Origin of the sequence: Paenibacillus sp. Leaf72, from assembly GCF_001422685.1 — a bacterium.
Classification (GTDB): Bacteria; Bacillota; Bacilli; order Paenibacillales; family Paenibacillaceae; genus Pristimantibacillus.
Map to the genome: position 1 here is coordinate 1 of NZ_LMLV01000016.1, position 46,589 is coordinate 46,589.

General features: G+C 49.2%; 41 protein-coding genes, 1 rRNA gene, 1 other RNA gene, 1 pseudogene and 2 riboswitches. Of the genes and pseudogenes, 37 read left to right on the plus strand and 7 right to left on the minus strand.

Annotation, left to right across the window (positions count from 1 at the left end):
- The 6 genes and pseudogenes from ASF12_RS35730 to ASF12_RS18145 all read right to left on the minus strand — a co-directional run.
- The coding region (locus ASF12_RS35730) for a hypothetical protein (protein ID WP_235533202.1) at positions 1-226 on the minus strand (226 nt) is incomplete at its 3' end.
- Positions 227-234: 8 nt separating this feature from the next.
- A pseudogene (locus tag ASF12_RS36580) lies at positions 235-829 on the minus strand (PAAR-like protein); the annotation flags it as partial.
- 12 nt (positions 830-841) lie between these two features.
- A complete protein-coding gene (locus ASF12_RS18130; protein WP_056037562.1) occupies positions 842-1,345 on the minus strand; it encodes a hypothetical protein in 504 nt (167 codons plus the stop codon).
- Entirely contained in the window at positions 1,317-1,961 is a 645-nt protein-coding gene (locus tag ASF12_RS18135; RefSeq protein WP_056037565.1) for a hypothetical protein, read from the minus strand. The genes ASF12_RS18130 and ASF12_RS18135 overlap by 29 nt, the downstream gene beginning before the upstream one ends.
- A gap of 12 nt (positions 1,962-1,973) precedes the next feature.
- On the minus strand, positions 1,974-2,171 hold the full coding sequence (locus tag ASF12_RS18140) for a hypothetical protein (RefSeq protein ID WP_056037568.1): 198 nt from the start codon (positions 2,169-2,171) through the stop codon (positions 1,974-1,976).
- A gap of 26 nt (positions 2,172-2,197) precedes the next feature.
- Positions 2,198-3,820, minus strand: coding sequence for a contractile injection system protein, VgrG/Pvc8 family (locus tag ASF12_RS18145; protein WP_056037570.1), 1,623 nt, complete (start codon positions 3,818-3,820; stop codon positions 2,198-2,200).
- A 338-nt stretch (positions 3,821-4,158) separates the two neighbouring features.
- Between ASF12_RS18145 and ASF12_RS18150 the strand changes: the two genes are divergently transcribed.
- The 22 genes from ASF12_RS18150 (at position 4,159) to ASF12_RS18255 (ending at position 31,849) form a co-directional block, all read left to right on the plus strand.
- On the plus strand, positions 4,159-4,677 hold the full coding sequence (locus ASF12_RS18150) for a DNA-deoxyinosine glycosylase (RefSeq protein ID WP_056037573.1): 519 nt from the start codon (positions 4,159-4,161) through the stop codon (positions 4,675-4,677).
- An 81-nt stretch (positions 4,678-4,758) separates the two neighbouring features.
- Positions 4,759-5,205, plus strand: coding sequence for a DUF1934 domain-containing protein (locus tag ASF12_RS18155; protein ID WP_056037576.1), 447 nt, complete (start codon positions 4,759-4,761; stop codon positions 5,203-5,205).
- Between the two features lie 2 nt (positions 5,206-5,207).
- Complete coding sequence (argS, locus tag ASF12_RS18160; RefSeq protein ID WP_056037578.1) at positions 5,208-6,887, plus strand: arginine--tRNA ligase; 1,680 nt, start codon at positions 5,208-5,210, stop codon at positions 6,885-6,887.
- A gap of 212 nt (positions 6,888-7,099) precedes the next feature.
- Positions 7,100-8,110, plus strand: a complete 1,011-nt coding sequence (locus ASF12_RS18165; protein WP_155973267.1) for a glycosyltransferase family 2 protein — start codon at positions 7,100-7,102, stop codon at positions 8,108-8,110.
- A 3-nt stretch (positions 8,111-8,113) separates the two neighbouring features.
- Positions 8,114-9,373, plus strand: a complete 1,260-nt coding sequence (locus ASF12_RS18170) for a mannosyltransferase family protein (RefSeq protein ID WP_056037583.1) — start codon at positions 8,114-8,116, stop codon at positions 9,371-9,373.
- A gap of 88 nt (positions 9,374-9,461) precedes the next feature.
- Positions 9,462-9,549: riboswitch (cyclic di-GMP riboswitch) on the plus strand.
- A gap of 78 nt (positions 9,550-9,627) precedes the next feature.
- Positions 9,628-9,716, plus strand: a riboswitch (cyclic di-GMP riboswitch).
- Positions 9,717-9,800: 84 nt separating this feature from the next.
- The gene (locus tag ASF12_RS18175) at positions 9,801-10,748 is read left to right on the plus strand and encodes a glycoside hydrolase family 26 protein (protein WP_056037586.1); all 948 of its coding nucleotides are present in this window, start codon (positions 9,801-9,803) and stop codon (positions 10,746-10,748) included.
- A 420-nt stretch (positions 10,749-11,168) separates the two neighbouring features.
- Positions 11,169-13,367, plus strand: coding sequence for a glycosyltransferase (locus tag ASF12_RS18180; protein ID WP_081418899.1), 2,199 nt, complete (start codon positions 11,169-11,171; stop codon positions 13,365-13,367).
- A gap of 68 nt (positions 13,368-13,435) precedes the next feature.
- Positions 13,436-14,683 carry a Wzz/FepE/Etk N-terminal domain-containing protein gene (locus ASF12_RS18185; RefSeq protein ID WP_162241911.1) on the plus strand — a complete coding sequence of 416 codons (1,248 nt, stop codon included), beginning with the start codon at positions 13,436-13,438 and terminating at the stop codon, positions 14,681-14,683.
- 32 nt (positions 14,684-14,715) lie between these two features.
- Positions 14,716-15,600 (plus strand): UTP--glucose-1-phosphate uridylyltransferase GalU, encoded by an 885-nt coding sequence (gene galU, locus ASF12_RS18190; RefSeq protein WP_056037596.1) that lies wholly within the window; start codon positions 14,716-14,718, stop codon positions 15,598-15,600.
- Positions 15,600-16,928: a UDP-glucose 6-dehydrogenase TuaD gene (tuaD, locus tag ASF12_RS18195; protein ID WP_056037599.1), complete on the plus strand. Its 1,329-nt coding sequence runs from the start codon at positions 15,600-15,602 to the stop codon at positions 16,926-16,928. The genes galU and tuaD overlap by 1 nt, the downstream gene beginning before the upstream one ends.
- The gene (locus ASF12_RS18200; RefSeq protein WP_056037602.1) at positions 16,909-18,435 is read left to right on the plus strand and encodes a lipopolysaccharide biosynthesis protein; all 1,527 of its coding nucleotides are present in this window, start codon (positions 16,909-16,911) and stop codon (positions 18,433-18,435) included. The genes tuaD and ASF12_RS18200 overlap by 20 nt, the downstream gene beginning before the upstream one ends.
- Positions 18,436-18,460: 25 nt before the next feature.
- Positions 18,461-19,603 carry a glycosyltransferase gene (locus ASF12_RS18205; protein ID WP_056037603.1) on the plus strand — a complete coding sequence of 381 codons (1,143 nt, stop codon included), beginning with the start codon at positions 18,461-18,463 and terminating at the stop codon, positions 19,601-19,603.
- Between the two features lie 43 nt (positions 19,604-19,646).
- A complete protein-coding gene (locus tag ASF12_RS18210; RefSeq protein ID WP_056037606.1) occupies positions 19,647-21,467 on the plus strand; it encodes a polysaccharide biosynthesis protein in 1,821 nt (606 codons plus the stop codon).
- A 43-nt stretch (positions 21,468-21,510) separates the two neighbouring features.
- Positions 21,511-22,821, plus strand: a complete 1,311-nt coding sequence (locus ASF12_RS18215; protein ID WP_056037609.1) for an O-antigen ligase family protein — start codon at positions 21,511-21,513, stop codon at positions 22,819-22,821.
- A 65-nt stretch (positions 22,822-22,886) separates the two neighbouring features.
- A complete protein-coding gene (locus tag ASF12_RS18220; protein ID WP_056037664.1) occupies positions 22,887-23,636 on the plus strand; it encodes a glycosyltransferase family 2 protein in 750 nt (249 codons plus the stop codon).
- 38 nt (positions 23,637-23,674) lie between these two features.
- The gene (locus tag ASF12_RS18225; protein ID WP_056037612.1) at positions 23,675-24,250 is read left to right on the plus strand and encodes a sugar transferase; all 576 of its coding nucleotides are present in this window, start codon (positions 23,675-23,677) and stop codon (positions 24,248-24,250) included.
- A gap of 16 nt (positions 24,251-24,266) precedes the next feature.
- A complete protein-coding gene (locus tag ASF12_RS18230; protein WP_056037615.1) occupies positions 24,267-25,142 on the plus strand; it encodes an SDR family oxidoreductase in 876 nt (291 codons plus the stop codon).
- Positions 25,142-26,812 (plus strand): hypothetical protein, encoded by a 1,671-nt coding sequence (locus tag ASF12_RS18235; protein WP_155973272.1) that lies wholly within the window; start codon positions 25,142-25,144, stop codon positions 26,810-26,812. The genes ASF12_RS18230 and ASF12_RS18235 overlap by 1 nt, the downstream gene beginning before the upstream one ends.
- Positions 26,813-27,336: 524 nt before the next feature.
- Positions 27,337-28,383, plus strand: a complete 1,047-nt coding sequence (locus ASF12_RS18240; protein WP_056037622.1) for an SGNH/GDSL hydrolase family protein — start codon at positions 27,337-27,339, stop codon at positions 28,381-28,383.
- Positions 28,384-28,387: 4 nt separating this feature from the next.
- A complete protein-coding gene (locus ASF12_RS18245) occupies positions 28,388-29,785 on the plus strand; it encodes an MBOAT family O-acyltransferase (protein ID WP_056037626.1) in 1,398 nt (465 codons plus the stop codon).
- 12 nt (positions 29,786-29,797) lie between these two features.
- Positions 29,798-30,418 carry a YdcF family protein gene (locus tag ASF12_RS18250; RefSeq protein WP_056037630.1) on the plus strand — a complete coding sequence of 207 codons (621 nt, stop codon included), beginning with the start codon at positions 29,798-29,800 and terminating at the stop codon, positions 30,416-30,418.
- A gap of 51 nt (positions 30,419-30,469) precedes the next feature.
- The gene (locus ASF12_RS18255; RefSeq protein ID WP_056037632.1) at positions 30,470-31,849 is read left to right on the plus strand and encodes an ABC transporter substrate-binding protein; all 1,380 of its coding nucleotides are present in this window, start codon (positions 30,470-30,472) and stop codon (positions 31,847-31,849) included.
- A 188-nt stretch (positions 31,850-32,037) separates the two neighbouring features.
- Here ASF12_RS18255 and ASF12_RS18260 read toward each other — a convergent pair whose 3' ends face one another.
- Positions 32,038-33,171 (minus strand): S8 family peptidase, encoded by a 1,134-nt coding sequence (locus ASF12_RS18260; RefSeq protein WP_056037635.1) that lies wholly within the window; start codon positions 33,169-33,171, stop codon positions 32,038-32,040.
- A gap of 411 nt (positions 33,172-33,582) precedes the next feature.
- Here ASF12_RS18260 and rpoE point away from each other — a divergent pair, with 411 nt between their 5' ends.
- From rpoE to ASF12_RS18330, 15 genes are all read left to right on the plus strand, one after another.
- Positions 33,583-34,155 carry a DNA-directed RNA polymerase subunit delta gene (gene rpoE / locus ASF12_RS18265; protein ID WP_056037638.1) on the plus strand — a complete coding sequence of 191 codons (573 nt, stop codon included), beginning with the start codon at positions 33,583-33,585 and terminating at the stop codon, positions 34,153-34,155.
- 397 nt (positions 34,156-34,552) lie between these two features.
- Positions 34,553-36,157 carry a CTP synthase gene (locus tag ASF12_RS18270; RefSeq protein ID WP_056037640.1) on the plus strand — a complete coding sequence of 535 codons (1,605 nt, stop codon included), beginning with the start codon at positions 34,553-34,555 and terminating at the stop codon, positions 36,155-36,157.
- Positions 36,158-36,296: 139 nt separating this feature from the next.
- Positions 36,297-36,692: a response regulator gene (locus ASF12_RS18275; protein ID WP_056037642.1), complete on the plus strand. Its 396-nt coding sequence runs from the start codon at positions 36,297-36,299 to the stop codon at positions 36,690-36,692.
- A 418-nt stretch (positions 36,693-37,110) separates the two neighbouring features.
- Positions 37,111-38,370 (plus strand): UDP-N-acetylglucosamine 1-carboxyvinyltransferase, encoded by a 1,260-nt coding sequence (locus ASF12_RS18280; protein ID WP_056037646.1) that lies wholly within the window; start codon positions 37,111-37,113, stop codon positions 38,368-38,370.
- 131 nt (positions 38,371-38,501) lie between these two features.
- On the plus strand, positions 38,502-39,869 hold the full coding sequence (rho, locus tag ASF12_RS18285; protein ID WP_056037649.1) for a transcription termination factor Rho: 1,368 nt from the start codon (positions 38,502-38,504) through the stop codon (positions 39,867-39,869).
- 22 nt (positions 39,870-39,891) lie between these two features.
- Positions 39,892-41,148, plus strand: a complete 1,257-nt coding sequence (locus ASF12_RS18290) for a radical SAM protein (protein WP_056037652.1) — start codon at positions 39,892-39,894, stop codon at positions 41,146-41,148.
- Positions 41,149-41,291: 143 nt separating this feature from the next.
- Positions 41,292-41,489, plus strand: a complete 198-nt coding sequence (gene rpmE / locus ASF12_RS18295; RefSeq protein ID WP_056037655.1) for a 50S ribosomal protein L31 — start codon at positions 41,292-41,294, stop codon at positions 41,487-41,489.
- An 86-nt stretch (positions 41,490-41,575) separates the two neighbouring features.
- Positions 41,576-41,992 (plus strand): hypothetical protein, encoded by a 417-nt coding sequence (locus ASF12_RS18300; protein ID WP_056037657.1) that lies wholly within the window; start codon positions 41,576-41,578, stop codon positions 41,990-41,992.
- 134 nt (positions 41,993-42,126) lie between these two features.
- Positions 42,127-42,394, plus strand: an RNA gene (ffs, locus tag ASF12_RS33310) — signal recognition particle sRNA large type.
- A 178-nt stretch (positions 42,395-42,572) separates the two neighbouring features.
- On the plus strand, positions 42,573-44,360 hold the full coding sequence (gene dnaX / locus ASF12_RS18305; RefSeq protein ID WP_056037660.1) for a DNA polymerase III subunit gamma/tau: 1,788 nt from the start codon (positions 42,573-42,575) through the stop codon (positions 44,358-44,360).
- A gap of 22 nt (positions 44,361-44,382) precedes the next feature.
- The gene (locus tag ASF12_RS18310) at positions 44,383-44,694 is read left to right on the plus strand and encodes a YbaB/EbfC family nucleoid-associated protein (RefSeq protein WP_056037661.1); all 312 of its coding nucleotides are present in this window, start codon (positions 44,383-44,385) and stop codon (positions 44,692-44,694) included.
- 43 nt (positions 44,695-44,737) lie between these two features.
- Positions 44,738-45,337 (plus strand): recombination mediator RecR, encoded by a 600-nt coding sequence (recR, locus tag ASF12_RS18315; protein WP_046229552.1) that lies wholly within the window; start codon positions 44,738-44,740, stop codon positions 45,335-45,337.
- Between the two features lie 218 nt (positions 45,338-45,555).
- Complete coding sequence (locus tag ASF12_RS18320) at positions 45,556-45,849, plus strand: DUF2508 family protein (protein ID WP_063892596.1); 294 nt, start codon at positions 45,556-45,558, stop codon at positions 45,847-45,849.
- Positions 45,846-46,112 carry a pro-sigmaK processing inhibitor BofA family protein gene (locus ASF12_RS18325; protein WP_235533203.1) on the plus strand — a complete coding sequence of 89 codons (267 nt, stop codon included), beginning with the start codon at positions 45,846-45,848 and terminating at the stop codon, positions 46,110-46,112. Before ASF12_RS18320 ends, ASF12_RS18325 begins: the two co-directional genes overlap by 4 nt.
- Positions 46,113-46,521: 409 nt before the next feature.
- Positions 46,522-46,589 (plus strand): 16S ribosomal RNA (locus ASF12_RS18330); the annotation flags it as partial.

Sequence of the window (46,589 nt, forward strand, 5' to 3'; positions counted from 1 at the left end):
TGAAGTAGGTTAGATCTACTTCCTGACCAGGCACCCCTTCGTTTAATACGATCTTTCTTTCAAAAAAATTAAACAGGGCAGGGTCTGATTTTTTTAAAAAGCCGGCAAGTCCTCGTGTATGTGCATCACTTTCCTTCTCCCAGAAGGTTTCACCATAATCATCCCAGAGCAGGAGGCTCGCCAGCAGCTTTTCTTTCTCTTTGGGATTGATATTATGGTCTTTCATATACTGANAGCCGGCAAGTCCTCGTGTATGTGCATCACTTTCTTTCTCCCAGAAGGTTTCACCATAATCATCCCAGAGCAGGAGGCTCGCCAGCAGCTTTTCTTTCTCTTTGGGATTGATATTATGGTCTTTCATATACTGATCTATTGCCTGCTCCAGCTGGGCAAGCTGAGCCATAGCGGTCTCCAGAGTCATCTGAGGTGTCTGACCATGATGCAAGACGGAGATGATGCCGAATCCGCTCTGGCATACGGTCCAGCTTCCTTCAAGCAAAGCCTGATAATGGCCGGCCAGCACATCGGTTTTGGCATTTTGCCACGGAATTTTAACGAGAGACGTACAGGCATTGCCTGTAACAAAGGCTCGTGCCTGCTGGATATTGCTGATGCTGTGCTCATCCATTACCGCAGGGTTGTAGGTTAAAAGATAGGGGCTGCTGCACGAACCGAAGCATCCAATACATGAGGCGTCAATATCTGTGATATTGGATAGCTTTTTATCTCCAGCATAAATATGGCGATGCTCAGGCACTTGCAAAGGAATGGGGTTGCTGCCATATTCGCAACTGAGGAGAGCGGTCTCGACGGCGTACGTTTTATCCATTTCATTCTCCTCTCATAGGGCTCGGACGGGCAAAATTTGTATTTCGGTAATGCCAGCCCTGCAAAGTCTTTCTAAAACCTCGGTATCTACAATCCAGCAGGCCTCCCTAACCTGATCAAGCATGAACCATTTGTTGAATCCGGCTTTCTGCCGATCAATGACGATTTCCTTCAAGGAGCCGTCTGGAAAATAGGTGGCAGCTTCATGCAGACATGGGAGGATGCGCGGTTGTATGAGCCAGTACACCTCTGTTCGGCCCTGCTCTAAATGTCCAACGGCGCAAGGGCGGTACAAGGTTTTGCTCTGGTAAACTTCAAATATTTTTTTAGCGGCGTCGCTAACCATGGCGACTGGTTTCTCGATGAAAGGGAGAAAATGAAGCTGCCCGCTATTATTTCTGGCTTTGACGGGGATGAACAATGGCTGCTCGCTCGTCCACAGCTCCTTCGTCACGTTCAGCTGTGGAAGGATGGCATTCTCCGTCCGGTTATCTTGTCTGATGCGAAAGTATTGCATGGATTTCCCTCCAGACGGCATCATTTTTTTCATTTTTAATGAAAAGCAGCTCGGTCTCCCCGCGGAAGACGCCGATTCGGAACTGTACCTCCCCTTCATAAGGCAAATGCTCATATTCGGGCGTATCCAGAATCGCTTCGATGGCCTCTTTGGCGATAAAGGCCATGAGCTTCTCATATTGCTTCAGCTCAATGAGAAAGATGCGTTCTACTTCCAGAAGGCTGATCTTCTGCACATATTTCTTGGCTGCTTGCTTGATCTGCTCATAGAAAGCGAAGAGTGGATCAAACAGCCAGTAAGGATGATAGGTTACTGCGGCGAGCTGCTTTCCGAGGTAATAGCCGTCGTCAAAAGCTTCAATGAGATAGGCTGGCCTAGAAAGCAGCACTTGGCTGAGCAAGAGTGAGTATTGGATATATGAAGCATTTATATGCTCGTTACTCTGGGCGCGCTGTTCCTGCAAAAACGTACAGCATCGCCGAAAGCCGGCTGCAAACTCGCTCAGTACCCCTTGCTTATGTTTAATAAAATAGTCCATAATTTGTCTGTATAATGCCTTAGCGGCGGGTAGTACGTCCTTTGCCAAATAATAGTCCAGAGCTTCTGCTGTATTCACCTAAATCCCCTCTTATTGCTGGTTTTTATAATGGTCGCTGATTGCAGACTGTATATCTTTCATATAGAGCTTGTTGCTCAGCTTCTTCTTGCTGAGCTTTAGAGCATGCACCGATACGCCGACTACAGGCAATCCGAGCAGTCCTCTCATGACGAGCTTCGTGAGCAATTGCTCGATTTCATCAGGCTTCTTAGCACCTGTAACAAGCATGGAAATCTCTCCTTTGCGTATTTCAATTAAGTATTCAATTTAATGTCGGTGCTTTTGATTTTAATTTCCTCCGGCGTGATCTCCATCTGGCTTTCGCCGCATTGCAGCGCGATTTTATCCGTAGCTTTCATATAAATCATTTCCTCAGCCGTAAAGCTGATGTCTGCTCCTGATTCAAATGTAATATCCATATCGGTGGAGATTGAAATGCCGCTTCCATCCGTAATGCGAATGAAGGTGCTGTCATTGCATACAATGGAGACGCTGGAGGAATTGTCGTCCAAAATAATCATTTTTCCGCCTTCCGTAACAATCATTTTCACCTTATTGTCTTCAGCTAGAGAACTGAATTCAAAGTTCGGCTTACTAGCCGCACTGGCTCCGCCAGTGCTTGCCGCTTGTATAGAAGGGGCTGCTTGCGTCGCTGACACCGCCGATATGCTTGTTGCGCTGCTTGCGTTTCCCGTTCCCGCGGTACTTTGTACCCGGCTTGCTCCCCCGGATGAGGAATGCTTGATCGAATTGATGACAAGCGCATCGGACTCATCCTTGGTTGGAAAGTGCACATTTACGCGATCACCTGTTTCGGGCATGCAATACCAGGTGGCGTAGAAGGTTGAATATTTAAGCCAATAGGCGGAGTTTTCGGATTGAGAGGGGTCGATGTCCAGATGAACCTTTAAAACATTGCGCGATACTTTAATGACGCTGCCCTGCAAGGTTAATCCTGCAATGGCTTCGTTAAACTTAGGTGGAGTGAAAAAGCCGTTTAAACGAGAAAGCTGATAAGTATGAGAGAGCAAATGGTTTTTGACCGTGGTGACGACCGATAGGACGTAATGAGTACGCTCTCTGTAAAGGACGGGTTCTCCCAGCTCTAACCATTTTGCATGCTCGCCAGTAATGGTTATTTCGTAGACGAGATAGTCGGATTCCTGAACGCTTGCCAGGTGGTTATTTGCATGGCTGCGAAACGCTTCGACATTTTTAAATACTTTCTCGTTTGCAGATTCCAGTCTGTATATGGCCGTGTTTTCTTCTACGCCGAGCACGAATTTGGGAGAGTTGAATGTAGAGTGAGCAATGAGCGGAATATAGAGCCGTGAAGCCATCCGCTTGATGAAGGACCAATCCGTTTCCTGATATTGCAGTGTAATACCGTTCAAAGTATCCCCAGCAGTGCCGTAGTGTAAAAAATCAGACTTGGGATAGTCTTCTAAAACCTCTTTAATCAGCTGCTCGTACGTCATATTCATATTTTGAAAGGAGCGCTGTTTGGTGACGATATCCATCAAATACGTATGTGAGAGTGCTTCAATGGTCAAATAATGGACAGCGCCAGCTTCAATGCCTTGCGCCTCTGCGTCCATATGAATGATAATGCCATGGAAAATCTTTCGATTGCTCTCGCTATTTTCATAGAACAGCTCAATGTCAGCATTCATACTGGCGGAACGCATCAGTTTTAGAACTGTTTCCTCGCTGGCTATACCTCTCAGCCGTACCTTGGTATGCTCATTCGGGTGCTTCTCCATCGTCAATGTCATATTTTCAAGCGGAAAAGCTTCCCCTTCATGTTTAATAGAAAGCCTTGCTGGGGCAGCTGGTCCACCGGCTGCTTTCTTTTGTTGCATTTTTAATGCTTGCATGATACTCCCTCCTAGCTGCTTTTTAAGTATAATCTTGTTATATCCATCTCTTTTATAGTATCGGAAGCAATAATTGTAAAATTTACACTTTCTTGAAATATGAGACTTTATAAGTTTCACCCTCGAAACGGTAGCTTTGCCGCCAAAGGGTGACGACAGCCGTTTCACCTTGAAATATAGGAAAGGGTATCCTAACACAATCCTTTCTCTATATTTCTCGGACTGAAACGCGCTGCGCCGCCAAAGGGTGGCGACAGCCGTTTCACCTTGCTCGTGCGAGAAATTTCCCGCCAAAAATGCCATAATAGTTAAAACAGCTGGCAGGGGGTGACAGAGCGATGACAGAGCGTGTATATTCTTTTCCTCCCGTCATTGATGAGCGGGCCCGCGTGTTGGTGCTGGGGACGGCGCCGAGCGTGAAATCTTTGGAGCATCGCCAGTTCTACGGTCATCCGCGGAACTATTTTTGGGGAATGGTGTACGGGTTGTTTGATGCTGGGGCGCCGGATGAGGATTATGCGAAGCGGCTCGCTTTTTTGCAGGAGCATCGGCTGGCGGTGTTCGACGTCATTGAATCCTGCGAGCGCGAAGGCAGCCTTGATGTGAACATTAAGGATGAGAAGCCGAATGATTTGCCTGCGCTGCTGGCGCAATATTCGGGGCTGCGCTGCTTTGCATTTAATGGTACGAAGGCGTACGATACGTTTCGAAAATATTTTCGCGAGCATCCGGCGTTTGACTCGCTGGCGCTGCTCAAGATGCCGTCCACGAGCCCGATTCCGACGCAGAAAATGCGAAATCTCGAAGATCGGATCGCAGCGTGGCGCGGCATTGTTCCTTTTCTAGAGGAGCAGTAATCAACGGTAATCGTTGAAATTGGAAGGATACGTGTATATAGTAGAAGCATACGTCAAGACTGAAGATACAGGAGCACGAGGATGTCAGAAAGAATGAACGTCAGCATTAAGCTGGAAAGCAGGCAGGATGGCGCTGTTCAGGTGGGTGAGCATCGCGGGGAGCTGTTTCGCAAGGATCGCTCGCTCTATATCCGCTATGAGGAGCCGATCGAGGGAGAAGCGAATGCGGAGCCAATCAGGTCGCTTATTCGCTATCGCCAAGGCGAGCTGCTTATTACGCGCAGGGGAGCGGTAGAATCGGAGCAGCTTTTCGCTGTGGGCGGCAAGCGGGCTGGGCGCTATCGGTCCCCATTTATGAATTTTCAAATGGAGACGGAGACGAAGCAGCTTGTGCTTCATGCGGCTGGCGCTGCTGCGGGAGAGCTGGTGGAGCCTCCTTTTTCAATAGAGTGGAAATATGATTTGTGGATTGACGAGCATTTATCTGGCCGATTTCATATTCGGCTGCATATTCAGGGGGAACAGTAACGATGAGTGGAAATGTATTAGAGCAATTGTATGAGCAGGTAAAAGCGGCTATTGCCGACGCGGCAGTAGCGGGCGGGCTCGCAGCGCGCGAGGAGCTGCCAGCATTCGTGCTGGAGGTGCCTAAGGATAAAGAGCATGGCGACTTGGCGACCAATGCAGCGATGCAGCTTACCAAGCTGGCGAAAAAAAATCCGCGGATGATTGCCGAAACGATTATCGCGAATCTCGATTATGCGAAAGCATCGATTCAATCGGCTGAAATTGCCGGCCCAGGCTTCATTAACTTCCGGATGGACAAAAGCTACTTGTACGCCGTCGTTGGCGAGGTAGTCGCAGGTGGCGACAACTACGGACGGACGCAAATCGGCGCAGGCAAGCGCGTGGAGATGGAGTTCGTCAGCGCGAATCCGACGGGCAGCCTGCATCTTGGACATGCACGCGGCGCAGCAGTAGGCGATGCACTGTGCAATGTGCTTGAATATGCGGGCTATGAAGTGACCCGCGAATATTATATTAACGATGCCGGCAATCAGGTGAACAACCTGGCGAAGTCGATTGAAGCGCGCTACCAGCAGGCGCTGGGCAAGGAAGCGGAGATGCCGGAGGATGGCTACCACGGCGCGGATATTGTCGGCTTTGGAGAGCTGCTTGCCGAGCAGGAGGGCGATCGTCTGCTGAGCTTGAGCACAGAGGACCGTCTGGAGTTTTTCCGCAGCTTCGGCCTGGAGCGCGAGCTGGACAAGATCAAGCATGATCTTAATCGCTTCCGCGTCGGCTTCGACATCTGGTACAGCGAAACGTCGCTTTACAAGAACGGCAAGGTTGAACAGGCGCTTGAGGCGCTCAAGGAGAAGGGCCACGTCTATGAGGAAGAGGGCGCAACCTGGCTCGACACGATGCCTTTCGGCGACGATAAAAACCGCGTGCTCGTCAAAAATGACGGCTCCTACACGTATTTGACGCCGGACATCGCGTACCATATGGACAAGTACAGCCGCGGCTACGACCGTATGATCAACATTTGGGGCGCAGACCACCACGGCTACATTCCGCGCGTTAAAGCGGCGATGGAGGCGTTAGGCAACGACCCAGGCAAGCTGGTCGTGTTGATTGCCCAGATGGTCAGCCTGTTCCAGGACGGCGAAAAGGTGAAAATGTCCAAGCGTACCGGCAAAGCGGTTACGATGCAGGATTTGATGGATGAGGTAGGCGTAGACGCCATCCGTTATTTCTTCACGATGCGCAGCATGGACTCGCATCTGGATTTTGATATGGATCTCGCGATTTCTACATCCAACGAGAATCCGGTGTTTTATGTGCAATATGCGCATGCGCGTATTTGCAGCATTTTCCGCCAGGCGCAGGAACAGAACCTCGCGCTGCTGCCGCTTGAACAGAACGACCTCAGCAAGCTAACGTCGGAGGCTGAATACGACCTGCTGCGCAAGCTCGGCGAGCTGCCGCAGGAAGTGGCGGAGTCGGCGGAGCAATATGCGCCGCATCGCATCATTCGCTATGTATATGAACTGGCCTCCCAGTTCCACAGCTATTACAGAGCAGAACGCGTCATTACCGAGGACGCGGCGCAGACTCAGGCGCGCCTTGCGCTGCTTGGCGCTATTCGCACCGTCATTGCGAATGCGCTCCGCCTCGTGGGCGTTTCGGCTCCTCAGCAAATGTAATATTCCCATGCAGACAAAGATCAGCCTTTGCGGCAGCGGTGGCAGACAGCTACCCTTGCAGCAAGGGCTTTTTTTCTTGAAAATGGTGCATAATACGTTTTAAAGAAAAATGCCCAGCCAAATAGCAGCGATTTAACTTTACTTTAACCAAGGAATGCTATTATACTAATTGTCGAAAAATGGACAACATCATAGAGAGCGAGGGAAAAGTCATGAGAGGCAATGAGTCCGATTTGCCTATTGTATCGATCGTCATGCCCTGCTATAACGAGGAAGAAGCGCTGCCGGAAACGGTGCGGCAAATGTCCCTGCTGCTGGAACGGCTGGTGAAGGAGAGAAAGGTATCCGAGCACAGCAAAATGCTGCTTGTAGACGATGGCAGCCGCGATAAAACGTGGTCGCTCATTGATTCCTTTCACCGGAGCAACCGTTTTGTGAGCGGGCTGAAGCTTTCCCGGAACGTCGGGCATCAGCGGGCACTTCTGGCGGGCTTGTTGACGGCGAAGGAGTATGCGGATTGCATTATTTCCATCGATGCCGATTTGCAGGACGATATTACGGTGATCGACCAGTTTATTGAGAAGTACAAGCAGGGCTATGAAGTCGTGTACGGCGTGCGGAACAAACGAACGACCGATACGATGTTCAAAAAGTTCAGCGCGCAATTTTTCTACAAACTAATGATTAAGCTTGGTGTAAACGTCGTTTATAATCATGCGGATTACCGGATGATGAGCAAGAAGATCGTTGATAAGCTGGAGGAGTACCAGGAGGTCAATCTATTCCTGCGTGGCATTATTCCTACCATCGGCTTCAAATCCGACAGTGTGTACTACGATCGTCTGGAGCGAACCGCCGGCGAATCGAAATACCCGTTGAAAAAAATGCTTATCTTCGCATGGGAGGGCATTACCTCCTTTAGCGTATCTCCTATCCGCGCAGTGTCGGTTGTCGGCTTTTTTATGTCGGTCATGAGCCTCGTGTTCGCCCTTTATGTATTCGTCAGGCATTTGCAGGGAAACACGGTATCCGGCTGGAGCTCGATGATTCTTTCGATTTGGTTCATTGGCGGCATTCAGCTGCTGTGCATTGGACTAATTGGCGAATATATCGGCAAAATTTACATTGAAACGAAGAAACGCCCGAAATACTTCGTGGAAACCGTGCTGCATAACGTTGTGCCAGCGGAAACGAAATCGCAGCAATTACAAGAGACGAGGTGACGAATGGAATCGCTGCTGCTTAAAGCAAAATCGAATACGCAAGTTTTGATCTTCCTGCTCTCCTTGTTTGTCATTACGAGAATATTGCTTTATTTTGCAGGCTTTCTCGGCATGAATCTGTTTCCGAACTATCAAATTCCGCCGGACTATACGGTCGTGCAGGGGCATGATTTCACATCGAGCCAGCTCTCGATCCAGACGGATATTTCACAGCTGAAGAAGCCGAGCTTCGAGGATCTAAGGAAATTTGACAGCGTATGGTACTTGGGAATTGCCGAAAATGGCTATGATACGTATAACATCAACGAATCGCATCCTAGTGCAAATTGGGTGTTTTTCCCTTTATACCCTTTGTTAGTCTTTTTGGTGGAGTCTATTTCTAAATACGATGCGACAGTCGTGGGATCGGTTTTATCGAATTTGTTTTTGCTCGTATCACTTTTTTATTTTTATGGCATTTGTTTAAAAAGAGGACTGAAACAGGAGCACGCTCAAGTCGCGGTGCTGCTGCTGCTCATTTTTCCGACCGCCATCTTCTATGCCGTGCCTTATACAGAGAGCCTGTTCCTCATGCTGTCGCTAATGACCGTCTATTATGCGATGCAAAAACGATATTTTCTCGCGTTTCTGTTCGGGGGCTTGTCCGCTGTGACGCGCAATTTGGGCTTCGTCAACTTGTTTTTCGTTGTGGGTACGCTGTTGATCGAACACAGGCTGTACCGTTTCAAGTGGAAGGACACGAAGTATTTAGGCTATGCAATCATTTCGGCGCTGCCGCTAGCCGGTTATCTGTTGTACATGAAATGGCTTACTGGCGATATGCTGGCTCCGATTACCGAGCAAAGCATCAACTGGTATCGCAAGACGGTTGCTCCGTTCTCGAACTATATTCATTTTATCCAAAAGCCTTATTTCTCAGGAAATGGCGGCTGGGAAAATGGCCTGCTTGCCTTTATTATCGCGAATGCCGTCCTCGTCATTTTTGCTGCCTTTCTTATTATGCGCTGGAAAGATATTCGCCGTAATGCTCATGAATGGCTGTTTTTTGCCTATGGATTGCTGCTTATGCTCATTCCGTTCGCCAGCGCCGAATTTTTGCAGAGCATTCCACGTTATGTCATGGTGGCGTTCCCCTTCTACATTTATTTTGCGGATGTGCTGAAAAATAATAAGGCGCTGCAAATGTTTTATTTCATGATGTTTTTCCTGCTTCATATTGTGTATGCGATTTGCTACTTTAATGGATATTTTTTCGTTGTATAAATTTATGAAAAAATAAATTGACGAAATTTGCGCTTAAGGTGTACAATAGCACCATATTACTTTAGCTCGTACTTTATACCTAGATCGTTTAACGAAAAGGCAAACTCAGGGAAACCTGATGTGCGCAAAGCTACAGGGGCTTCATTCCTAACGGAATATGCTCGCCAGCTACCGAATTCAACATCGATTCTTCCTTTATTAATCAAGGTAGACTTTGTTCTTTCGGGAGCAGGGACTATCTTTTTTTTATTGCTTACACGAAAAGGCAAACTCAGGGAAACCTGATGTGCGCAAAGCTATAGGGGCTTCATCCTTAAACAGGATATGCTCGCCAGCTGCCGAAGCCCGACATAGCCTCCTTTGCCTGATGAAGGTGCGGCGTGTTCTTCGGACCACGACCATCATTCGCTCGGGGGAGGAACTTACTATGAAAACTACAAAATTCGCTCTTACACTCCTTATGCTCGCTTCGACATTACTCTGGGCACTCCCTGCTAGCGCGCAAACCAACTTTTACAACGGAGCATGGATCGGCACTTGGCCGAACCAAAGCTTGAACAACATCGCTGCCTACGAGCAACTAATCGGTGGACACCAAGATGTTGTACATACTTTTGTCAACTCGAACCAAGGGATTAATGAATGGAAGGGCTTTATGGACTATGTAAATAATAATGGTTCGATTAACCTACTTACCCTTGAGTTTAAAAATAAAAATTACAAAGAATATTCGACTGCTGATATTAATAGAGGCGTAGTAGACGCTTACCTGAAACAAACGGCAAAACAACTGGTTAACTGGCAAGCAGCTAACAAAAACCCTGAAATTTGGCTTCGCATTTTCCACGAAGGCAATGGCAACTGGTACGGCTGGGGCGTTGGCGACAGCACAGTTAACACAAACGAGACTTACAAAGCGGCATTCCAACGTGTCGTTACGATTTTCAGAGAGCAAGGCGCAACGAATGTGAAATTCATGTACAACGTAAACGCTGAAAATGTTGGCAAAAACGCATCGTTTACAGCTATGTACCCAGGCGATGCTTACGTAGACCTGCTTTCGATCGATGGCTACAACTTTGGAACGAAAGAATCGTGGAGCTCGTGGAGAAGCTTTAACGACGTATTCTACGCTTCGTACCAAGCGCTGACAAGCATTTCGAGCAAGCCGATCATTATCGCTGAAACTGGCACAACAGAAAGCGGCGGCAGCAAAAACGAATGGGTTATTGATGCGATGAATCAAGTGCAATCGCCAGCGTACAGCCAAATTAAAGGCTTGATCTGGTTCAACGAGAACAAAGAGCTGGACTGGCATATCGATTCGTCGGCTGATAGCCTGAGCGCTTACCAAACGCTGCAAAAAACGCTTTAAAAGATTAGACGGGGCTAGTCGTCAAGTCCTGGTCTCAACTCTATCAAACACTGGCTGATATAATACTAAATAGGTATTCTGAGAAAACTCTAATTTCGCGTAAACCGCGTAAAATTAGAGTTTTTTCGCTTTTTTTCTACACTTTTGCCAATAAGATTACAATGTTAAGAAGAAAAATTAACTTTTAAAGGGGCAAGGATTGTGATAAGATAACTTTGAATTTGAGCCTTAGCCGCCAAAAATATCATATTTCCGGCCGATTTAACAAATATCGACAGCGAAATTAGACAGTATAGTCAATCCATGTTGTAGATTAGTCAGAAAAGGAATGGAATTATGGCGAATAAATAGAGCGCAAAGGATTGGGGTTATTTGAAAACAAAAGCTAGGTACATATTAACAACGCTATCCATTGCTATCATGATCGTGTATCTAGTATGGAGACTTGTACAAACACTCCCATCTGGCTGGTCATTAATTTTTGGATCGTTGTTACTATTTTTTGAAATCATTTCTATTTTTCAATCCGTTTTATTCCACATTCTTCTGCTAAAACCCACTGAAAGAAAGCCTGCGCCATTACCTGACAACCTTTATTCTGTGGATGTTACGATCGCTACCTACAATGAACCGCCATCCTTGGTTAGAAAAACCATACTTGCTTGTAAAAACTTGAATTATCCGGAAAATATGTTAAACATTTGGGTGTGTGATGATGGAAAGCGAGCGGAAATGAGAGAATTAGCCGAAGGTTTAGGCGTTCATTATCTCGATCGTCCCGGAAATGAACATGCTAAAGCGGGTAATTTGAATCATGCGCTGACGAAGATGAAGGGCGATTTGCTCCTTACTTTAGATGCCGATATGATGCCAAAACCGGATTTTTTACAGCGAACGGTAGGATTTTTTGCAGAGAATGAGAAGCTTGCTTACGTACAAACGCCCCAAGTTTTTTACAACGAAGATATTTTCCAATACAACTATTACCAAGGGCGCAACATTCCGAACGAGCAAGATATGTTTATGCGGCTTATTCAATCTGGAAGAGACCGTTTTAACGCTGTTATTTATGTGGGCAGCAACTGCATCTTCCGGCGCAGCGCCATTGACCATATTGGTGGTTTCGTTATCGGTACGATAACAGAGGATTTGGCTACAGGGATGAAGCTTCAATCCAATGGATTTGATTCTTATTGCTTGAATGAGGTGCTGGCACTAGGACTAACGTCTGAGTCCATATCCGATCAAATCAAACAGCGGGCCCGCTGGGCAAGGGGCACGATACAGACGACGAGGATGTCCAATCCGCTTGAGGCTAAGGGTTTATCTTTGATGCAGCGCCTGCTTTATTTCTCCAACCTGCTGTATTGGTACTTTGGCGTTACGCGCTTTATGTACATATTGTCTCCTATGCTCTTTCTGACCTTTGGTGTGGCGATTCTTGAAACAAGCTTGAAACAACTGCTTATTTTCTGGCTGCCGTATTTCTTGTTCTCGGTTACCGTTGTACCTTATTTAACGAATAAGAAGCTTAATGTGTTCTGGAACAATGTTTACGAGACGGCCATGACGCCAACGCTATTCCTCGCAGCCCTTCAGGAAACAATCTTCCGCAAGGCTATTCCCTTTGAAGTGACGCCGAAAGGCATTTATCAGAACAAAACGTCTATTAATTATCGTTATATGATGCCATTGTTTGTTCTGCTTGCGCTGTCGATTGTACTGATGGGTTTAAATGTGGGGCGTATTGCGGGTGCAGGAGAAAATGAATTGCAGCCTATGCTTATTAATTTATTTTGGCTCGGTTATAACGGAGTATTCCTGCTTCTCGCGCTGTTGCTTGGTTTTGAACGCCCGCGCATGCGGGAGGCGGAACGCTTTGCCAAGGAGCTGCCGCTCACGCTTCGTTATATGGATGATGAAGAGCTGAAGATGGAAAACGTCAGGACACTGGATATTAGCGAGACAGGCTGCCGTATTTATACGGACTCGATTTTGCCGCTCCCAGAGCGCATGGAGCTGGATATTCCGTTATCCCAGGACGCTATACGCGTAGCTGCCGAAAAAATATTTTATGATAAGCATGGCTCCGGATTTCAGGTGGGCTTCAAGCTTCATTGGAGCAACATTGATGAGGAGCGCAAATGGCTTGCTGAAGTATATGGCAGTGCGGATGAGTTCGTTAAGGGCATTTTCCAGGCGGGCGTATGGACTTCTGTGACCAGTTATCTTTCTAACTTCAAGTACACCTATAAGTCGATAAATCGCAAGTCCCCGAGAGTTAGGCTGAAGCGGCGCGCTTCGATCGTGGTCGATCAAGAAGAGCGCTACCGGACACAGCTGCTTGATATTAGCTACACGGGCTGCCGAATTGAGCTCCCGCAGAAGGCGGCGATGCATGAAGGCAAGAAGGTCAGGCTGCAAATTATCGGCTCGGCGTTCGAGGCAAACGGTCGTCTTATCCGCGTAAGCTGGGCCAAACGCAATAAGATGACAGCGGCCATTGTATTCGATGAAGCTTTTGATTTAAGCCTGCTGCTGGGGGAGTCCAGCAGCATACCGCCAAGCAAGGAGCTGCGTTCTGGCATTGTACCAGCAGAAGCGAACTCCAAGTCATAGACAGTCTGAATAGGAATGAACGCCAGGCTATGACGGGCGAATGATTGTTTTGCAAGGGGATGAGAGATTTGGAAATACACAGAATGGTTAAGCTGATCATCCGCAGATTGCCGTTTGTCATTATTCCGGCACTGCTGCTGTCAGTCGCAGTGGGCTATGTGAAAATGCAAAGTCCTCCGTCTTATAAGGCAACGGCTGAAATTGTAATAACCTCACAAGAGACAAGTGATAATTTCACTTCCATTCAAGGCAGTCTCAAGTTGATGGATACGTATAATGTGATTTTGAAAAATCCACTGATTTTGGAGCAGGTAATTGCGGCGCTTGGCCTGCCTTACAGCACAGATCAACTGGCTGCCAAAGTTAGCGCGAAAAGCGTCGAGCTCTCGCAGGTTATCCGAATTACCGTAACCGATGGTGACCGTAAGCAGGCAGCGTCCATTGCCAACACCATCGTTAGCGTGTTCCGTTCGCAAAGCTTGGAGCTGTTTAAAATCAACAACGTAGTTTTATTGCATAAAGCAAGTGCGGAGAAGGCGGTTTATGTGAACCCCAATCCGTTATTTTATGTGCTGCTAGCTTTTGTTGGCGGACTGATTATCCTATTGTGCTTATGGCTTCTGCTGCATATGATGTCGCGCAAGCTGCAGACAGCACCGGAGGTGCAAGCGATATTCGCCGAGGTTCCGATGGAAACGACGAAGCTCGCCAGCCGGGCGGAAGCTGCTATCCCGTTTTATGGGGGATGGCTGAAGCGCCGTGCGGCAGAGGAAGCGAAGTCGCGTGCAATGCGTTACCGCCATGTGATGGAGAGAAGCGGGAAGCGTACATTGGCCTTTGGAACGCTTGACCGCAAAGGTGCGAGCGGGAATATCAGCAAGCAGCTGGCGCAGAAGCTGGCTGTGGAAAGCAAGGTCGCTTGGGTGAGGTTTAACCCGAACGGCAAGCTGCCAAGTACGGCTTCCGGCAAAAAAGGCTATGCGGAATGGTCAATTAGCCCAGGCTTTTATGGCAAAATCAAAACCGCCGGACAGCAGTTGGATTACATCGAAGTATGCGTGGTAGGCGGAGGCCTTTCCATGAAAACGTCGGCTGAGGAATTGATGGCGCAGCTTCGGGATAGCTACGAAGTTGTAATCTGGGAATTGCCTTCTTATGTTCATTGCTCGGAAGCGCAGACGATTGCAGAGCTGGTCGATTGGCATACGCTCGTGATCAAGGAGAACCGGGTACTCGCTCCGGTTGCACAGGAATGGAAAAGCCGTCTTGCGGCAACGGATGTTCAGATAAATAGTATCGTGTTTATTGAAGTGTAACCACTTTTTATCTAACTTGGGAGGGATTTGCGATGAAAGTAACAAAAGCGATTATTCCGGCAGCCGGACTTGGAACGAGGTTTTTGCCAGCAACAAAGGCGATGCCGAAAGAGATGCTCCCCGTCCTGGACAAGCCAACGATTCAATATATTGTAGAAGAGGCCGTACAATCCGGGATTGAAGAAATTATTATTGTAACGGGTAAAGGCAAGCGTTCGATTGAGGACCATTTTGACAATGCGTTTGAGCTGGAAGCGAATTTGCTGAAAAATCAAAAGCTGCATCTGCTTGAGAAGGTACAGGAAATTTCCAAGGTCGACATTCATTATATTCGTCAAAAAGAACCAAAAGGTCTCGGGCACGCGATTTGGTGCGCACGCAAGTTTATCGGCAATGAGCCTTTCGCCGTGCTGCTCGGTGATGACATCGTTAAAGGCGAGACGCCATGCACGAAGCAGTTGATTGATGCTTTTGAGCAAACGGGCAAATCGGTTATCGGCGTACAGCATGTACCGGATAAAGAAACGGCGCGTTATGGCATCATTGATCCATCTGAGGTGAACGATCGTTTTATTAAAGTGAACAATCTGGTAGAGAAGCCGAAGCTGGGCACAGCGCCTTCCAACTTTGCCATTATGGGGCGGTATGTGCTGACGCCGGAAGTATTCAATCTGATTGAGCAGCAAGAGGTCGGAGCTGGCCAGGAAATCCAATTGACCGATGCGCTGCAAAAGCTGAACCAGGTCGAGGACGTACTCGCATATCTATTTGAGGGCAGACGCTACGATGTCGGTGAAATTCCGGGCTTTATTTTGACAAATGTAGAGTTCGCACTCGAACGTCAGGAGTTTTCCGCAGATTTAATTAAATCGCTTGAACAGATTTTAAGCCGTGCGAAAAGTGGAGTGAATGCATAATGAAAGTTACGATAATTGGTACAGGCTACGTTGGCCTGGTGAACGGCGCTTGCTTCGCAGAGAAAGGCCATCATGTCATTTGTGCCGACATTAACCAAAACAAAATTGACCAGCTGAATGACGGTCAAATTCCAATCTATGAGCCGGGCCTTGCTGAATTGGTACACGCGAACCGCCAAGCGGGAAGACTTGCCTTCTCAAGCGACGTGGAAGCGGCTATTCAGGCTTCGGATATTATTTATATTGCAGTGGGCACGCCAATGTCGCCAACCGGCGAAGCGGATCTGACTTATGTTGACGGTGTGGCCGAGACGATTGGGAAGTCGCTGAACGGCTATAAAGTCGTCGTGAACAAAAGCACAGTGCCTGTTGGAACAGGCAAACGGGTAGAGTCGATCATTCGGGGGCATCTAGGCGGAAGAGAGGCAGGCTTTGATGTCGTATCCAATCCGGAATTTTTGCGTGAAGGTACGGCCATTAAGGATTGCATGAATATGGAGCGCGCTGTCATCGGCGCTGAAAGTAAACAGGCGATGCAGCTCATTCGCGAGCTCCATGAACCATTCAACACGACCATTGTCGAGACCAACATTGAAACGGCTGAAATGATTAAATATGCCAGCAATGCCTTCCTCGCGATGAAAATTTCCTTCATTAACGATATTTCCAATATTTGCGAGCGGGTCGGCGCGAATGTCGTCGATTTGTCTTATGGGCTTGGTCTGGATAGCCGCATTGGAAATAAATTTTTAGACGCCGGTATCGGATTTGGCGGTTCTTGCTTTCCGAAGGATACCGAAGCACTCATTTCCATCTCTAAAAATGTCGGGTACGAATTCAAGCTGATTGAATCCGTTATTACGACGAACAAAAATCAGCCGATCCATTTTGTGCAAAAAATCGATACAATTGTAGGTTCTGTCGCAGGCAAAAAAATTGCTGTGCTCGGTCTGGCGTTTAAGCCGGAGACAGATGATATGCGCTCTGCGCCTTCGATTCCGATCATTCGTGAGCTTATCAGCCGCGGTGCTGAAGTGCATGCATATGATCCGGTAGCGGTTGAACAAGCGAAGCTGGTTATTGGCACGGATGTTGTTTATTCGGATGATCTGCTGCAAACGGTTGACGGCTGCGATGCCTGCGTCATTTTGACCGAGTGGCCGCAAGTGGTGAAGATGGATTTGGATGAAGTGAAAAAGCGGCTTAAGCAGCCGATTTTGATCGACGGACGCAACATATTTGATTTGGCAGAGATGGAGAAGCGGCAATTCGTGTATGCTTCCATCGGACGCCCGGATATAAACGCTTATGCCAGCCAAATCGGATAATCACCTGTCGGAAGCTGGCTTGACCCGCAGAACCCGCAAGGGCTTTCTGTGGGCATTCACGGGAACCGGATTGCAAAATGTCATCCAGATGGTCGTGCTTGTCGTCCTTGCCCGCTTCGTCGGTGCCGAGGAGTTTGGACTCATTAATATGGCGCTCGTAATCGTCAGCTTCTCGACCTTGTTTGCCAGTATTGGTGTAGGTCCGGCCATTATTCAGCGCAAGGAAATTAACACGGTCGACTTGCAGGTTTCCTTCTTTATTTCTTCAATGCTTGGCGTTGTAGTGGCAGCGGTGCTTTGGCTGTCTTCTGATCTGCTGGCAGGTTTTTTCAAAATGCCGCAGCTTGCAGAAGTGCTGGGCATATTGGCGCTCGTGTTTCCGCTCAATGGCGTTGCCATTGTATCTGAAGCTTTGCTGCAACGGGAGCTGAAGTTCCGTCAGCTATCGCTGTCGCAAATCGTATCTTATACGGCGGGCTACGGCATCGTCGGCATTACGCTCGGTGTGTATGGCTATGGCATTTGGGCGCTGTTAGCAGCGCATTTGGTGCAGACGGCTATCCGCTTTACGATGCTGATTGCCGCACAGCCGCCCCGGTTTCTGCGGGAAAAGACGAGTGGACATGCACAGGCAGCGAAATCGCTGCTGCGATTTGGCGGTGGCGCAACCATCGACAGCCTAAGCAATTATTTGGCGGTCCAAAGCGATAATTTGATCATTGGCCGCGGGCTTGGCGCAGCTGCGCTGGGATTGTACGGCAGAGCCTATCAGCTGGCAGTGCTTCCGGCTACGCTGCTTGGGCAAGTGCTCGATAAAGTGCTGTTTTCGTCGATGTCCAAGCTTCAGGATGATCTTCAGCAGCTAAAAGCCTCTTATATTAGAAGCATTTCTTATACATCCCTGCTTGTTGCTCCTATTAGCGTCATCTGTTATTTGCTAGCTCCCGAGATTGTCGCTGTCGTTCTGGGAAGCGGGTGGACGGAGGTCGTGATTCCATTCCAAATTTTATGCGTTGGCATGTTATTCCGTACAACTTACAAAATCAGCAATTCACTCGTATTGGCAAGAGGGTATGTGTACAAACGGGCTTCACGGCAGGTGCTTTATGTTCTGCTTGTTATCGCGGGCGCAGGGATTGGCATGCGCTGGGGCTTGTCCGGGGCCGCTTTCGGCGTTTTAATTGCCATAAGCTTGCACTACTTCAATATGCTGTACTTGTGTAAGACGATTTTGTCGTGCACGTGGCGGGAGCTGGGGAAGGCGCATTTGCCTGCGCTGCTCGGCAGTGTGTGGACGCTGATTGGCTTATATGCCGTGACGGAGGCGATCAGGCCGCTTGGGATGGTCAGCTTTGTAAATCTTGCAGTGTCAGGCATTTTTGCAATGGTATGGTTTGCAGTGGTTGTGCTGCTGTTCCCTAAAGCGATGGTACATACGAGCAGAACGGCGCTCCGGGGCAAAATGCAGCAGGTGCTGGGCAAGGTGCGCAGAAAACGGCAAGCTTAAATTTTCAGGCAGAAGGTGGTTTACAATGGTTCAACATAAGGTGGTTCATATGACAACGGTGCACCATCCGATGGATACCCGCATTTTCCATAAAGAATGCGCCTCGCTCGCGAATGCGGCCTATGATGTGACGCTGATTGCGACGGACCATCCGGATCTGGACCGAGTAAAACCGGCTTTCAAGCTGATCAAGCTTCAGAAAGCAGCGAACCGCTGGGTTCGTATGACGAAGAACAGCTGGCAGGCATACCGGCTCGCCAAGCAGCTTGAGGCGGATGTGTACCATTTTCATGATCCCGAGCTGATTTGGGTAGGGTGGCTGCTCAAAAATAAATCCAATCATGTCGTTTACGACATCCACGAGGATTACGAAACGGGCATTCGGCAGAAAAAATATTTGCCGGTGTGGGCTAGAAATACGCTTGCGAGCATTTATCGCATCGTAGAGAAGCTTTGTATAAATCAGTTCGAAATTGTGCTGGCAGAAAAATATTACCGGGACAAATATTTGCGCGGCGTAGATGTGCTGAACTATCCGATCCTGCAGCCGATGGCGGACAAGCCTGCTGCAGACGCGCAAGCTGGCGCAGCGCAGCACGATGATGCCATTCATCTGCTGTACACGGGCAATGTCACGCTGGATCGCGGCTCCGAGCTGCATGCTCAGATAGCGAAGCTGGATGAGCGCATTCATGTGCATTATGTAGGCAAATGCGCGCAGCCGATTGCAGACCGGGTTGCCGAAGCTGCCGGTGCTGCGGCGGATCGCGTAACGATCGACGGTGTGGAGAAGTTTATCGCCCGCGAAGCGATTGACGCTTATTACGCCGAGAGCCGCTGGCTGGCGGGTCTCGCGCTGTTTCCGCCGACGGAGCATTATGCGAAGAAAGAGCTGACGAAGTTTTTTGAATATATGAATGCAGGGCTGCCGATCATTTGCTCCAATTTTCCAAGCTGGGAAGCATTCGTGAACCTTCATCAATGCGGCATTGCGGTCGATCCTAACGATGGGCTGGCTGTACTGCGAGCGATTAATGAACTAAAGAACGACCCGGCGAAAGCGGCGAGAATGGGACGTAATGGCCAGCGGGCCGTACGCGAACAGCTGAACTGGGTGCATGAAGAGAACAAGCTGCTTTGTTTCTACTCGCAGCTGCTGACCAAATAGAGTCTACAATTATAGTGAGTTGGTATAGGAGGAGAGAAGAGAGATGTGGAAAAAAAGAATTCCACTCTTGTTATTCGTTGATATTTTAACAAGTACGCTCATCACATTAATCTGCTTCGCCTTAATGTATGAAGGCGAAGGAGCGAGCTACTGGCATGCGGTGCTTATTTTTGCGCCTGTCCTGTCTACATCAACGATTTTATTCATGCTTCGTTACAATTTGTACCAGCGAATATGGAAGTATTCGAGCGTCGGCGAGCTTGTGTCGATTTTCAAAGCGGTCACGTTGGGCGTTATCGTCAGCGGACTGTTGTTTAGCGTTTTGAAGTGGGAGTGGGTGGATCTAGCTCTGCTGCTGTTCATCTTCCAATCTTCGCTGATCGTTAAAGGCAGCACGCGCTTTGCGCTGCGTCTCAGAAGCGATACCTACAACAAAAAAGGCACTGGCGATATCAAAGTATTGATTATCGGCGCAGGCGACTGCGGCTCGATGGTGGCTAAGGAAATTAAGCAAAACAAATACATCAACAACAGCTATCCGGTTGGTTTCATTGATGATGATGAGCAGAAGCGGGGCAACCGCGTTGGCGGCCTTCGCGTACTAGGCAATCGCAATGATATCGCCGCAGTTGTCGAGAAGCATGAGATCAACCACATCATTATTGCGCTTCCGGCGGCAAGCAAGAAGGATATTTCCGAAATTATCAATCTCTGCAAGGAAACAAGCTGTGAGCTGAAAATTGTACCGCGGCTGGACGACATTATTCTCGGCAAAGTGACGGCATCGTCGATTCGCAATGTCGAAGTAGAAGATTTGCTCGGCAGAAGCCCAGTGGCTATCGATCTCGAAGGCATCGCGAATTACGTGGAAGGCAAGGTTGTACTGGTGACGGGAGCAGGCGGCTCCATTGGTTCAGAGCTGTGCCGCCAAATTGCGCCGTTTAAGCCAGGCAAGCTGCTGCTGCTCGGTCATGGGGAGAACAGCATCTATCAAATTGATATGGAGCTGGGCAAGACGTTTAAGGAATTGCAGACGGAGGCGATTATCGCCGATGTACAGGACCGGGAAACGCTGTTCGCGCTGTTTGGCGAATACAGTCCCCAAGTTGTATTCCACGCAGCCGCTCATAAGCATGTTCCGCTGATGGAGCGCAATCCGAAGCAGGCGGTCATGAACAATATTATGGGTACGAAAAATGTAGCCGAAGCCTGTGACCAGCACGGCGTGGAGCGATTTGTTCTTGTCTCGACGGACAAGGCGGTCAATCCAACGAGCGTCATGGGTGCGACGAAGCGTGTAGCGGAAATTATCGTGCAGTCGATCAGCTTTTACAGCAAAACAAAATTTGCAGCTGTGCGATTCGGCAACGTATTGGGCAGCCGGGGCAGCGTCATTCCGCTGTTCAAAGCGCAAATTGCCGAGGGCGGCCCGGTTACCGTAACCGATCCGGAGATGATTCGTTATTTTATGACGATACCGGAAGCTTCCCAACTGGTCGTGCAAGCAGGCGCCTTCGCCAAGGGCGGCGAGGTATTCATTCTCGATATGGACAAGCCTGTCAAAATTTATGAGCTGGCCAAAGACTTAATTCGCTTATCCGGCTTCGAGCCGTACCGCGATATTGACATTAAATTCACCGGCCTGCGACCGGGCGAGAAAATGTATGAAGAGCTGCTGACCGATGCTGAAGGCATGTCGGCTACACTCAACAACCGCATTTTCATCGGTAAGCCAATGGCGCAGGATATTGAGCCGGTCATGCTGGAGCTTCAGCATTTGGAAGGCATTATCCGTTCGGATTTGTCGGAGGTTAAAGCCTTCGTGAAGCGGACGATAACATCCCAGAACCGCAGCGCAGTATAGCTTTACAGCATACTTTTAAGAAGGAAAGAGAGGGTGGTCACTGATGTTAAAATCGAATGCATTTGGGGCCACGCTCTTGCCTGGCGCCAAGCGGAAGTGGGGGGCTTTGGCTGCCCCGTTTGCGATATTGGCGTCAGGGGAATTTCTGCTGGGCGTATTTTTATTATCCGGCTATATTAAATCGGGCATTTCCTTTCCCGTCGACTTAACCTTTTTTCTAATGGCAGTGACGATGCTTCTTTATTTTGTTCGCCTTATGCAATCCCAAGAGCTGCCGAAGCCGGCGCTAATTCCGCTGCTGCTGTTTGTGCTGCTGATTGGCTACATTTTGTTCAGCTTTTCTTATTCGACAAGCTATTCCTTCGCGATTCAGAAAACATCCCGTTTCATGCTGCTGACCGCCTGGTCCTTCATCGGGCCTTTTTTGCTTATTCGTGATAAAAAAGGGCTGGAGCGATTTTTCGTCGGCATTATTGCCGTCTCCTCGCTAATGACCTTTTATTGCCTGCAGATGTTTCTGGAGAAGCTGCAAGCTGGCCAATTCATTGGACAGATTGAGGTGCTTGGCTCGGATTATCTGTCGCTTGGCCGAACGAATGGCATCGCGGTTATCGCCTTGATCGGTTTATATTTATACAATCCGCTGCTGCGGACACCGGCCAAAATTGTCGCCAGCCTGTTTCTGGCGCTTACCTTTCTATCGGTTGCCGTCAGTGGTGCCCGGACGCCGCTTATTACGCTGGTCGGAACGATCGTGCTAATTATGTTCCTGTCTGTGAAAGTGAACCGGGGCAAAATTACCTTCTCCAAAGGAGTAGGCACGCTTTTTTTCATTATTTTGCTGCTCGCTGCGCTCGCAGTACCACTCGTAGCTTCTGGCGTAATGGACACCTTCATTTATCGCATCTCGGTGCTGTTTAATCAGCCGGGAGGCGGAGAATCGGCGGAAGGCCGGGTGGAGCGTTATGCGGTAGCGTGGCAAATGATACAGGATCATTTTTTCTTCGGCGGCGGTATTGGCAGCTTTACGATCGCTTTCGCCCATGAGGATGTATCGAATTATCCGCATAATATTTTTCTGGAGCTGTGGAGCGAGCTTGGGCTTGCTGGCGTATTGCTGTTTCTGGCGATATTCTGGGGAGCGGTTCGAGCAGCTGCGCACTTTATAGCTGGTAAAATGACAGACCGCTTCACTTTAGTTACTGTTTTCTCGGTAGTGTTCCTGTTCCTGAACGCCAATGTGTCTGGCGATTTGAATGAGAACCGATTGTTGTTCTGTTACGTAGCGATAGCCTGGCTGCTGCCCTATGCTACGCTCCAAGAGCGCAAGCCGCTGGATTTATTCAGGAAGTAGGCAGTAAGCCTGCCCGCACCGCAAGCACCTAATGATAAGCTGGAGGGATATTCGTGTCTAATTTGATGGACCCGGTCGTTACGATTGTAACGCCGTCCTACAACTGCTCGCGTTTTATTAAGGAAACGATTGCTTCGGTCAAAGCCCAGACATTCACCGATTGGGAAATGATTATCGTGGATGATTGTTCATCGGACAATTCCTGCGAGATTATTGAAGCGGAAGCTGCGCTGGACAGCCGGATTAAGCTGCATCGCTTGCAGAAGAACAGCGGAGCGGCGGTAGCCCGCAATACTGCGATGAATTTGTCGAGGGGCCGTTATCTCGCCTTTCTGGACAGCGATGATTTGTGGCTCCCGACGAAGCTGGCGCTGCAGCTTGATTTTATGCGTACGCAGGATATCGGTTTCTCCTTCACGAGCTACCGGGTGATGTCGGAGGAAGGGGAGCTGACGGAGCGTGTGATCGGAGTAGTTCCTTCTATTAATTACGATACGTTATTGAAAAATACGATTATCGGCTGTTTAACCGTCATGCTGGATCGGCATAAGCTCGGCCAGGTGCAAATGCCGAACATTCGGGCGAAGCAGGACACGGGCATGTGGCTGTCGATTTTGAAAAAAGGGCATTTGGCCTACGGCCTGCCCGTTGAGCTGAGCTACTATCGCCTCGTGAAAGGCTCGATTTCAAACAATAAAGTGAAAGCCGTCTACAAAATGTGGCGTCTGTACCGCGATGTAGAGAAGCTGAACCCGTTAAAAGCCTTATGGTGCTTGACGAATTACGTTAAAAACGCCGTGTTTAAGAGATTGTAGAGATAGATGCCATATAGTGTGGGGAGGAGTGGAGACGCATGTACAATCAATTTGGGAAAAGAGCCTTCGATTTTATTTCCGCTGGCATCGCGCTGATTGTGTTTAGCCCGGTCATGCTGGTGGTGGCGATTTTGATCAAGCTGGAATCACGGGGCCCCGTGTTTTTCGTTCAGCAGCGAATGGGGCAAAATAACGAGCTGTTCGCCATTTATAAGTTCCGCAGCATGCGGACAGATACGCCGAACGTGGCGACGGATTTGCTGCAGGATCCAGCATCCTACATAACGAAGACGGGAAGATTTTTGCGAAAATCGAGCCTCGACGAGCTGCCTCAGCTCATTAACGTCGTGAAGGGGGAAATGTCGGTCGTTGGCCCTAGGCCTGCGCTGTACAATCAATATTCCCTTATTGAGAAGCGAAATGACCGGAAAATCAATGATATTAAGCCGGGCTTGACGGGCTACGCCCAAGTGTCGGGCCGGGATTCCATCTCCGATGACGAGAAGGTTCTTCTGGACGAGCATTATTTGCAGCAGATGTCCTTCGGCTTTGACATCAAAATTATTTTCATCACTATTTTCAAAGTTTTCAAAGCAAGCGATATTAAAGCTTAAGGCGGAGGTAGGAGCAATGATTCTGGTAACGGGCATAACAGGGCTGACGGGCCGATTTCTATATGAGCAGATTCAGCGGGATTTCAAGCGTGATCAAGTATGCTACATGGTCAGGGAATCTAGCGACGTATCCTGGATGAAGGAAGGCGAGCGTTTCGTCTACGGCAATTTGCGCGATGCAGACGATGTGAGGAAGGCACTCGGCCATGAAGGTATAACGGAGGTGCTGCATCTGGCGCCGCGCAATCAACTGAAAAATGTGCTTGAAGCTTGCCTACAGCATGGCATCCAGCGCATTTATTACGTGAACAGCACCGGCATCTACAGCAAGTTCAAGAGCTCATCGCATATTGATTTGCAAAATGAACAGCTGCTGCGTGCCAGCGGTCTGACCTATACGATTATTCGTCCGTCGATGGTTTGCGGCAATCATCAGGATGGCAACATCCATATGCTCGTCAAAATCATGAAGCGTTTTCCCGTTTATCCGATTTTGGGTGCTGGGGATGGCCTCATGCATCCGATCTACGCCAACGATTTGGCCAAGGTGCTCGTCTCGATGCTGAATCGCGAGGAGCTGACACGCGGCCAGGAATATGATGTCGCGGGAAAGGCACCGCTGAAATACAAGGAGCTGCTTAGCTTGATCGCGGGGGCGATGGGCAAGAAGATTGTATTTTTGCATATTCCTTATAAGCTTGCTCTGATCGCGGGCCGAATCGGAGAGAAAATACCGAACCGGATTATTAATTACGAGAAGGTTCTCCGCCTGAACGAGGACAAAAACTTTGACTATTCCAAAGCGGCGAAAGAGCTGGATTTCAAGCCGATAGGCTTCGATGAAGCGATCGTGCTGGAAGTTGCAGCGCTGCGCAAGCATGGGACGATATAATGAGCCGATTCACGAGAGAGGGAAACAACAACACGATGAGACGCAGCTGGATTTGGGGAATTAGTTTGGTAGTTGTCATTTTGGCCGCGCTGGCTTTGCCATCGCTGAAGTCGGACAAGGCGCAAACCTCCTCTACTGGTGGGAGCACAGGCTTTCATCTGGAGGTGGAAGGGAATCCATTAGCGAGTGCCGCCGCAGCGACAAGCAGTGCAGATGCCACTTATATCAATGTAGTGGATTACGGTGCAGTAGGTGACGGGAAAAAGGATGATTGGAGCGCGATTTCCAAAGCGATTGCCAAGGCAAAGGCGCTGCGGGATAAGGGACGGCAAGTAACGCTGCTTTTCCCGGAACTAACGGAATTCCGCTCCTCCAAGGCAATTGTGATTCCAGCGAATATTTCGGTGGATCAGCGTGCCCCGCTCATTTATTCCGGAACGGCCTATGTGCCATTTCTGACGCTGGGCGAGGAAAGTACAGTAACGGGAGCTGAATATAGCGGCCTTAATGTTCGGAGAAGCAAGCTGGTCGATTGGTCCAAGGACAAGTCGCGCAAGTCCATCGGCATTCTTGTGATAAATGCCAACAATTCAGGTATTCACATTCAACGTGCTGAGAATTTCTCCGTAGGTGTAGAGACGATTGGAATTGGGACCGGCTTCGCCTATAATGACATTCGGCTTGGCAAAATCACCTCCAACCAAATCGGCCTAAAGGTGACCAACAAGCGCAATAAGGCCAAAGTATCCGGCTGGAACAATGAGAATTTGTATTCGGGCGGCAACTTTGCAGTCTGGAGCGGCAACAATACGTCGCAGAGCCGATACGGCATTGTCATTACGACGGAGGATGGCTCTTATACGAATAACAACAACAATGTATTCGTGAAGCCTAGCTTTGAGCTGAATCAGCGAAATACGACGGGCTCTGCCGAAAGTGTGCCAATCGTCATTGAACATGGTCTAAACAATACGTTTGATTATGTTCGCAATGAGACGAATGGCGTTTATATGGCCCGGTTGAAAAATAAAAGCAACAACAACACCTTTAACGTCAGCTACGGCGACGCCAAGCTGGATGACCAGTCGGAGTTCGGCAATCAAATTGTTTCGACGCAGGAATCGAGCTTTTTTGACCAGTTCACGCTGCGCGAATCGTTTAATTTGTCGGAGCGCTGGAGCAAGACGAATACTGCGGTCACGCTTGACGGCATGTCCTTCTTGAGCAATACGGGCGGAGAGCCTGCAGCGACGAATAATTTTGCCTGCATCAGCAGCAGCAAAGGTTTTGTTACTTTTGCCAATGGCTGTGTAGCTGTGGGTGCCATGGTTGATGTCTCGGTCGTTAAGCAGTTCGTTATTAAGCGGGCGGCGCAGGATGAGCTGGGTGGACGGGTTATTGTTCGCGGCTATGACAAAAATGGCAAGCAGCTCAGCAGCTCGGGCAATTGGCTGCGCGGCATGAGCAACAACAGCTTTTATTTCGCCGATACGTACGGCGGTGTTTATATGTCTGCTCGCGATATGGCGGACCCAATCTACTTCGACGTGAAGGATAATGTGAAGAAGATTTGGGTCGGCGTTACAGCTGGCAGCGGCAAGGCGGTTATTAATTCGTTTGGTATCTTTACGAGATCCACCCATTACCCTGCGGTTTATAGCGGCGGATAATAGGGCTTTGCTTGGTGAAGAGAGGGCTGCGCTCCGTGGACAGGTGTGGGGTTCGTGTGGTGTTCGATCGTATTTACTTGGTAGAAGGTTACTTGGCGGAAGAATAGTGTCAGCTGACTGAGATGCCGCTATTGATACGGATATAAGAAGAATGGGCAGTTATGCGGACAGGGAAGCCGCTATTCCCTTCAAAACCCCGAAAAACAAAGGGGAAATGGACCAATAGCGGCTCTGGTGTCCGGCTAGCGGATAAAAGGCGACATTTTACCGAAATAACGGCTCTGGTGTCCGCCAGCTCTACTATTCGTAGGGAACGATCACTTTCTAAACTGTCGTTTGGATTGCAGCTGCTTAACATCAGGTGATGCACAAAATATTTTTTTGAAATTGTGTGCTTCAATCTCGTGTTTTCTGATGCCACTTGTGATTTAGAACATCGAAAACAAAAGATTTAAGGTAGAAAGTAGAAAGTACAAGGTAGAAGGTATCTGCGCAGTGGAAGTTGATAATGGGGTGTGGGAATAATGAGGTACAAACTTGCGGGTAAAGCGCTGCTGGCCTTGCTAGTTGCGCTCGTGGCCTGGGAAGGCATTTTGGAGGTTACAACGATTCGTACGACAGGCTTCCAGCAGCATCCGGAACTGGGGCGCATCTTGAACCCGGGCCTGTATGTAAATGGGCAGGAAGGCTACGGCATCACTAAAATTTATGCGGAAGGCGCCATCGCACAGCCTTTCCCTGATCCCAATGAGACGGCCGCTGCCCGCAAGGCAGAGTACCGGATTTTGTTTTTGGGCGACTCCTATACGGAAGCGCTTCAAGTTGGCGATCAAGTGAAGTTTTTTCGCCAAGTGCAGACAAGGATGCCCGAGCTGGATTCCCGCAAGGTGATGACCTATGATGCTGGACGCAGCTCTGCCTCCCCTGCGCATTATGCCTATTTGGCGGACTTTTATAAGAAGCGGGTCGATATGGATGCCGTTGTCATCCAAATTAATGAGAATGATCTCAAGGATTTATATGGTGAAAATACGAGCTACTATGCCAAGAAGGACGGAGACTCGTATAAGCTTGTCTTTAATGAAGACTTTATTAGCCGCAATGCGGTTGCCGCGAAGCTTCAAGCTCTTTACGGCTTGCTGCGGCTGTCGGTAGTGCGTGTTGGCTCGGACCACATGCAAAAGCTGCTGGAGAAGGACGATGCGGCAGCGGAAGAAACGAAAGGCTCGGACTTCACGCCTCAAGCGGGGGATGCAGAGCTGGTGAAGTGGATATTCGGAATTTTGAAGGAACAATATCCGCAACTTGTTTTCGTTTTTTTACCGCAAATCGATTTTCAGTCGCCAGAGGATGAGCAGCAGCCGGGTTATTTTGAAGAGCTAGCCGAGCGTACGGCCAAGGAGCAGGGTATTCCGATGCTGAATATGAGACAGGATTTTGTGAAGGCCTATCAGGATACGGGGCTGCCAGCCTATGGCTTCTCCAACACTACGTATGGAACTGGGCATATGAACAGCTCGGGGCATGATTTAGTGAGCAAAGCAGTAGCGAATTATTTCGAAGGAAGATGAGAAAATGATATTTTCAAGCTGGGAGTATCTGCTGTTTTTTGCCGTAATGCTTATCCTGTTATCTACTATTAAAATACATGCGCTGAAAAAAGCAGTTTTGCTGATCGGCAGCTATTATTTTTACAGCGTATGGGATTACCGCTTCGTCCTGCTCGTGATCGTGATGACGCTTATAAACCATGTGAGTGCCGTGTCGATCGACCGGGCAACAGAGGCTGCGGTGCGCAAGCGCTGGCTCATATTCAGCGTCATTGCCAATCTAACAATTCTTGGCTTCTTCAAATATTTTAATTTTTTCATAGATTCGGCGAATGGCTTGCTGGATCAGTTTGGCATGACGTTTCCGCTGCTCTCGATCGTGCTGCCCGTGGGAATCTCGTTTATTACGTTCGAGGTAATGAGCTACACGATAGATGTGTACAAGCGCGACATTAAGCCGTCGTCCATTTGGGACTTCTCGCTTTTAATCGTGTTTTTTCCGCATTTGATCGCAGGGCCGATTCTCAAGCCGCGGCATTTTCTGCCGCAAATGGCCCGTGACATCGTCATCAAGCGCAGCAACTTAATTGAAGGCGGACAAATATTCATCTTTGGTCTAGTCAAAAAAATTATTATTGCCGATCATATGGCGATGTTTGTCGATCCGGTATTCGCAAGTCCCGGCGAATATTCGCCACTAACCGTATGGCTCGCCGTCATTGCGTATGCGGTGCAAATCTATTGCGATTTTTCCGGCTATTCCGACATGGCAATCGGTTCGGCAAAATGTATGGGCATCGACATTCCGCGCAACTTCAATATGCCGTACCTGTCCCGCAGCGTGACGGAATTTTGGCGGCGCTGGCATATTTCGCTGTCGTCTTGGCTGAGAGAATATTTGTATTTCTCGCTCGGCGGCAATCGCAAAGGGCCTATCCGTGCAAACATTAACCTCATTCTTGTAATGCTGCTTGGCGGCCTGTGGCACGGAGCGAGCTGGAATTTCGTATTCTGGGGGCTGCTGCACGGCCTTGCGCTCGTCATTCATAAGCTTTATTTCAACCATGTGCTCAAAAAACAGGAAATCAACCACTGGCTGTACCGAACGGCTGCATGGGCGCTTACATTTGTATTTGTCTGCATCACCTGGGTGTTCTTCCGCTCCCAAAGCTTTGAGCATTCTTGGCTGGTGCTGCGCAAAATGTTCCTCATCGACACCGGCGGCCTCATGTGGTTCTACCCTTATTTGGGCTTCGTACTTGTGCTTGTACTGGCCGGCCATATCGTTGGTGTACGGTTGAAAGATTACCCTCGCGTTAAGCTAACGACCTTTGGCGGCTTGTTTATTTTATTTTTCGTATTGCTCGCACTCCTATTGCTTATGCCAACAGCCTCCACACCATTTATTTATTTTCAGTTTTAAGGGGGACGAGGCGTGAAGCGGCAATGGAGTCGAAGGAAACGTGTCACCTTATGGACGCTCGGCATGCTGCTCGTTATGCTTGCGCTTGCCGTATGGCGCGCCGGCTACTTTTTGGCGGTTGCGCCGAACCCTGCTCCCTCGCAGGCGATCATTGTACTGAGCGGCGAAGAAGGGCGGCTGGCGAAGGGTCTGGAAGTTTTTCAGCAATATGGAGCAGAAGCACTCATTATTTCAAGCGCAAACGACCATTATATTCAAGAGGAGCTTCGCCTCGCTGTTTTGCCGCCAAGCGGGGTTTATTTGGAGACGCAGGCGCGAAGCACGAAAGAAAATGCGGTTTACGTACGGGAGCTTATGGACCAGCATGGGCTCAGCTCCGCTATTGTGGTCACCTCTGATTTTCATATGCGCCGCGCGAGGTATCTTTTTGAGCAAACGTTTGAGGATGGGCATTTCCGGCTCACCTATGCCAGCTACGAAAGTCCGCAGTTTAACGCCGCCAAATGGTGGAGCAGCAAAACCAGCCTGATGATCACGGGCAACGAATATATCAAGCTGGGCGGGAATTGGCTCGGTATCGATGGGAAGGAGGCCAAACGCCTGCTTAAACGCTTGAATAAAGCTGTATTCTGAATGGGACAACGACAGCTGCAGCCAGAATGATTTTACAATGGGGGTCTTGTGATGAAAAAAATGTGGGTGGTCCTTGCGCTGCTTGTGCTTGTGATAGGTATCTATCTGGCCTTCGGCCAAACGAAGCAGCAAGGTGCCTCTCCGGAAGCGTCTCCGTCAAAGCCTGCGGAGAAAATCAGCTTGTCCTTCTGGACGTATTACGGCGGCTGGGAGGACACGATTAAAGCCTTTAACGACCTGCATCCGGAGGTTACGATTAAGGTGACAGAGGTTACCTACGCCGATCAAGTTGAAAAATATACCGAAGCGCTTGCCTCAGGCAGCGTTCCCGATGTCATTATGCTCGATAGTGCCGCCTTTCCGAACTTTGGGGATAGCGACAAGCTGGAAAATTTGCTCGACGCTCCTTACAATGCTGGCGAGTACAAGGCTGGCTTCAGCCAGCCGCTGTGGGACAGCAACCTTTCGTTCGACGGAAAGCGCCTGATCGGCTGGCCGCTCTCCTCATCGCCAAAGGTGACCTATTACCGCGAGGATATTTTGAAAAAATACGGCTTCCCTACCGATCCGGAGAAGCTGGCGACGTATATGGATGACCCGGACAACTGGGTCAAGATGAACAATACGCTGCAAAATAAAGGCGTTCGCATTACGCAGTGGTACGGCGAGACGATAAATCTATTCGCCAGCGCCCAAAAGACCGGCTTGGTGAATGATAACCAGCAGTTCGCCTTCAATAATGATACGTTTGAGCAGGCGATTGCCCTGACGCAGCGCTTGAAGGAGCATGTGCCTGGCGTCAACATCTGGGAAGAGTCAGGTGAACAGGCAATTCGTGACGGCAAGCTGGCTATGGTGTACCTGGGCATCTGGGGGGATTCTGTGCTGGAGCAATGGGCGCCGGAAACGGCAGGCAAGTGGCGGCAAACCCGTCTGCCGCTGAAATTGAACGGCTGGGAGAACAGCTCCGTATTTCTGCTCCCTTCCGGCGGCAAGCATAAGGAGATGGCATGGGCGTTCATGAACTACGTCGTAACCGATCATGCGAAATACGGTCTCGGCAATGCGGTTCCGGCTTATGCTCCCGTGCTGAGCAAGAGCAGTCAGAAGCCGGAGCCTTCGACATTTTTAGGCGGGCAAATCGTTTATCCACTTAATGTAGAGCTCGCTAGCAAGATGCATGAGCGCAAATACACGGCGCTGGATAATGATGTGCAGAAGCTTTGGAATGAGCAGCTTGCCAAAGGCATGGAGAAAGGCTGGAAGCCGAAGACCATTCTGGATCAGGCTGAAAAAGAAATCAATCGCAGCCTTGCTGACCTAGCAAGCAAAGCTGGGGCCACAGCACCGGCGGCAGATGCAGCAGGCAACGCATCAACTGATGCTGCCGCAGCGTCTGAGGGCGCCTCCAGCGCGCCGGCGAAGCCTTAATTGCTGCAAGGGCAAGGATGTGGCCGCAAAACTTGGCGGCGGCTTCTGGCTACATGATAGATGGAAGCGATGAAAGCAACAGACTGCACGCGAGAGCTGCAGTCTGATTTGCGTTAGGACAGCAGCCTGATGGAAAAGGCTGCTCTTCTGCATCGCCTATTCAGCAGCAAGCGAAAAAGCCGCTGACCTCATCGGTCGGCGGCTTGCAGCATGCGCATAATATCAAGCTCCCCGATGAGCCGCTGGGCTTTGCTGCCCCTCAGCGGCTGGGTGGATCGCTTGAGTATCCATTTAATGTCGGCGGGCGATAGGCCCGGTTTATAGGCGAGCAGCAGCGCAATGGCGCCGCTGACATGAGAGGTTGCCATGGAGGTGCCGCTCATCTCATGGTATTTGCCGCGCAGCCATGAGGAAACGATTTTATCGCCAGGGGCGTAAATATCGATATGGGCACCACGATTGGTGAAGGGGGCGACGCGCCTAAGCCGTGTAGTCGCGCCTACAGAAATCGTTTGCGGATAACGGGCCGGATAATCAACCGAGCGGCGTTTTCCGTCGTTGCCTGATGAGGCGACTACTATGATTCCTGCGTTATAAGCATTGGTAATGGCGGTAAGCAGCGCTTTGCTGCGGGTTTTCATGCCGAAGCTCATATTGATAATGTTAACCCGGTTTCTTACGCACCAGTCAATGCCGAGTATTATGTCCGAGACGAAAGCGCTGCCGTTGTGGTCGAACGCTTTCACGGGATAAATCTGCGCACGCGGAGCGATGCCAATCATGCCCTGCATCTGATTGGCGGCTGCAATTGTTCCGGCAATATGGGTGCCATGTCCATTGTCATCATGCGGAAGCATGCTGCGGTTCAGCAAATTAATGCCGCGCGACAGCGACTGGCGCAGGTCGGGATGGCTGAAATCGACGCCGGTGTCAATGACGCCAATTTTAATGCGATGGCCGGTAGTCATGCCCCAGACTTGCGGAGCTTTGACATGCTGCACGCCCCAAGGAACTCCTTTTTCGGACATTAAGGATTTGGGTGTAGCGGCATGAACGGTAATGCGTCGATCTTCCTCAATCCATACCCCTGTGGAGAATCGGGCGAGGGTTTCTTCGACAGGCAGACGACAGGAAATAGCGCGTATGATGGGCATCTGTTTGACGGCTTTAAGCGCAGCCTTGCCATCCGGCAGCTCCGACCAGTCTTTTATAAAGCGCTGGTACTCGCTCTGATGGTAAAAACGGATAATGCGCTTTGGTGTTGTCTGCTCCGAGCTTGCCATCGCGCCTTGCAACCAATGGAGAAAAACGGTGGTGTCCAAATTTCGCGTCCCCTCCCGACGGACGATGCTGAGCTATTGTATGACGGAGAGGAGCAAGCTGCATGAGCCACTTGCCTTTTTTGATATAATTAGGCGTGAAACCGTGTCAAAATGCACAGTCGCACATAGGATGATGTAAGAGTTCTATGGGGCTCTTACCTCTCCGGAACGTTAGCGGCCAGCGCGGCCCGGATGGATACAGTCAGAGCGAAGGGATTCCTTCGCTTTTTATCCTGTTGTCCAAGCTGTGAAGAGCGGTTCAAGCCGCTCTAGCGCTAATAAATTCATTATCGCGGTGTGAGCTTTGTGGACAAGCGTTACAATGGATAGGCTGACGCTTGCTTTTTTGAAAGAAATAGGTTTTACTATAGTTTGATAATGAATGAAGATGGCAAGAGAGGATGTGTCCATATGAGCGGCAGCAACATCACTTTGAAGCTGGACCCTGAGCGGATTAAGGAAATGCCAATGGTTGATTTGGCATTTGAATTTCTTAAGACAGCTAATACGCCGTATTACTACCGTGATCTCATGATGGAGATTGCTAAAATACGCGGATTGTCTACGGATGGGATTAATCAGGTCATTGCACAAGTATATACTGAAATTAATATTGACGGCCGTTTCGCTTGCGTCGGCACAAATATGTGGGGCCTTAAGCGCTGGTATCCAGTAGAGCGCAGCGAAGATCCAATTTCCAACGCCAAACGCTCCAGAATCATTAACGACGACGACGATCTCGATGATGATGATCTGTTCGCGGATGAAGAAGAGGAAACTTACGCAGCGGACGAAGAGGACTACGATGTTTATGATGAAGATCGTGAGTTCGAGGAAGCTGAAGAAGAAGCCGAAGCAGACGAAGAAACCGGAATCGAAGGCGAAGAGCTGGAAGATGAAGAGGATGATTCGGATGAGGAGCTGGAAGACGGCGAGGAAGCGGACGATTTTGAAGAAGATGAAGAGGAAGAGGACGACAAGTAAGTCCTTATTCACCCATGAATCGTGTAGGCTTGAAATCGAAGAAAGGGTAAGGAGGTTTCTTAACCATCCCTTCTATTTCTGGGCAGAACGCTCGCTGACGCCAAGTATGACAGGCAGCGCCGTTTATACTTGACAGGTTGTATACGTCAGAGTAAACTATTGCATGGGCTTTAGATTCGGTTAAGACAACCGCTTAATAATACGCCAAACGAAAAGTGCCCCGTACTCTACGGGTGTCACTTTTTTTGTTTGTAGAAGAACATGTTCGGCGACGGAAGGCTCCGGCTTTTCGTTTGATGATACAGATAAACCGCTGTGGCGCGAAAGCGCCTATGTTTATTGGATAGATTGGGAAACCTATAGGAATACACACTAGAGCTTGGAGGGTATTGGCACAGTGACAAAATATATTTTCGTAACCGGAGGCGTTGTCTCTTCCTTGGGTAAAGGGATTACAGCCGCATCGCTTGGTCGATTGTTGAAAAACAGAGGCCTCAAAGTAACGATTCAAAAGTTCGACCCGTACATTAACGTAGACCCGGGAACGATGAGCCCTTATCAGCACGGTGAAGTGTTTGTAACCGATGATGGCGCAGAGACGGATCTTGACCTTGGCCACTACGAGCGTTTCATCGATATCAACCTTTCCAAAAACAGCAATGTAACGACAGGCAAAATTTATTCCAACGTTATTACCAAAGAGCGCCGTGGCGATTACTTAGGTGGAACGGTGCAGGTTATCCCGCATATTACGAATGAAATCAAGGATCGTGTATTCCGCGCAGGCAAAGAATCGGCATCCGACGTTGTCATTACGGAGATCGGCGGTACGGTTGGCGATATCGAGAGCTTGCCATTTCTGGAAGCTATTCGTCAAATCAAGAGCGATATTGGACGTGACAATGTGATGTATATTCACGTTACACTGATTCCATTTATTAAAGCTGCTGGTGAAGTGAAAACGAAGCCGACTCAGCACAGTGTAAAAGAGCTTCGCAGCATCGGCATCCAGCCGAACGTAATCGTATGCCGTACAGAGCATGCGATGGCTGAAGACCTGAAGCACAAAATCGCCTTGTTCTGCGATATTGATGCAAATGCAGTTGTGGAATGCCGCGACGCTTCCACTTTGTATGAAGTGCCTTTGATGCTTCGCGAGCAAGGCTTGGACGATATCGTCGTCAACCACTTGAAGCTCGGCACGAACGAGCCGGATATGACGGAGTGGACGAGCCTCGTTCAGCGCGTGAAGTCGCTGCACAAAACAACAGAAATCGCAATTGTTGGTAAATACGTAGCTTTGCATGATGCTTACCTCAGCATCGTGGAATCCCTTGCTCATGCAGGTATTGATGCAGATTCCGAAGTGAAAATCCGCTGGGTAAATGCGGAAGAGCTGACGGACAGCAATGTAGCAGACCGCTTGCAGGGCGTTCACGGCATTCTCGTGCCAGGTGGCTTTGGTGATCGTGGTATTGAAGGCAAAGTGATTGCCATTCGCCATGCTCGCGAACAGCAAGTGCCGTTCTTTGGTATTTGCCTTGGCATGCAAGTGGCCGTTATTGAATATGCACGTCATGTGGTTGGCCTTGATGGCGCCAACAGCTCGGAGATTAACCCATCGACGCCATACCCTGTTATTGACCTGCTGCCTGAGCAGAAGGACATTGAAGACATGGGCGGCACAATGCGTCTTGGCCTGTATCCTTGCAAGCTTATTCCAGGCTCGCTTGGTGCTACAGAATATGATGATGAGCTCGTCTATGAGCGTCACCGTCACCGGTACGAGTTCAACAATGAATTCCGCGAGCAAGTGGAAGCAGCTGGCTTGACCATTTCGGGAACTTCGCCGGATGGCAGACTGGTAGAAATGGTGGAAATGAAGGATCACCCTTGGTTCTTGGCCGTGCAATTCCACCCGGAATTCACTTCCAGACCTAATCGTCCACAGAAGCTGTTCCGCGGTTTTGTCCGCGCTGCGCTTGCGTTTTCGGAGAGATAGTGTATTCGTAACATAAATGTATAAACCGTCCAATTTTTTTCCTGGGGCAGAAGGATATTCCGACTTGATCCGCGAATATATTAACGATGATGGAAGAGCTGACCAATTGTTGTCGCTCTGTCGTGGGAGGTATTATATTTTGGAACAAAAGAAGCTATTAATAGTGGACGATCAGAATGGAATCCGTGTGCTTTTGATGGAAGTGTTCAGCAGCGAGGGTTATGCGACTTTTCAAGCCTCCAACGGCAAGCTTGCCTTGGAAATTGTGAAGAAGGAAAGCCCTGATTTGGTGCTGCTTGACATGAAGATTCCCGGGATGGACGGTTTAGAAATTTTAAAGCATGTGAAAGCCATTAATAAAGACATAAAAGTCATTATGATGACGGCTTATGGTGAGCTGGATATGATTAAGGAAGCGACCGATCTCGGAGCTCTGATGCATTTCACCAAACCGTTTGATATTGATGAAATGCGAATAGCGGTGAACATGCAGCTAGAAGGCGGTTCCAGCAGTCGTTTCGCGATAGGGTCCTGATTAGCGGGCCCTTTTTTATTATTCTACGGTTTGTACCTTGGCAAAAGAGCTTTACCATTCCTGACGCCATTATGGTATAATGGCTCAGAATCAAGCTGTTTATTTGTCTATCGCATTAGGTATTGGTAAAATAAATGTAAACACAGAGAACCAAGTGGCTTGCAGCTCTGCAATTCTCGAAAATGATGTCGGCGAATGGACAAGGCATTCATCCATGGAGGCACCTGGCTCCTGCTCGCTTTGCAAAGCAAGCCGTATTTCAAGAGAAAATCCGCTTGTTCGGAAGTAACAATCAAGCGTAACAACAGGAGCACGGGATGACGAACCGCCTTCTAACAGTGTGCATGCGGCGGCGTGTGCTCGCTGTGGCGGTTTTTCCTTTGTTCTCTTTCGATACAACGGGAGGACTACAAAATTGATGGAGAAATTGATGATACGCGGCGGACGTCCGCTGCAAGGAACGGTCCAAATCAGCGGTGCTAAGAACAGCGCCGTAGCGTTGGTTCCCGCTGCAATACTAGCGGAGTCCGAGGTTGTGCTGGACAATTTGCCTCATTTGAGTGATGTTGCTGTTTATAGCGAAATTTTGCAAGATCTTGGTGCGGTCATAGACTGGCAAGGAGACATGATGCGTATTGATCCTTCTAATCTTAAAGCAAAGCCTATGCCGAATGGAAAAGTTAAGCTGCTACGCGCTTCCTACTATTTGATGGGAGCGATGCTAGGACGCTTTGGAGAAGCCGTTATTGGCTTGCCTGGCGGCTGCAATTTTGAACCAAGGCCTATCGATCAGCATATTAAAGGCTTTGAAGCGCTGGGCGCAACCGTTACGAATGAGCATGGCTCGATGCGCATATCTGCGAAGCAGCTGCGGGGAGCGAAAATTTATCTTGATGTGGTAAGTGTAGGAGCAACGATCAACATTATGCTTGCGGCCTCTCGGGCCAAAGGCTCTACGATAATCGAAAACGCGGCAAAAGAGCCTGAAATTATAGATGTAGCTACTCTTCTCAATGCCATGGGCGCAAAAATCAAAGGGGCCGGCACGGAAACCATTCGGATCGAAGGAGTGGATAGCCTGCACGGCTGCCGCCACTCCATTATTCCTGATCGCATTCAAGCTGGAACTTACATGATTATCGCCGCGGCAACGCGTGGAGATGTCCTGATTGACAACGTCATCCCGAAGCATATGGAAGCTATGACGGCGAAGCTGGAGGAAATGGGCGTTACCGTATACGAAATGGATGAATCTATCCGCATCGTAGGCGCTCCAAAGTACAATGCCATTGATGTTAAAGCATTGGTTTATCCGGGCTTTGCGACCGATTTGCAGTCCCCTATGACGAGCTTGCTGACCCAAGCGAGCGGTGTAAGCATTTTAACCGACTATGTATACAGTAATCGTTTCAAGCATGTTCCTGAGCTTGCGCGCATGGGCGCCAACATTCGTGTTGAAGGAAGATCGGCTATTATTGAAGGCGGACCGCTTAACGCCGCTAAGGTACGAGCAGCAGATCTGCGCGCAGGCGCGGCGCTTGTTATTGCTGGATTGACTGTACCGGAAGGCATTACCGAAATAAGCGGTGTGGAATATATTGACCGTGGCTATGACCACTTGGTTGATAATTTGCGCAGACTAGGCGCCGATGTGTGGCGCGAGACGGAAACCTCCTAAATAGGCAGGAAGATTGGAGCTTGGCGCTGGTTCAATGGGATGAGGAATATCCGGCGCCAACTCTGGTATATACTGATAGATCGGAATATAGCGGTTTGCTGTACCATAAAACTGAATAAAGTGGTGAGAACATGACAGATCTTCAGATCGCCGATCTGGAAGAGTTGAAGCTGACGGATTTGTACAAGCTGGCGAAGCAGTATCAAATTCCGTATTATGGCCAACTCAAGAAGAAGGAATTGATTTTCGCAATATTGCGGGCCCAGGCTGAGAAAAGCGGCCTGATGTTCATGCAAGGCGTCCTGGAAATTTTGCCGGAAGGCTTCGGCTTTCTTAGGCCTATCAACTATTTGCCAAGCAAAGAGGATATTTATATTTCGGCTTCCCAAATTCGCAAGTTCGATCTTCGTACGGGCGATCTCGTATCCGGTAAATGCCGGCTTCCGAAAGATTCGGAGAAATACTTTGGTTTGCTGCAAGTAAATGCAGTTAATGGGACGAGTCCTGAACTCGCAGCTGAACGGTTACATTTTCCCGCATTGACTCCTCTTTTTCCACAGAAAAAACTGGTGCTTGAGACGGCATCCTCTAAACTTTCCACACGAATTATGGATTTAATTGCGCCTGTTGGACTTGGCCAGCGTGGACTCATTGTTGCACCTCCGAAAGTCGGCAAAACGTTGCTTCTCAAAGAGATTGCCAACAGCATTTCTACCAATCATCCTGAAATCGAGCTGTTCGTACTGCTTATTGATGAACGGCCTGAGGAAGTAACGGATATGCAGCGTTCGGTTAAGGGCGAAGTCATCGCTTCCACTTTCGATGAAGTGCCGGAAAATCATATTAAGGTAACAGAGCTTGTCTTGGAGAGAGCGCTGCGACTGGTGGAGCATAAGAAGGATGTAGTTATTTTGATGGATAGCATCACGCGTTTGGCTCGTGCCTACAACTTGGTAGTGCCGCCATCCGGCCGTACGCTGAGCGGTGGTATTGACCCTGCTGCATTTCATCGTCCGAAGCGGTTTTTCGGTGCGGCGCGGAATGTGGAAGAGGGCGGAAGCTTGACGATACTCGCGACAGCGCTTGTGGAGACAGGCTCGCGTATGGATGACATCATTTATGAAGAGTTTAAAAGTACCGGCAATATGGAGCTGCACCTGGACAGAAAACTGGCTGAACGCCGGATTTTCCCAGCGCTGGATATCCGCAGATCGGGCACGCGCCGAGAAGAAATGCTCCTGACGCAAGAAGAGCTGGAGAAGCTATGGGTAGTTCGCAAAAATATGAACGATTCCATCGAGTTCGTTGACGGCTTCCTCAAAAAGCTGAAAAACAGCGAAACGAATAGTGAATTTCTCATGTCGCTCGATTCCATGCCAGAGACGAAGCCGCCGCAGCGCAGCAGCACGATCAAAAGCAGCAGTACCAGTTCGTCGTCATCATCAACGCCAGCGGCTGGACGCCGTTCGGCAGCCCCTCGCACGACGCATAGCTCATAGCGCTGCCTGAAAGGAGAACATCATGAATCTTGTATATGCTGATGAGCAAGGAAATGTCTTTGATCATCCTCACTATATAGCTTTAGGCCGCAGCGGCGATATGATTGTCGAAATGATGGAGGACGAGCTCATTCCGTTGCCGGAAGGGGCGACGCTTGTAAGCTTGCCATTTACGAAGGCGGTTGGCCTGAACCCGGATACGGGCGAAATGCAGCTGCTTCCAGGCAATAAGCAGGCGGTAGGCGCACTTTTGCCGCAAGGCTTTACGCGGCTTGCCCTGCCAGGCTATGTCAAAGCGGATAAAAATGAAAAGCTGCCTTTGTTCGGTTATACGGCTGTCGTATGGAAAAACAATGGCTTCTATGTTGCAGCTGAGCAGTGCGATGATCCGGAGCGCTGGGATCCGCTCAATTGTGACCGCGATGAGGTAAAGCAGCAAGTCGAGCGCATCACGTCCAAATATCCAGAAAATCGTCTGTACAAGCATTTGTCGAACTGTGCACTGGGGTATGAATGCTTGACGTCGTCCAATACGTTCCTGCAGCGCTGGGAAGGTGCGGTTCCGGTATCGTATTCGTGCAATGCGGGTTGTTTTGGCTGTATTTCCGAACAGCCGGATGACAGCGGCTTTGTTGCTCCGCAAACCCGGATGAATTTCAAGCCGACGGTGGACGAAGTGACGGAGATTATGCTGGAGCATCTCCGCCATGAAGATTCCATTATTAGCTTCGGCCAAGGCTGCGAAGGCGAACCTTCAACGCAGGTGCGGATTATTGTCGATGCGATGCGCCGGGTGAGAAGCCAGACGTCGCTTGGCTACATTAACATTAATACGAACGCTGGGCTGACAGATCACATCCGTGCCATTGTTGATGCGGGACTGAATTTGATGCGTGTGAGCACCATCAGTGCGCTTGATGACCATTACAATGCCTACTACAAGCCGCGTGGCTATACGCTCGCCAATGTAGAGAAGTCGTTGAAATATGCGACGGACAAGGGTGTTTATACGTCGATCAACTATTTGATTTTTCCTGGTGTGACGGATCGTGAGGAAGAGATGGAGGCCATGATCGGCTTTGTAAAGCGGACCGGCCTTAAGCTTATCCAAATGCGGAACCTGAACATCGACCCGGAAAGCTATTTGTCCTTGATTCCGCCGGCACAAGGCGAAATTTATGGAATGAAGCAGATGCTGGAAATTTTCCGCAACGAGCTGCCAGAAGTCGTAATTGGCTCATTCACGCATGTTCCGCCTGCGAGCTTAATTCAATCTTGATGCCCCAGAAGGAGCGGTTGTTCTGGTGACGGACAGCTGCTTCTTTTGTATTTTACAACAAGGACGGAGCTATGCTATAATGCAGAGATGTATGACTTAATTCTGGGCCCGCCTGTGGCTCAGGGCAGAAAGAGGTGAAAGAGATGAAACAAGCTATTCATCCGACATACCATATCACTACAGCAACTTGCGCTTGTGGTAACACTTTCGAGACTGGTTCCATTAAACAGAACCTTCGTGTAGAGATTTGTTCCCAATGCCACCCATTCTATACGGGTAAGCAGAAGTTCCTGGATGTGGGCGGCCGCGTCGATCGTTTCAAAAAGAAATACGGCATCTAATTGCTGTGATGTCTATTTTGTCTATATTTGGCAGAATACAAGAACCTCCCGTAGCCATTCTAATGGTTATAAGGGAGGTTTTTTTGATGAGATTGAACCAGAGCGTATTGCCTTTAAAAAGCTCGCGCTTGCTGTTATTGGCAGGCGTCTTGCTGCTGGCAGCGTCAAGTGCTGCCGGCTGTGGCCAGCCTGATCATAAACAGCAGATGCAATCCTATGGCCATGATGGTTATATGGGGCTGTCCAACAGCAACCCGAACATACCGAATAAGCATTCGTATTTAAATTATGGCTCAGACGGCAAGTTCGTCGGCGAGTTGATTAAGAAGATGGACGGCGTTCAAAAAAGCTGGATTCATTTTAACGGGGAGCATCTGGTCGTTCATTTGACCGTCAAGCCGGGCATGTCCGATGCACAGATGAAGCAGCTTCAGCATAAAGCAGAGGAGACTTTGCAATATAATATGCCGCGCTATGAGGTGCGGGTCAAAACGAGCCGATAATACCCGTTTTTAAGCGAAACGGCGCCTTTCGTCAAGGAAAGGGCAAGCTGTTCACGCTTGATGACAAGGCGCATTTTATGTCTTGTCCTCAGAAAAGTTGCGCTTTGTAACATTATCAGCTATACTTATTTTTGCCGTGCTAGATGGGGAGTTAGCGGTGCCCTGTAACTCGCAATCCGCTTTAGCGAGGTTGAATTCCTGTTTGAGGTTATGTCTATGCGGGGTTTGGCGCTTGCGAGCAGTGTTGACAGTTGGGTCCTCCGCAATGGACGCTTGTGAACTCGGTCAGGTCCGGAAGGAAGCAGCCGTAAGTAAGTTAGTTCATGTGCCGGGGGAGTGCCTGGCTCGAGCTGTGGTGCAAGAGTGCCGCCTGGGTTACATTAATCAAGGGCAGGTGCACGGTATTAAAGTTTTATATTACGGATGTTAACAGACACCGGCGACGCTTTTCGATGAACTCGAATGGTGCTGCGGGTGTTTTTTGTTTGGCTTGAGGCTTTGATGATGTATAATAAGAGATAGAGTATTATAGAGTATTTTTGCAGAATTCCTGTAAGGAAACAAGAAGGGAACGGTCCATGTGACTCATATTGCCTTGTACCGTGCCTGGCGTCCCCAGACGTTTCGGGACATGGTGGGACAACAGCATATTGTGCAGACGCTGCAAAATGCGATAAAAGAGGATCGCGTTTCGCATGCCTATTTGTTCAACGGTCCCCGGGGGACGGGGAAGACGACGACAGCTAAGGTATTGGCGAAAGCAGTCAATTGTGAATCCGGCCCGGCAGTGGAGCCCTGCAACGAATGCGACGCATGCCGCGGTATTACAGCTGGTCATATTATGGATGTTGTGGAGATTGACGCTGCCTCCAACCGGGGCATCGACGAAATTCGCGATATTCGGGATAAGGTGCGCTACGCCCCATCTGAAGTGAGATATAAAGTGTACATTATTGATGAGGTGCACATGCTTACTTCAGAGGCATTCAATGCTTTGCTCAAAACATTGGAAGAGCCGCCTGCACATGTTATCTTTATATTAGCAACAACTGAACCGCATAAGCTTCCTGCAACGATTATTTCTCGCTGCCAGCGTTTTGATTTTCGGCAGGTGTCGCTTGCAGAGCAATCGGAGCGGCTTCATGAGATTTGCAAGGAAGAAGGCATTACCGCCGAAGATGATGCGATTGCTTATATTGCAAGGCTGTCAGAAGGCGGCATGCGTGACGCGATCAGCCTGCTGGAGCAGGTAGCAGCTTTTGGAGGCGGAAGCATTACGCTCGACGGCGCTGTCGATGTGACGGGCGGAATGGCGGCCGACCAGTTCTACGAGCTCGCGGAAGCGGTTCGCGACCGTGATGTTGGTGCTGTGATGCCACTTGTCGAAAGCTTAACGCAAGCGGGCAAAAGCGCGGATAAGTGCATGGAAAACCTGATTTATTATTTCAGGGATTTGCTTGTGCTCAAGCTTGCCCCGCAAGGCGGAGCGGCGACGGAACGCGTCGTTGATGCAGAACGCTTCCAGGCAATGGCGGATGCTTTTACGCCGGACCGCCTGTTTCGCATGATTGATACGTTGAACAGCTATCAATCCGAAATGAAGCATGCCGCTCAATCGCAGACGCTGTTTGAAGTCGCGTTGATGAAAATTTGCACCATCGGCGATAGCCGCGAAAGCGCATCTGCGGGGGACGCTGCCCAGCCATCTGGTGGGACGGCGAGTTCTTCCGCAGAGGTGGGCCGTCTGCGCCAGCAGGTGGAGCAGCTTGAGCATAAGCTGGAGCAGCTGCTGCAAAATGGCGTTCCAGCTGCTGGCGGAGGAGCGTCTGCCAGCGGCGCAGCGGCTCGGGCTGGGGCGAATGGCAATCGTCCTGCCTTTAATAACCGCAGCGGCGGCTCTAACTCGGTATCTGTTCGGACGCCAGTTAAGCTGGGGCCATATTTATCCGCTGCTGGCAGCAGTGAAACGGGGCAAGTTCGCATGAAGTGGAGCGAGCTGCTGCAGCGGGTGAAGGAAACCAAAATCACGGTTCATGCGTGGTTGATGGATGGCGAGCCGGTATCCGTTGTGGACGGCAACGTATTGGTTGCTTTCAAAAATACGATGCACCGAGAAACAACAGAGAAGCCGACGCATAAAGAAATTATTGAGCGGGTTATGCAAAGTGTGTTTGGGCAGCCGCTTCAGCTTGCAACGGTTATGATTAAAGAATGGCAATCGGCCACCGATAATGGTTCAGGAACGCCGGACGAAGCGTTTGAACTGCAATCGGATATGCCGGACGCAGCACCAGCCCAGCCTAAATGGGTAGAAGAAGCGGTTAAGCTTTTCGGTGAAGAGCTCGTCGTTGTGAAAGAGGATTTTTAACTATAAATAAGAGGTGATTATAATGAACAATATGAATCAAATGATGAAGCAAGTGAAGAAGATGCAAGAGCAAATGATGAAAGCACAGGAAGAGCTTGTCCACAAAACCGTTGAAGGCACAGCAGGCGGCGGCGTAGTTAACGTTACCGTAAACGGCCACAAAAAAGTTCTTGATATTACAATTAAACCGGAAGCTGTCGATCCGGAAGATGTTGAAATGCTGCAGGATTTGATTATTACAGCTGTAAACGATGCCTTGTCAAAAGTGGACGATGTCGCGAACCAGGACATGGGCAAATTTACAGGTGGCATGAAAATCCCAGGCTTGTTCTAAAAACAAGCCGCAGCTCGTTCTGATTTGAAAGGAGCTACACCTGTTGCATTATCCCGAACCGATAGCGAAGTTGATTGACAGTTTCACCAGGCTGCCGGGTATTGGACCGAAAACAGCTGCAAGACTGGCTTTCTATGTGCTTCGCATGAAGGAAGACGATGTCATTGATTTTGCTAAAGCGCTCGTGAGCGTGAAGCGCAATCTGACTTATTGCTCCATCTGCTGCAATATAACCGATACGGACCCTTGCCGTATTTGCCAAGATAAGCTCAGGGACAACTCCGTCATTTGCGTCGTACAAGAATCGAAAGATTTGGTGGCGATGGAGCGGACGAAGGAGTTCATGGGGCATTATCATGTGCTGCAAGGGGCAATCTCTCCTATGGAGGGAATTGGTCCGGATCAGATCAAAATTGCCGAGCTGCTGCGCCGCCTCAGTGATGAGCGAGTACAGGAACTTATTCTGGCGACCAATCCGAATGTCGAAGGAGAAGCAACCGCTATGTATATATCGCGGCTGGTGAAACCTTTTGGCATACGGGTCACGCGAATCGCTCACGGCTTGCCGGTAGGCGGCGATTTGGAATATGCTGATGAAGTTACGCTGTCCAAGGCATTGGAAGGCCGCAGAGAGCTGGGTTAAAGATAGGCAAAGCTGTTCTTATCGTTCAAAACGATAGGGGCAGCTTTTTTTATATGAAGTATACATAGGGTTGGTGCGTATAGCGTATTGCCTTTTCGTTTAGAAAGCTGCTGCGGCTGATTGATCTCGGTGCTAGTTCTATTTGCAAGGCTCCCCGCTTATATATGGAATAAAGGCAGCCTTGGCTTTTGAATGGACAAGCGGGAGGTCATGAGGGAATGAAGCAGCTCAATAAATGGAGAATCGGCAGTAAGACAGCGGAGAAAAAGTCGGTTAATGGGGTTCAAGCGGAGATGGATGCCCTGCAGTGGACCGACCGGCTGCGCCAGGAAATTTATGAGGCCCATCTGGAATGGGAAAATGCAAACCGTTTTTTTGACTATGCTTTGGGCAAAGATCAGATTGATTATGCGATATACGCCATTATTACGGCTGAAAAGCGATATGACTCTTTGCTCCGCACCGCCAAAAGAGCTTGCAAGAGCTGGTCGGAATGGAGGGCGGTCCAATGATGAATACGATCCTACTCGTAGTTCTGGTATTCTCTTCGGTTGCACTGCTTGCGGTAATTGTTCGACATCGTCTTTCATGGTCATGGGCAAAAAGCTTCACCTTGCACTTGATAAGTGCTTGCGCAGTTCTTTATTTGCTGAATTACTCCGGTCTTATTTCTGATATTAAAATCCCCATTAATCCGGCGACGATATCAACGGTTGTCGTACTCGGTATACCGGGTATTGCGCTTATTGTAGGCCTGCAGCACATAATGGTGTAGTTATCCGCAAGCAGCGGAAGGCAATGTTTATGGACTAAAGGTGATCAGGACAAGCCTGGATAAGGGCTTTCCTGATTTTTTTGCGTTTGGGTTGACTTGTCCTTATGGTTCATGGTATTCTATATCTCGCGTCAAGGGCAGGTACATACGGGGTTGAAAAACACCGAAAAAGTTTTTTGAAAAAAGTACTTGCAATTGCCTAGGCGCCTGTGATATATTATATGAGTCGCCGCTGAGACATACGGCAGACACGAACGAAACGCAAGCGAGAGAAATTGTTCTTTGAAAACTGAACAACGAGTGAAACTGCCACATTAACTTAGTTAATGTAAAGCGATACAAAAAAGTAATGAGCAAGTCAAACCAAATGCTCTTTTCCCTTCGATCTTGATCGAAAGAAAAGACATCCTAAATGGAGAGTTTGATCCTGGCTCAGGACGAACGCTGGCGGCGTGCCTAATACATGCAAGTCGAGCG

Bases quoted from the DNA above. Each gene is read 5' to 3' on its own strand.
- ASF12_RS18130 (WP_056037562.1), bottom strand. From the start codon at position 1,345: ATGCAATACTTTCGCATCAGACAAGATAACCGGACGGAGAATGCCATC.
- ASF12_RS18140 (WP_056037568.1), bottom strand. From the start codon at position 2,171: ATGCTTGTTACAGGTGCTAAGAAGCCTGATGAAATCGAGCAATTGCTC.
- ASF12_RS18145 (WP_056037570.1), bottom strand. From the start codon at position 3,820: ATGCAAGCATTAAAAATGCAACAAAAGAAAGCAGCCGGTGGACCAGCT.
- ASF12_RS18150 (WP_056037573.1), top strand. From the start codon at position 4,159: ATGACAGAGCGTGTATATTCTTTTCCTCCCGTCATTGATGAGCGGGCC.
- ASF12_RS18155 (WP_056037576.1), top strand. From the start codon at position 4,759: ATGTCAGAAAGAATGAACGTCAGCATTAAGCTGGAAAGCAGGCAGGAT.
- argS (WP_056037578.1), top strand. From the start codon at position 5,208: ATGAGTGGAAATGTATTAGAGCAATTGTATGAGCAGGTAAAAGCGGCT.
- ASF12_RS18165 (WP_155973267.1), top strand. From the start codon at position 7,100: ATGAGAGGCAATGAGTCCGATTTGCCTATTGTATCGATCGTCATGCCC.
- ASF12_RS18170 (WP_056037583.1), top strand. From the start codon at position 8,114: ATGGAATCGCTGCTGCTTAAAGCAAAATCGAATACGCAAGTTTTGATC.
- ASF12_RS18175 (WP_056037586.1), top strand. From the start codon at position 9,801: ATGAAAACTACAAAATTCGCTCTTACACTCCTTATGCTCGCTTCGACA.
- ASF12_RS18180 (WP_081418899.1), top strand. From the start codon at position 11,169: ATGATCGTGTATCTAGTATGGAGACTTGTACAAACACTCCCATCTGGC.
- galU (WP_056037596.1), top strand. From the start codon at position 14,716: ATGAAAGTAACAAAAGCGATTATTCCGGCAGCCGGACTTGGAACGAGG.
- tuaD (WP_056037599.1), top strand. From the start codon at position 15,600: ATGAAAGTTACGATAATTGGTACAGGCTACGTTGGCCTGGTGAACGGC.
- ASF12_RS18200 (WP_056037602.1), top strand. From the start codon at position 16,909: ATGCCAGCCAAATCGGATAATCACCTGTCGGAAGCTGGCTTGACCCGC.
- ASF12_RS18205 (WP_056037603.1), top strand. From the start codon at position 18,461: ATGGTTCAACATAAGGTGGTTCATATGACAACGGTGCACCATCCGATG.
- ASF12_RS18210 (WP_056037606.1), top strand. From the start codon at position 19,647: ATGTGGAAAAAAAGAATTCCACTCTTGTTATTCGTTGATATTTTAACA.
- ASF12_RS18215 (WP_056037609.1), top strand. From the start codon at position 21,511: ATGTTAAAATCGAATGCATTTGGGGCCACGCTCTTGCCTGGCGCCAAG.
- ASF12_RS18220 (WP_056037664.1), top strand. From the start codon at position 22,887: ATGGACCCGGTCGTTACGATTGTAACGCCGTCCTACAACTGCTCGCGT.
- ASF12_RS18225 (WP_056037612.1), top strand. From the start codon at position 23,675: ATGTACAATCAATTTGGGAAAAGAGCCTTCGATTTTATTTCCGCTGGC.
- ASF12_RS18230 (WP_056037615.1), top strand. From the start codon at position 24,267: ATGATTCTGGTAACGGGCATAACAGGGCTGACGGGCCGATTTCTATAT.
- ASF12_RS18235 (WP_155973272.1), top strand. From the start codon at position 25,142: ATGAGCCGATTCACGAGAGAGGGAAACAACAACACGATGAGACGCAGC.
- ASF12_RS18240 (WP_056037622.1), top strand. From the start codon at position 27,337: ATGAGGTACAAACTTGCGGGTAAAGCGCTGCTGGCCTTGCTAGTTGCG.
- ASF12_RS18245 (WP_056037626.1), top strand. From the start codon at position 28,388: ATGATATTTTCAAGCTGGGAGTATCTGCTGTTTTTTGCCGTAATGCTT.
- ASF12_RS18255 (WP_056037632.1), top strand. From the start codon at position 30,470: ATGAAAAAAATGTGGGTGGTCCTTGCGCTGCTTGTGCTTGTGATAGGT.
- rpoE (WP_056037638.1), top strand. From the start codon at position 33,583: ATGAGCGGCAGCAACATCACTTTGAAGCTGGACCCTGAGCGGATTAAG.
- ASF12_RS18280 (WP_056037646.1), top strand. From the start codon at position 37,111: ATGGAGAAATTGATGATACGCGGCGGACGTCCGCTGCAAGGAACGGTC.
- rho (WP_056037649.1), top strand. From the start codon at position 38,502: ATGACAGATCTTCAGATCGCCGATCTGGAAGAGTTGAAGCTGACGGAT.
- ASF12_RS18290 (WP_056037652.1), top strand. From the start codon at position 39,892: ATGAATCTTGTATATGCTGATGAGCAAGGAAATGTCTTTGATCATCCT.
- rpmE (WP_056037655.1), top strand. From the start codon at position 41,292: ATGAAACAAGCTATTCATCCGACATACCATATCACTACAGCAACTTGC.
- ASF12_RS18300 (WP_056037657.1), top strand. From the start codon at position 41,576: ATGAGATTGAACCAGAGCGTATTGCCTTTAAAAAGCTCGCGCTTGCTG.
- ASF12_RS18310 (WP_056037661.1), top strand. From the start codon at position 44,383: ATGAACAATATGAATCAAATGATGAAGCAAGTGAAGAAGATGCAAGAG.
- ASF12_RS18320 (WP_063892596.1), top strand. From the start codon at position 45,556: ATGAAGCAGCTCAATAAATGGAGAATCGGCAGTAAGACAGCGGAGAAA.
- ASF12_RS18325 (WP_235533203.1), top strand. From the start codon at position 45,846: ATGATGAATACGATCCTACTCGTAGTTCTGGTATTCTCTTCGGTTGCA.